Below are 57,209 nucleotides of genomic sequence, written 5' to 3'. Positions count from 1 at the left end.
AGGTCTGCGCCGCCTACGAGGCGCAGATGGACAAGCTGGCCAAGAAGCTCGGCGTCGACCCGGCGGAACTGCGCCTGCGCAACGCGCTCGCCACCGGCGACGTGCTCCCGACCGGCCAGACGGTGACCTGCCCGGCGCCGGTCGCCGAACTTCTGCAGGCCGTACGGGACTTCCCGCTGCCCGCGCTGCCCAAGGACACCCCCGAGGACGAGTGGCTGCTGCCCGGCGGCCCCGAGGGCGCGGGCGAGCCGGACGCGATCCGACGCGGCGTGGGCTACGGCCTCGGCATGGTGCACATGCTCGGCGCGGAGGGCGCCGACGAGGTCTCCACCGCCACGGTGAAGGTCCACGACGGTGTGGCCACGGTCCTGTGCGCGGCCGTCGAGTCCGGCCAGGGCTTCACGACGCTGGCCCGCCAGATCGTCCAGGAGACCCTCGGTATCGACGAGGTGCACGTCGCGCCCGTGGACACCGACCAGCCCCCGGCGGGCCCGGGCTGCCGGGGCCGCCACACCTGGGTCTCGGGCGGCGCGGTGGAACGGGCCGCGAAGATGGTCCGTACGCAACTGCTCCAGCCGCTGGCGCACAAGTTCGGGATGTCCACCGAACTGCTCCAGATCACCGACGGCAAGATCACCTCGTACGACGGCGTCCTGTCGACCACCGTCACCGAGGCGATGGACGGCAAGGAACTGTGGGCGACGGCACAGTGCCGCCCGCACCCCACGGAACCCCTGAACGAGTCCGGCCAGGGCGACGCCTTCGTGGGCATGGCCTTCTGCGCGATCCGCGCGGTGGTGGACGTCGACATCGAGCTCGGCTCGGTCCGGGTCGTCGAACTCGCCGTCGCCCAGGACGTGGGACGGATCCTGAACCCGGCCCAGCTCGCCGCGCGCATCGAGGCGGGCGTCACCCAGGGCGTGGGCATAGCGCTGACGGAGAACCTGCGCACCGCGCGCGGCCTGATCCGCCACCCCGACCTCACGGGCTACGCGCTGCCGACGGCCCTGGACGCGCCGGACATCCGGATCGTGAAGCTGGTCGAGGAGCGGGACGTGGTCGCGCCCTTCGGCGCCAAGGCGGCCAGCGCGGTGCCGGTGGTGACATCGCCGGCGGCCATCGCCTCCGCCGTACGGGCCGCCACCGGACGTCCGGTGAACCGGCTGCCGATCCGGCCGCAGGCCGCGGTGGTGACGACGCAGTGAGCCGGCAGGATCCGCAGCGGTACGAACCGGCGCCGGGCGTCGGGAAGTTGGTGCTGTGGATCCTGCTGTTCGCTCTTGCGGCTCTAGTGGTCGTGCTCGGCGGCGTGTATCTGACTTGAACCCTCCCCAGCCGAAGCAGGGGGATTCCTGGCTCAGGAAGCCCCACAGGTCTGCGGCCTAAAAGGTCTTACTCCATCAACACCAGCCGGGACGGAACCTGCGCGGTTTATGAGCAAAGCTCGGATATGCCGTCTTGGTTCTCGATCGGCACGGTGTGCACGCTTGGTTCTCGCAACGCACGATTGGGAGCTTACCCGGTCGTATGGCGGTCTTGCGCCCGGAAAGCGAAACCCCGTTCCCTGCCCTGGGACGCGGTGTTGGGTTTCTGGCTGTCGGCGTACGCACGCCTGATCCGCACCCGCCCGCTGTACGTCGTCGTCCTCGCGCCGGGCCCCGAGACCGTGGCCGCCCGGGAGGCCGGGCGGGGCAAGACGGGGTACGGGGCGCACTGGTCGGTCGCGGAGCTGGACCGGGTGCTGCGGGCCGAGACGCCGCGGATCGGTCTGTGGCTGGACACCTCGGAGCTGTCGGTGGGGGAGACGGTGGAGGCGATTCTGGCGCAGAGGCAACGCGCGAGGGTCGCCTGACGTCTTCTGAGCCAAGGGGCGTTGTCAGTGGTGCCGCGTAGTGTTCCTGTCAGTGGGGAACGGCGGCGAGACCTGCACTGCTCGGCCCGTCCTGCCCTGCTCGGGGAACTGCCTGCGAACTGCCCCGGGACTGCCTGGGACTGCGAACTTGCACGCACGGGGGAACGATGAGCACGACCGCCACCGCGGTGATCACACTGACCGACGACGACCTGGAACGCTTCGTCACGCACGCCTCGACGCGCCGCTGGCTGGCGGGGCCCGGACTGCCTTCCGAGATCGGCCTGTTGAGCTTCACGGAGCTGGAGCGCGAGGGCCTGCGGACGGTGACCGACGCGACCGGCGACCCCGAGGGGCGGCTGGCCGCAGAGCTGCGGGACCAGCTGGTCATAGGCGGACTGCTCGACATCGAGGGCCAGGAGACGGAACCGGTCCTGCTCGACGGCGCCACGGGCGAGGTGTCCACGACCGACTTCTGGTACGACGCCCCGGAACTCATGGAGCGCCGCCCGCTGGCCCCCTCGCTGGAGAAGCTGGTGCGTTTCGCGACGGCGGCGGAGGAACTGGCCGAGCTGCGCGGACAGTTCGCCTCCTACGCCGGCCGCTTCGGACCGCAGGTGGCGGCGGAGGCCTCGCGTCAGCTGCTCGCGGTCTTCGAGGAGGGTGCGGACGGTGAGGTGCCGCCGTACTGGCGGATGGCGGCGCTGATCCGCCCACTGTCCCTCGCCGCGGGGCCGGGCACGCCGTCCGGGTCGGTCCTGGACCTTCCCGCCCGTCTCCTGGACCAGGAGTTCGGGCAGGGCGGCGTCTGGCGCTTCGAGGACGTCGACTTCCCCGCCACGCTCACCCACGAACCGACCCGCCGCTTCCTGCGCGACACCGGCCTGCCCGAGGACGCCGTCCTCTTCCAGCTGGACACGGACGTCCCGCTGCCGACCCTCGCCGAGCACCACGCCGACGCCCCCGGATCGGAACTCCCCGACGGGGCCGACCACTTGATCCGGCTCGGCTATCTCGTCGAGGACAACAGCCTGGTCCTCGACGGCAGGACGGGCGCGGTCCTGCACTGGAGCGAGCCCGAGGCCAGGCTCTACCCGCTCAACACCGACGTCTCCACGCTCGCGTTCACGCTCTGGCTGCTGCACCGCGAGCGCGCGATCGACGAGGACCTGGAACACGGGTTGTCCGAGGGGCCGTATGCCCAGCTGGCCGCCACCATGGTCCAGGTCCTGTCGGCCGTGGACCCGACCGGCGCCGTCACGGACGCCGGTTGGCACTACTGGACGGAGGCGTTCCAGGACGAGGCGGGCGGGGTGCTCTGCGCCGGCTGAAGCGCCGGGACCTCGCCGACCGGCGGATCGGAATGATGGGGACCGTCCAGAAGGACGACACCCCTTCCGGAGTGCCGCCCTTGAGTTCTGCCTGGTCGGGCAGGTGGAGGCCGTGGCGGGAATCGAACCCGCGTAACTCGCTTTGCAGGCGAGTCCCTAAACCACTCGGGCACACGGCCGTGATCGATGAATAGACCGTATGGCGGGGGCGAGGGCGGGTTCAAGGGAATCGCGGGGGCTGCAACGGGACTGCCACACGCCGTTCATGAATGGGGGAGTCCGTCGCTGGTCGTACGACGAAGGTCCTGGCGTCGGACCGTCTCCCGACAGGGGTCAAGCCGGGTCGTGGCCCTTACGCTGGCGACCATGACAGCCCTCGAACCGCGCGGCACCGATGCCGCGGACACCGCCCCCGACCTGGCCACCGTCGTGGAGGAGGGGGTGCTGAGCCGGCCGTACCGGGCGCTCAGCATCGGGATCGTGTCCGTGGTGCTGCTGATCGCATTCGAGGCGACCGCCGTGGGGACGGCTATGCCGGTCGCGGCGCGGGAGCTGGACGGGGTCTCGCTCTACGCGTTCGCATTCTCCGGGTACTTCACGACGAGCCTGTTCGGGATGGTGCTCGCCGGGCAGTGGTCCGACCGGCGCGGTCCGCTCGGGGCGTTGACCGGCGGGATCGGGGCGTTCGCCGCGGGGCTGATGCTGTCCGGGACCGCGGGTGCCATGTGGCTGTTCATCCTCGGGCGGGCCGTGCAGGGGCTGGGCGGAGGGCTGGTGATCGTCGCCCTCTACGTCGTCGTCGGGCGGGCCTATCCCGAGCGGCTGCGGCCGGCGATCATGGCGGCCTTCGCGGCGGGCTGGATCGTGCCGTCGATCGTCGGGCCGCTCGCCTCGGGCGCGGTGACCGAACACCTCGGCTGGCGGTGGGTGTTCGTCGGGATCCCGGTGCTGGTCGTGTTCCCGCTGGCGCTCGCCCTGCCGCAGATACGGCGCAGGGCCTCAGGGCCCATGGACGGGTCCGACGGGAGCACCGCCTTCGACCGCCGCCGTATCCGGCTCGCCCTCGCCGTCTCGCTCGGCGCCGGACTCCTCCAGTACGCCGCCCAGGACCTGCGCTGGCTCTCCCTCGTCCCCGGCGTCGCCGGCGCCGCGCTGCTGGTGCCGGCCGTCCTCGGGCTGCTCCCGCGCGGCACCTACCGGGCGGCGCGCGGACTGCCCTCCGTGGTGCTGCTACGCGGGGTCGCCGCGGGCTCCTTCATCGCCGCCGAGTCCTTCGTACCGCTGATGCTGGTCACCCAGCGGGGGCTGTCCCCGACGCTCGCCGGGTTCTCCCTCGCCGCGGGCGGCGTCACCTGGGCGCTGGGCTCGTGGGTGCAGTCACGGCCACGGGTCGAGCCCTACCGGCAGCGCCTGATGACGCTGGGCATGGTCCTGGTCGCCGCCTCGATCGCCGCCGCACCGAGCGTGCTGATCGCCGCGGTGCCCGTCTGGACGCTGGCCGTGGTCTGGGGGCTCGGCTGCTTCGGCATGGGCCTGGTGATCGCCTCCACGAGTGTGCTGCTGCTCCAGCTCTCCGCCCCGGCCCAGGCGGGCACCAACTCCGCCTCCCTGCAGATCTCCGACGCCCTGTCCAACGTCGTCCTGCTGGCGACGGGCGGTGCCGCGTTCGCGGCCCTGGGCGGTGGCACGGTGAGCCATACGGCGACGGAGGCCACCGGCTCCCACCCGGCCGCGTTCGCCGCGGTGTTCCTGCCGATGGCGGCGGTGGCCCTGGCCGGGGCGTGGGTGACGACCCGGCTGAGGGAACGGCCGACCACACCCCGAGCCTGACCGTCACGCACGCCCCGTGACCCGCCGTATCTCCTCGGCGAACCCCCGTACGGTCGGCTCCTCCAACAGGGCCGCAAGCGGGATCTCCGCGCCCAGCCGCTCCCTGAGCCGGGTGACGGTCTCGACCACCTTGTACGAGTTGCCGCCCAGGTCGAAGAAGTCGTCATCGGGCTTCACGGAGTCCAGCCCGAGGGCCTCGCACCAGACGGCGGCCACCAGCTCCTCGACTCCCAGCTCCTCGACCCCCTCGACCCCCGCGTCCGCCGGGCGCGACGGCGTGGTGCGGGCCGCCCGGGACTCCAGCAGCAGGCGGTCCACCTTGCCGTTCGGCGTGAACGGGAGGGCGTCGAGGAGGTCGACCGTCGCCGGGACCATGGTCGGCGGAAGCCAGCCGCGCAGGGACTCGCGGACCGACGCCGTCAGCTCGGCGGCCGGCGCGGACGGCACCTCGGGCACCACGAACGCGGCCAGCGCCTTCTCCAGGCCCGTGCCGTGCGCCACCACGACCGCCTGACGCACCCCCGCGCAGCGCCGGGCCGTCGACTCGATCTCGCCGAGCTCGATACGGACACCGCGGATCTTCACCTGCCGGTCGACCCGGCCGAGGAACTCCAACGCGCCGCCGGGCCGGGCCCGTACGAGGTCGCCGGAGCGGTAGAGCCGCCGGCCCGGTGCCACGGGGGGCGACTGGAGGAAGCGTTCCGCGGTCAGTTCGGGCCGGCCGAGATAGCCCAGGGCCAGGCCCGCGCCGCCGATGTACAGCTCGCCGGGTTCGCCCTCGGGCACCGGGCGGCCGTCGTCGTCGAGGACCCACAGCTCGGTGTCCGGGACGGCGGAGCCGATGAGGACCGTGTCGAGGGCGGGGTCGCGCGGGCACATCCAGGCGGTGCAGTGGATCGTGCACTCGCTGGGGCCGTAGAGGTTGGTCAGGGAGGCCGTGGAGCGGGCGTGGAAGCGGTGCACCAGGTCGGCGGGGAGCGGCTCGCCGCCGGTCAGGACCTGGCGCAGACCGTCGTAGCGCTCGGTCTCGTCGCGGGCCAGCAGGAACAGTTCCAGCAGCGACACCCCGAAGTACATCGTCGTGACGCGGTGGTCGCGGATCAGCGCCGCCAGGTGGTCGGCGTCGCGCTGTCCGCCGGGTGCGGAGAGCACGAGCGTGGCGCCGGAGAGCAACGGCCAGTAGATCTCCGCGAGATACATGTCGAAGGTGCACGTGGTGTGGTGGACGAGCCGGTCGTCCTCGGTCATGGGGTGCGTGGTCTGCAGCGCGTTCATGCGGGAGACCAGGGCGCGGTGGCTGATCAGGGACGCCTTGGGGCGGCCGGTCGAGCCGGACGTGAAGATCAGTGCGACGGGATCGTCCGGGGAGCCGTCCACCGGTGGCGGTACCGGCTGTCCGGTGCGGTACTCGTCGTCCGTCAGCATCGGGACCGCACAGCCGTCGAGGCGGTCGCGCAGGGCCCGGCTGGTGAGCACCGCGCGCGGCGCGCAGTCCTCCAGCATGCCGAGCGTGCGGGCGGGCGGATCGGCCACGTCGAACGCCGCGTGCGCCGCCCCCGCGCAGGCCACGCCCAGCACCGCGGCCACGAACTCGACCGACCGCTCGTGATAGACCGCGACCCGGTCGCCGGGCCCCAGCCCCCGGGCCCCCAGCGCGGCCGCCACCGCCAGCACCCGCTCCCGCAACTCCCCGGCACTCACCACCGCGCCGTCGGCACAGACCAGCGCGGTCCGGCCGGGATCCCGTTCCAGACACTCCAGCAACAGGACGTCGACCCGGTGGCCGACACCCGAGCCGCCGACACCGCCCGGCGCACCAGCCGAACCCGCCGCGTCCACCGAACCTGCCCCGCCTGGCGCGTCCACCGAACCCACCGAACCCGCCGCGCCCGCCGTGCCGGCAACGCCCGGCCCGCCGGAAGTGCCGGCGCCGAGCCCGCCAAAGGCGCCGCGAAGGTCCGAGCCGCCGGCGGCGCCCGCACTCTGCTCGCCCAGAGCGTCCGCATCCAGCCCGCCGGAACCCTCCAGTCCTGCCCGGCCGGAACCACCCGCGCCTGACATGCCGGCAGCGTCCGCCGTGCCCTCCGGGCTCGCCGCGTCCGCCGTGCCTGCCGAACCCGCCGCCCCCGTCATACCCACCGCATCCGTCGAACTCGTCATACGAGACCCCAGTGATCCAGGTTCTCCGCCACCGCCGTGGCCAGTGCCTCCGGCTCGTCCACCAGCAGCAGGTGGCGGCCCGGTAGCCAGACCGTGCGGGTGCGGGGGCCGAAGAGGGACCAGTCGTCGGTGCGTTCCTCCGAGCAGAGCTCGTCCTCGTCGCCGAAGACGGTCAGGAGGGGGATGCCGGGGTCGAAGGGTTCGCAGACGTAGTCCTCGACGGCCCTGATGTCCGCGACGATCGCCGGCAGCAGCAGGCCGAGCATCTCCTCGTTCGCGGCGAGTGCGTCCGGTACGCCGCCGAAGTCCCGCAGGATGTCCAGGACTTCGGCACGGTCACGGCCGGGATCGACGTCGCGCAGCAGTCGGCGGCCGGGGTCGGGCTTCTCGTTCACCGCCCACTGGGACACCACGACGAGGCCCGCGACACCGGCGGAGCCCGAACGCCGCAGCGCCTCCAGCGCGATCACGGCGCCCGAGCACACACCGAGCACGAGCAGGGGAGCCGAGCCCGGCAGGTCCCGGATCGTGGCGGTGACGTCCGCGGTGAGGGCGTCGAGGTCGCGTCCGGTCTCCCGGACGCGGGACTCGCGGCCGGGCAGCCGGGCCGTCGCCACCAGCCAGTCGTCCGGCGCGTGCGCGGCGAACGGCTGCCCGCTCGCCCCGCCCGCCCCGGCGTGCGGCACGATCAGCACCCGCAGTACGGCCCGCTCGGGGTCGGCCCCCGCCAGGGTCACATTCCTCGATGACACCTTCTGCCCGCCCTCTTGTTGGTCGGCCTCTTGTCGGTCGGCTCAGCCCGCCGAGACGAACTCCGTCAGCGCCCGGGTCAGATACCCGGGGTCGTCCGCCCCGCACAGCTCGCGCGAGGAGTGCATGGACAGTCCGGGCACGCCCACGTCCACCGTCGTCACCCCCAGCCGGGCCGCGGTGATCGGCCCGATCGACGTACCGCAGGGCATGGCGTTGTTGGACACGAACCGCTGCCAGGGCACCTCGGCCCGGTCCGCGGCGGCGGCGAACGCGGCAAAGCCGGTGCCGTCGGTGGCGTACCGCTGATTGACGTTGACCTTGATCACCGGGCCGCCGTTGGGCAGCGGATGGTTGTCCGGGTCGTGCCGCTCGCTGTAGTTGGGGTGCACCGCGTGGGACATGTCGGCCGAGGCGCAGATCGTGCCCGCCAGTGCCCGCGCCCAGTCCTCGGCGCCACCGCCCCGCGCGGTCACCACCCGGCCCAGGACGCGTTCCAGGAGCGGGCCCTGCGCCCCGGTCTCGGAGCCGGAGCCGACCTCCTCGTGGTCGAACGCGGCGAGGACCGGGATGCGTTCGGCTGCCGCCGGCCAGGACTGTGCGACGGTGGCCAGCGTGGCGGCGCCCGCGTGCACGGAGACGAGGTTGTCCAGCCGCGCCGAGACCAGGAACTCCCGGTCGGCGCCCAGCAGTCCGGGCTTCTGCACATCGTGCAGCATCAGGTCCCAGCCGAGCACCTCTCCCGGGTCGAGCCCGGCGCCGGCCGCTATCCGGCGCAGCAGCGCACCCGGCTCCGGTCGGCCCAGCGCCCACACGGGCTGGAGCTGGCGCTGCCGGTCGAGGGACAGGCCCTCGTTCACCGTACGGTCGAGGTGGATCGCCAACTGCGGTACCCGCAACAGGGGTTCGTCGATCTTGACCAGCTTCGCCGTGCCGTCGCGCAGGGTCAGCCGGCCGGAGACACCGAGGTCGCGGTCGAGCCAGGTGTTCAGCGGGACCCCGCCGTAGATCTCCACGGCGACCTGGCGCCAGCCGGCCGAGCCGGTGTCCGGGGTCGGCTTCACCCGCAGGTTGGGGGAGTCGGTGTGCGCGCCGATGATCCGGAACGGGGTGTGCGCGGGCGCCCCCTCGGGGACGTACCAGGCGAGCAGCGCGCCGCCCCGTACGACGAACCGGCCACCGCTGTGGCCGGTCCACTCCTCGGTCTCCCGCAGCTCTTCGAAGCCGGCCTTCTCCAGGCGCTGCACGGCCTGCGCCACCGCGTGGTAGGGCGAGGAGGCGGCTTCCAGGAAGGCGAGCAGGTCCTCGTTGTGCAGGGGATCGATGGCCTTGGTCATGCGCTTAAGCCTCTCCGGAGGTGGTGGGGGCGAGCAGCTCGCCGACCGCGCGGCCGGGGTCGGTGCACAGGTCGTCGAGGACGGACAGGTAGGAGTCGAGGATTCGCTCCGCCGACTTCCTGTCCCACAGGTCCGCCGAGTATTCGACATACGCCCGGTAACCCAGCGCCGGATCGCGGCGCGGCGTCAGCCCGAACGTCAGCTCCGTGCGCGCCGCCGGCGGCGCCACGTCGTCCACCTCCACCCCGAGTCCGGGGATCTCGATCTCCACGTCGTCGGTGTTCTGGAAGACCAGCAGACACGACACCACCTCGGGCACCTCGCGCACGCCCGCCTCCCGCAGCGCCTGCCATACCTCGGCCGTCGGCAGCACGTTCGCCATGGCGGCCAGCGTCTCCGCGCCGGTGCGGGCGACCAGTTCGGCGCAGGTCTCCTCGGGCCCGACCCGTATCCGCACCGGCATGTTCGTGGAGACCAGCGACACCAGCGTCTCGGTGTCGCTGCCGTCCCGGTTGGCGTACGGCACCCCCACCAGCAGGTCCCGCTGTCCGGCGAGCCGGGCCACGGTGACGCCGAGCGCGGCGGCCGCCACGGCGAACGGTGTCACCCGGTGGGCCGCGGCGAACCTCTCGACCCTGTCCCGCAGTTCGGCCGGTGCGTGGGCGCGGACGGTGTCGCCGTCGCCGCTGAGATGTCCGGAGCGGGGCCGGTCCGTGGGCACCTCGAGGCGGGTGGGTACGCCCGTGAGGTGGTCGACGAAGTGCGCGGCCCGCCGGGTCCGTTCGGTCCCGCCCCGGCGTTCGAGCTGACGGCGGGCGTGGTCGGCGGGCTGGGCCGAGGGCGTGGACAGGGTGGGGGCGGTGCCGGTCGCGGCGGCCGTGTACAGGGCGGCCAGCTCGGCGAGGAGTACGCCGTGGGACCAGCCGTCGGTGCAGATGTGGTGCACCACGAACATCAGCACCCACGCGTCCGGCGCGACCCGCAGCAGCCGCAGCCGGGGCAGGGTCGGCAGGGTCAGGTCGAAGGGCTCGTCGGCGGCCGTCCGGCAGGCCTGGTCCGCGCGCTGCGCGGCCCGTTCGGCGGGGAGCCGGCTGTAGTCGACGATCCGCAGGGGCGGCGGGGCGACGTCCACGACCTCCTGCCACCAGGCGCCCTCGCCGTCCTGGGCGTATCGGGTGCGCAGCGAGTGGTGGCGCCGCACCAGCTCGGTCAGGGCCGTGCGCAGGGCGTCCGTGTCGACGGGGCCGGTGAGACGGATGCGCGTCGGCACGTTGTAGACCTGCGGCCGGGGCAGGGCGGGCTGGGCGGCCAGCATCCGGGCCTGCTGGTCGGTGACGGGGGCACGGTCCACGACGTCCTCGGCGACTCCGGCGGGCCCGCTCCCCGTCAGCGAACGGATCAGCGCGCCGAGCGTCGGTTCGGCGAAGAAGTCCGCCAGCGAGAACTCGACGCCGAGGGCGTCCCTGACCCGGTTGTGCAACCGGATCGCGGCGATCGAACTGCCGCCCAGGTCGAAGAAGTCGGCGGTGTCGGAGACGTCGTCGGTACCGAGGACGGAGGACCACAGGGCCCGCAGGGTTTCGGTCTCGCGCGGGGCGGGCGCTTCCGGGTGGCTCGCCGTCACGGAGGCGGCTTGCACGTCGCTCGCCGTCGCGGTGGGCGTGCCCGAGTCGCTCACTGTCGGAGCGGCGGCGGGTTCGGTGTCCGCCACCGTCACGGCCCGTCCGCCCGCCATGGCCTCCAGCACCCGCTCCAGGTCGGCCAGCAGCCCCCGTACGGTCGACGCGTCGTACAGATCGGCGTCGTAGCGGATCCGCAGCCGTAGCCCGTCGCGGGTGTCCAGGGCCGCCAACGCCAGCTCCAGCGGGGCCGATTCGGTGCCGCCGGGGATCTGCTCCGTGGTGAGTCCGGGCAGCCGGAGCCGGGACAGGGGCGCGCCGTCCAGGTCCGCCGACACCGTCACCAGCGGGCGCGGGTGTCCCGGGTCGGGGTTGACGGCGGCCAACAGGGCGTCCACGTCCACGTGTTGGTGCGCGTCGGCGGCGAACAGCGCGTCCCGCGTGGCCCGTACGGCGTCCCGCAGCCCGGTCGTGCCGGTGAGCGACGCCTTCAGCGGGAGTACGGCGACATGGAAGCCGACGGTGTGCTCGGTACCGGGGCGGCGCCTCCCGAAGGTCGATCCGACCACGAACTCGTCCTGCCCGGACCGCTCCCGCAGCACCAGCTGCCAGGCGGTGAGCAGCGTCGCGAACAACGTCACACCCTGCCGCCCACTCCACTCCCGCAACCGCCCGGCCCGGCTCGCGCTCCAGAAGACCTCCTCGGCGGCCCCATGCCCGGCGACCCGACGTCCGCGCGGCCGGTCCGTGGGGAGGGCGGGGGCGGGCGGCAGGGGGGCGAGATACCCGCGCCACCACTCCAGATCGGCGGAGTCATAGCCGGTCGACGGCGTGTCCGAGGCGGTGGGGTGGTGGCCGGGCTGCGGTCCGTTTGGGTGGGCAGGGGTGTGAGCCGCCTGTGGCCCGGTCGGCGTGGTTCCGGTGGGTGTGGTGAACGCCGGTTCGTTCAGGTGAGTAGGGGCGTGAGAGGTCCCCCGTTCGTCCAGGGTGGTCCCCGCCGGCGCCGCGAACGCCGGGGCCCGGCCCTCCACCGCCGCCCGGTACAGCTCCTCCAGGTCCGCGGCGAGCAGCCCAGCCGAGTGGGCGTCCGTGATGATGTGGTGCAGGCCGAGGACCAGCACATGGTCGTCCGCCGCGAGGCGCAGCAGCCGGGGTGTGAACAGGGGACCCTCGGCGAGGTCGTACGGTCGTCCGCTCTCCTCGCGCAGGACGGCGGCCACCGCCTCCGCCCCGTCGACGTCGGTCACCGTCAACTCCGGCCGCAGGTCGGGTCGTACGACCTGCTCGACCGTGTCGCCCGCCGTGCGGAAGACCGTCCGCAGGCCCGCGTGCCGCTCGACGAGTCCCGCCACGGCCGTGCGCAGCGCCCGCTCGGAGAGGGGGCCGCGCAGCCGTACGGACTGGATCTCGTTGTACGCGGCCGGATCGGCGATCAGCCGGGCGGCGAGCCAGAGCCGACGCTGGGCGTCGGTCGCGGGGCCACGCCGGACCGTCGTCCCCAGCGGGCCGCCGGTCGCGAGCCCACCAAGCTCTTCCGCGGAGCCCCGGCGGCCGACGCCCCGGCGGTACGCACCCGCGGAGTCGGGGCCGACCACTTCCACCGCGCCCCCGCCTGGCGGCACCCCCTTGTCCGTGCTCCCGCCCGGCGGCGCAGCTTCCACCGCGCTCCCGCCTGGCGGCACCGACTCCACCGTGCCCGCGCCCGGCAGGACAGCCTCCACCGCGCCCCCGCCTGGCGGCACCGCCTCCACCGCCCCCACGCCCGGCCGCAAAGCCCCCTCCGCCCCCACGCCCCCCGGCACCGCCCCCAACGTGCGCCGCCTTAGTGCATCCAGGTGCTCCAGGCCCGCCCGCATCCGTTCCGCAGGCATCCCGAAGTCCACCAGGGCGGCGATCTCGTCGACGCCGGCCTCGCGCAATGTCTCCACCAGGGGGGCGCAGCTGTCGGGCGTGCCGATGAGGGCGCGTTCGTCGCAGTAGCGGTCGTAGGCGCGGCGGAAGAGGTAGTCGAGGTCGTCCTCGCTCGCCGTCGCCACGTCCTCGGGCCCGGCGCCCACCGCGCTCGCCGCCGACCGCATCTGGAGGGAGGAACGCAGATAGCGGCTCATCGGCTCCAGCGCCTCCGCGCGAGCCGTGGCGTGGTCCGTGCCGAGGTAGGTGTGGAGCAGGACGGTGACCCGGCCGGTGTCGGGGTCGAGGCCGTGCTGTTCGCGGGCCTTGCGGAAGTGGCGGATGTTGTCGGCGAGTTCGGCGACGGTCTGCCCCATGAGGTTGGTGACGATCCCGAGTCCGCGCCGCCCCGCCTCCTCGTAGGAGGCACGCCGCCCCGAGGTGGCGAGGAACATGGGCGGCAGCTCCTGCACCGGACGTGGGTGGATCGTCACGTCGACGGGCTCGCCCTCGCCGGTGGTGCGCCGTACCGCGCCGCCGCGCCACAGCGTCGTCACGTCGTCGAGGTGGGCGAAGGCGATCTCCTTGCGGCGCTCGAAACGGTCGGGGTGGAGCGCGAAGTCCTGGGCGTGCCAGCCGGTGGCGCAGCCGAGGCCGACCCGGCCGCCGGAGAGGTTGTCGACTACCGACCACTCCTCCGCGACCCGCACCGGATCGTGCAGCGGCAGCACCACGGACCCGGCGTTGAGCCGGATCCGGCTGGTCTCGCGGGCCAGCGAGGCGGCCAGTACCGCAGGGTTGGGGAAGAGTCCGCCGAAGGAGTGGAAGTGCCGCTCGGGCAGCCACAGGGAGCTGAATCCGCGTTCGTCGGCGAAGCGGGCGGTGTCGACGAGCCGGTCGTAGGCGGAGGTGCTGTCGGCGTCGGGGTAGTCGCCGAAGAAGTACACGCCGAAGTCGGGCTGTTTGGCGCGGTGTTCGGCCCGCACCCGGCGGGCGGCGGGCCGGGAGGTCGGGAAGAAGCCCGCCTCCCGCAGCTCCCGCAGGGACCCCTTCACCGCGTCCGCGACCCGCTCGGCGTCGGCGTCGGTGTGAGCGGTGGAGAGATAGAAGCTGCGCCACTCCCAGACGTAGATGCCACGCAACAGCAGGTGCTGGTAGAGCAGTTCCATGTCCGCGCGGTGGACGAAACGGAACATCGACCCGAAGTGGGCGAGTTCCAGGGGGAATTCCTCGTCGGTGAAGAACCGGTTGAGGTCGTCGGCGAGGGCGTCCGTACGGGCGTTGAGCCGCTCCTGGAGCCCGGGCCCCTCGGCGGCGAGATGGGTGAGGACCGCCTTGGCCGCCGCCATGGACAGCGGGTGCTGGAGGTAGGTCCCGCCGAAGAAGGTGGTCTCGGCGGTGGGGCGGCTCTCGTCGCCGTACCGCCAGAATCCGCCGTCGACGCCGTCCATGATGTCGGCCCGGCCCGCGATCGCCCCGACGGGGAAGCCGCTGCCGAGTGCCTTGCCGTAGGTGGCCAGGTCGGGCACGACACCGAAGTGGTGCTGGGCGCCGCGCGGATGCGGGCGCAGACCGGTGAGCATCTCGTCGAAGAGCAGCACGATGCCGCGCCGCCGGGTCAGTTCGCGCAGTTCGCGCAGGAAGGCGACCGGGCGCAGGGCGGGGTTGCGGCACTGCACGGGCTCGACGAGGACGGCGGCGATGCGGTCGCCGACGGCGTCGATGGTGGTGAGGGCCTCCTGGCTGCCGTACTCCAGGACGATCAGCTCGGCGACGGCGCTGTCGGGGATGCCGCGGGAGACGGGGACGGCGCCGTCGCCGGGTCCGGGGCGGCCGAGCACGGTGTCGATGTGACCGTGGTAGGAGCCGCGGAACATGACGATCCGGTCGCGTCCGGTGGCGGCGCGGGCGAGCCGGATCGCGGCGGAGTTGGCCTCGGTGCCGGAGGCCGCGAACGCGACGCGTTCCATGCCGGTGAACCCGGCGAGCAGCTCGGCGACCTCACCCGCCTCGACCGGACGCGGCCCGAACCGCAGCCCGCCGTCCAGGTGTGCGCGCACGGCCTCGGTCACGCACTGCGGCTCATGGCCGAGGAGCAGGGACCCGAAGCCCATCGTGATGTCGGTGTACGTGTTCCCGTCGATGTCCGTCAGGTGCGCGCCGTGTGCGCCACGGGCCGCGAGCGGGTACAGCGTCTCCTTCGTCGAACGCCGGAACCCGACCACGGCCCTGCTGTCCGCGAGCACCGAACGCCGTGACTGCGCCAGATCCTTGGAGGTCCGGGTGCGTTCCGTGAGCCGCCGGGCGAGGTCGGCGGCGTGCGTGCGCTGGGTGTCGGTGGCGTGGGCGCCGGCCATGCCGGAGTCGTGGGGGAGGGTGACGCGGGGGCCGTGGACGGCGGGTGCCGGGGGTGCGGGAGCTGCCGCGCCCTGCCGTGCCCGCGCCAGCTGCTCGTCCAGTCGGCGGGACAGCGCCGCGGCCCGGTCCGCCGCCGTGCCCGGGCTCATCGGGCGGCCCGCTCGGCGGTGAGCAGGGCGACGGCGTCGGAGAGCTGGGTGATCAACGAGGCCTGCGTCTCGGCCAGCAGGTCGATCTGCCGCCGCAGCTCGGCGACTTCGCTGCGGCTGGCGTACTCCGCCTGCCCGGGTGCCTCGGGTGCCTGGGGTGTCTCGAGTGCCTGGGGTGCCTGGGGTGCCGCCTTTCGCGGCTCCGGTATCTGCCGTACGTCGATGATCTCTGCCCGTGGCTCCGGTGCAGGCCGTGCCGCGCGCTCCGCGATGAGCCGTGCCGTCAACTCCGGTGACCCCGCGTCCTCCAGCAGTTCCCGTACGGCCAGCCGCACCCCGAACTCGCCCTCCAACTGCCGCAGCATGCCGATCAGTTGCAGGGAGTCCGCACCCAGCCCCACGTAGGTCTCCCCGGCGCGCAGCCCGTCCTGGTCGTATCCCAGGTGCTGTGCGGTCAGTTCGAGTACACGCTTGAGTACTGCCTGGTCGGTCACGTCGTTCTCCCCATCGGGTTCTCTCGCGGGTTCGTGCGCGGGTACGGCCGTGGCAGGCGGCGGTGGTGGGCCGATCCAGTACGACCGGTGCTCAAAGGGGTAGGTGGGCAACGGGATACGCCGGCCTCCGCACCCTTCGAGCAGGGCGGCCCAGTCGAGGGGCGCCCCGGCGCAGTGCAGCCGGGCCGCGGCCCGCCACACCTCGTCCGGGGTGCCGCCCGTGGGCACGCAGAGGGTGTCCGGGACCGCCCGCCGGGCCAGCCGGGTCAGGGTGGCGTCCGGGCCGAGTTCCAGCAGGGCGTCCACGGGGGCCAGCGTGCGCAGTACGGCGTGGAAGTCGGCGGTGTGCCGGGCCTGGCGGACGAGGTGGTCGGCGTCGGGCAGCCAGCCCGGGGGATGGGCGACACCGTCCAGACCACTGACGAACTCGATCTCGACGGGCCGCAGTTCGGCCTTCTCGACGGCCGCGCGCAGTTCGTCGAGGACCGGGTCGAGGAGGGCGCTGTGGAAGGCACGGTCCACCGGCAGCGGTACGCCGGTCAGGCCCTGCTCGGTCAGTCGGCGGTGCGCTTCGGCGATGGCCTCGGGCGGCCCGGCCAGCACCTGGTGTGCGGGCCCGTTGGACACGGCGAGCTCCACGCGCCCGACCTGGGCGGCGAGTTCCCGGACCCGGTCCCGATCGGCGAAGACGGCGAGCATCGCGCCGGGCGCCGTGTCCTGCATCAGCCGGCCCCGTCGGCACAGCAGCCGCATGCCGTCCGCCAGGGACAGCGCCCCGGCGGCACACAGCGCCGCGTACTCCCCGACACTGTGCCCGGCGACCGACCCGGGCCGCACTCCCCAGCTCCGCCACAGCCGGAGCTGGGCGACCTGCAGGGCGAAGATCGCGGGTTGCGCGAAGGCGGTGTCCCAGGGGGCGTGGGGTGCGGGGACTTCGTGGCCGCCCGACGGCGCCCCCTCACCGGTGAGCCGTGCGAGGAAGTCCCTCTCGCCCGTCTCCTCCTCGTGGATCCGCGCGCACTCCCGCAGCACCTCGGCGACGACCGGGAAGCGGGCGGCGAGCGCGGCGGCCATGCCGGGGCCGCCCGTGCCCTGGCCGCTGAAGAGGAAGGCGGGGGCGACGGTCCGGTCGGCCGTCCCGGTCAGGGCGCCCGGCGCGCCGGCGAGGAACGCGTCCAGCCCCTCGACGAAGGGCGCGATGACGACCAGCCGGTGGGGCAGATGACGCCGGCCGAGCGCGGTCGTCGTCAGCAGATCGGCGGGGGCGAGGTCCGGACGCCGGACCAACTCGTCCCGGAAGGCCCGGGCATACGCCGTCAGCGCCCCCGGCGTCCGCGCCGACAGCGGCAGCAGCACGGGCCCGGCCCGCTCACCACGTACCGGCTCGGGCACCCTGCCCGGCGCCTCCTCCACGATCACGTGCGCATTCGTCCCACCCATCCCGATGGAGTGCACCCCCGCCCGCCGGACCCCGGCGTTCGGCCACGGTGTCGCCCGGGTCGGTACGAAGAACGGGCTGGTCTCCAGCGCGAGGAGGGGATTGGCGCGGGTGAAGTTCACCAGGGGCGGTATCACCCCGTGCCGCAGCACCAGGATCGCCTTGATCAGCCCCGCCAGACCCGCCGCGCTGTCCAGGTGACCGATCGCGGGCTTGGTGGAGCCCAGCGCGCAGAAGGCCGTGCCGTCCGTGTGCGCTCTGAACGCCTCGGTGAGCGCGGTGAACTCGATCGGATCGCCCTTGAACGTGCCGGTGCCGTGTGCCTCCAGATAGCCGAGGGAGTCGGCCGGTACGCCCGCCCGTGACAGCGCGCCGAGCACCGCGTCCCGCTGGCCCGCGACGCCGGGCGCGGCGAACCCCCCTTTGTCGTCACCGTCGTTGGTGACAGCCGAGCCGAGGATCACGGCGTGCACGGTGTCGCCGTCGGCCAGCGCCCGGGCCAGCGGCTTCAGCAGGACCGCCGCGACCCCGTTGCCGCCGACCGTGCCGTCGGCGTCCGCGTCGAAGGCCCGTACCGTGCCGCTCCGGGAGATCGTGGAGCCCTTGACGTGCCGGTGCCCGGTGATCTGCGGGAGGTGCAGGGCCGCCGAGCCCACCAGCATCAGCTCGGCGTCGCCCGCCAGGAGCGCCTGACAGGCCAGATGGACCGAGACGAGGGCGCTGGAGCAGGCGGTGGAGACATTGACCGCCGGTCCGCGCAGCCCGAGCCGGAAGGCGGCCCGGTTGGCGGCGAAGTCGGGATAGTTGCCGACCTGGACCTGCTTCTGGGCGATCCAGTCGTCGCCCGGCACGTCCGCGAGGTTGTTGGCGAGATAGCTGTGCAGCGAGTACAGCCGGTACCCGACGCTGCCGTACACCCCGATGCGGGCGTCGGAGCCGGCGTAGCCGCCGTCCTCCAGGGCGTGGTGGCAGCACTCCAGGAGCAGCCGCTGTTGCGGGTCGGTCACCTCCGCCTCGCGCCCGGTCATCCCGAAGAACGCGGCGTCGAAGCCGTCGACCCCGTCCAGCAGCGCACTGGCGCCGACGAGGTCCGGGTCGTCGAGGAGGTCCTCGGAGGCTCCCGCGGACCGTAACTCGGCCCGGCCGAACCGTCGTACGTGTGAGACGCCCGCCTCGATGTCACGCCAGTACTGCTCGGTGGTCCCCGCTCCCGGGAACCTCAGCGCCATCCCGATGACCGCCACGCGTCGGTCGTCCGGCACCCCTTCTCCCCCTTCTGCTCCGGCTCGATGGTTCGACGTCCGGGTCCGTTTCACACCTCCGCGCGCGCCTCCGCCTCCGTGCCCTTGCCCTCCGCCTCGGTGCCGGCCGGAGCCGTCGAACGGCGGCGCAGCACCAGGGCCACGAAGAGCACGGCGATCACGATGGCCACACCATGTGCGACCGCGACGACCGACAGCGGCGAGAACACGTCGAGCGCGGCGCCGACCGCGATCATCCCGGCGCCGAAGCCGAAGCTCTCCACGGTCGCCGACAGCCCGAAGGCATGGGTGCGCAGACGGTCCGGCAGGGTCTGCAGATGCTGGGTGTAGGACACCTCGGTCAGTCCGTCGGCCGCCCCCGCGACCAGCGCGATCAGCACGGTCGCGGTCCAGGGCAGCCCGGCGAAGGCCAGGATGAAGGCGCCGGACATCACGATGGTGCCGAGCCCGAAGCCCAGTGCGCCCAGGGCCTGTTCCGAGCGCCGCGGCAGCCGCTGGATCACCTGCTGGGCCACGATGTTGCCGAACGCCCACACACACCAGAACACGCTGACGAACGTGGCCGGGCTGTCGGTGTCCAGTTCCGTCGAGTACACGGGCAGCGCCGCGTTGTGCGAGGACGAGCCGAGCGCGTCGACACCCCGCAGCAGCACCATCAGGCCGAGCACGGGCGCGCCGGCCAGGACCATCACCGCGGCGGGCAGCCGGCGGCGCTTCTTCCCGGCCCCGACTGGACTCGCAGCCTCCGCCGAGTCCTCCGCCGCGTCCGGCTTCGGCCGCCGGGTGACGGGCAGTTGGGCCACCGCCACCGCGCACACCAGGAACGTGGCCATGTCCAGCAGGAAGGCCGCCGTGTAGCCGAGCAGGGAGACGACCACACCGGCCGACGCGAACCCGGCCACCATCGCCAGCGAACGGCCGCTCACCATCAGCGAGTTGGCCCAGGTACGGCGGTCCTCGGCCACCATCTCCGGGATGACCGAGCTGCGCAGCGCGACCAGGAAGACCGTGCCGGTGATCCCGCCCACCGCCGAGACCACGAACAGCACGGGCGTGCGCAGCGTGTCGGGCGCCGCCACCAGGACCGCCAGCACCGCAGCCTGCACCACGTTCACCCAGAACATGACGGACCGCGCCGACCACCGGGCCAGGATCGGCGCGGCCAGCAGCCCCGCGACGATGCCCGCGGCGAGGCGTACGGCCATGAAGGCGCCGACGGCGAGCGCGCGGTCGGTGACGGCGTAGACGTACAGATTGAGCGCGACGACGTTGAGATAACTGCCGTACGACGACAGGGCGTAGCCCGCGACCAGGATGCGGTACCGGCGTTCCCGCACCGAGGCCGTGACGGGTTCCGGCATTCTCGACTTCCTTCGCGGACGGCAACAGGGCGAGGTGCGGGCAGGGCGGCCGCAGGGGCGGAACCCGTCGAACAGAACCTGTCGAACACTAGTCAGGTGGTGCGGAGTTCGGTCCGAGGGACACGGGCGCATGAATGTAATCTGCACACTTGTGAAGCGTGATCATTTCGACCCACGCACGTGTGATTGCCATGAAACGCGTCCGACCCGCCCTTGCCCGCGAGCGCTGGCGGTGTATCGCACCGCGCTGCGCGAGGGACGGGTGCCGGCCGACGAGGTGCCGCGCTGTCTGACGGAACTCGGACTCGTCGTCGCCGACGACGCGGACCCGCCCGGCTGGTGTCTGCCGGTGGCGCCGGACGCCGCGCGCTTCGCCGTGCTGTCCACGATGGAGGACCGGCTGGCCGAGCAGCGCCGGGCCCTGCGGTCGGCGTCCGCACGGCTCACCGCCTTCGAGTCGCTGTACGCGCGCGAGCAGCGCTCGGCCCTGCCCGCCCTGGTCCGGCTGACCGAGAAGGCGGTGATCAGCGCGGCCCTGGAGGCGGCGGTGGGGGACTGCCGGCACGAACTGCTCACCGCCCAGCCGGGCGGCGGCCGCGCGGAGGCGACCCTGCGCGAGGCGCTCGGCCGCGATCTGCGGGCGTTGCGGCGCGGGGTCCGCCAGCGCACCCTGTACCAGCACACCGTGCACGCGCACCGGCCGACCATGGCGTACATCGAGCGGGTCACCGAGGCGGGGGCCGAGGTGCGCACCCTGGCCGAGGTCGTCGAACGGCTGATCGTCTGTGACCGCTCGGTCGCCTTCGTGTCGCTGTCGCAGGACGGCGCGGACGGCGCCCTGCAGATCCGGGACCCCGCCCTGGTCCGCTTCCTTGCCCGCGTCTTCGAGCAGACCTGGGAACGCTCCACCCCCGTGCACCCGGCCGACCCCGCCGAGCGCCGCAACCCCGCTGTCACCTCCGACCTCCAGCAGACGATCCTGCGCGCGGTCGTCGCGGGCGAGACCGACGACTCCATAGCCCGCCGCCTCGGCATGAGCCGCAGAAGCGTGGCGGAGCACATCAGGAAGGTGTCCTTGCGGCTGGGCAGCGGGAGCAGGGCCCAGCTCGGGTACCTGGTGGCCACGTCGGGTCTGCTGGAGGACGACGGCGGGTGACGGTACGCGCGGTGGCCATGTGACCTCGGTCCCACCCACGGGGGACCCGGGCCTGTCCGCACGTTGACCCCGCCGGGCCGCCGGTAGGGTGGCCCGGTTGTCATACGTAGCCGACCCGTCCGCACCGCCAGCCGAGCCGCTCGACCCCTTTACGGAGACCGTGACTACCACCGCCGCCTCCTCCCACCACCTCTCTCCCGCCTTCCCCGGCCGCGCCCCCTGGGGCACCGCCAGCAAGCTGCGCGCCTGGCAGCAGGGTGCGATGGAGAAGTACGTCCAGGAGCAGCCGCGCGACTTCCTCGCCGTCGCCACCCCCGGCGCCGGCAAGACCACCTTCGCGCTGACCCTCGCCTCCTGGCTGCTGCACCACCACGTCGTGCAGCAGGTGACCGTGGTCGCGCCGACCGAGCACCTGAAGAAGCAGTGGGCGGAAGCGGCCGCGCGGATAGGGATCAAGCTGGACCCGGAGTACAGCGCGGGTCCGCTCGGCAAGGACTACCACGGGGTCGCCGTGACGTACGCCGGTGTCGGCGTGCGCCCCATGCTGCACCGCAACCGCGTCGAGCAGCGCAAGACGCTCGTCATCCTCGACGAGATCCACCACGCCGGTGACTCCAAGTCCTGGGGCGAGGCGTGCCTGGAGGCCTTCGAGCCGGCCACCCGCCGACTCGCCCTCACCGGTACGCCCTTCCGGTCCGACACCAACCCCATCCCCTTCGTGACGTACGAGGAGGACAACGCCGGCATCCGTCGGTCCGCCGCCGACTACACCTACGGCTACGGCAACGCGCTCGCCGACCATGTCGTCCGGCCGGTCATCTTCCTGAGCTACAGCGGCAACATGCGCTGGCGCACCAAGGCGGGCGACGAGATCGCCGCCCGGCTCGGCGAGCCCATGACCAAGGACGCGATCAGCCAGGCCTGGCGTACGGCGCTGGATCCGCGCGGCGAGTGGATGCCGAGCGTGCTGCGCGCCGCCGACCAGCGGCTCACCGAGGTCCGCAAGGCCATCCCGGACGCCGGTGCCCTTGTCATCGCCTCCGACCAGGACTCGGCGCGTGCCTACGCCAAGCTGATCCGGGAGATCACTGGGAGCAAGGCGACCCTCGTGCTCTCCGACGAAGCCGCCGCGTCCAAGCGCATCGACGACTTCAGCGCGAGCAACGACCGCTGGATGGTCGCCGTCCGCATGGTGTCGGAAGGCGTCGACGTGCCGCGGCTGGCGGTGGGCGTCTACGCCACCACCATCTCCACGCCGCTCTTCTTCGCCCAGGCCGTCGGCCGTTTCGTGCGTTCCCGGCGCCGCGGCGAGACCGCCTCCGTCTTCCTGCCGACCGTCCCCGACCTGCTCACCTTCGCCAACGAGATGGAGGTGGAACGGGACCACGCCCTCGACAAGCCGAAGAAGGAGGGCGAGGAGGACCCGTACGCCGAGTCGGAGAAGGAGATGGAGGAGGCGAACAAGGAGCAGGACGAGGACACCGGCGAGCAGGAGCAGTTCTCCTTCGAGGCGCTGGAGTCCGAGGCCGTCTTCGACCGGGTGCTCTACGACGGCGCCGAGTTCGGCATGCAGGCTCACCCCGGGAGCGAGGAGGAGCAGGACTACCTCGGTATCCCCGGGCTCCTCGAACCCGACCAGGTGCAGCTGCTGCTCCAGAAGCGGCAGGCCCGGCAGATCGCGCACAGCCGCAAGAAGCCGGACTCCGAGGCGGACCTTCTCGAACTGCCCGCCGAGCGGCGGCCCGTCGTCTCGCACAAGGAGATGATGGAGCTCCGCAAGCAGCTCAACACCATGGTCAGCGCGTACGTCCACCAGAGCGGCAAGCCGCACGGCGTCATCCACACCGAGCTGCGGCGGCTGTGCGGGGGACCGCCGAGCGCCGAGGCGACGGCCGGGCAGCTGCGGCAGCGGATCGCCAAGGTGCAGGAGTGGGCGACCCGGATGAAGTGACGCCGGGCAGTGCGGGGGCACCCCGGGCACGGTGGGGCGCGCTTCGATCACCGAGCGCCGTACATAGCAGGACAAATCGGAGTGCTCCGTACCAGCCGATGCCCGGATTCTGGACGGAGCCTTCCGCTCAGCGAACCGGCATCGCTACAGTCCCGCTACGCACACGCCCCGTGGCAGCGCCGCCGCGGAGCGCAGCCGTGAAGCGACGCGGTCCGGAAACCGCTCCGGGCCGCCGGCCGATCGGCGGCCTCTGAAGCGCGTCACCGACGGGACTCGATGACGCATCCCCGCGACAGGGCCGCCGACCTCACCACTGGAGGAGTGGGCGTCGTGACCGCGGAGACCTCTCAGACGCTCGACCGAGGACTACGTGTCCTCAAGCTGCTGGCCGATACGGACCACGGGCTGACCGTCACCGAGCTATCCAACAAACTGGGCGTCAACCGGACCGTGGTGTACCGGTTGCTCGCCACGCTGGAACAACATGCCCTCGTACGGCGTGACCTGGGCGGACGTGCCCGGGTCGGGCTCGGGGTGCTGCGCCTTGGCCGTCAGGTGCACCCCCTGGTGCGCGAGGCGGCACTGCCGGCCCTGCGCTCACTGGCCGAGGACATAGGAGCCACCGCTCATCTCACCCTGGTCGACGGGGCGGAGGCGCTCGCCGTCGCCGTGGTCGAGCCGACGTGGACGGACTACCACGTGGCGTACCGGGCCGGATTCCGTCACCCACTGGACCGCGGGGCCGCAGGCCGAGCGATCCTCTCCGCCCGTACCCAGCCGCTCCGGGACCCCGGGTACACCCTGACGCACGGGGAGCTGGAGGCGGGCGCGAGCGGCGCCGCCGCACCGCTGCTCGGCGTCACGGGCGTCGAGGGCAGCGTCGGAGTCGTGATGCTGGCCGACGCGGTGCCGGAACGCGTGGGGCCACGGGTCGTGGACGCGGCGAAGGAGGTCGCGGAGGCATTGCGCTGACCGTTCGCCGGATCCGCGAGCCATGACGGCAGGGCGGACCACGGGGGTGGGCCGGCTCACGCCGCTCGCGTGAGCGCCACCCCCGGCACCGGCGTGTCCGTCGCGCCCGGCATCGGCGTCGAGTCGCTCCCGGAGGTGCCACGGCGCCTCGCCCGCCGCCGGGAGGATCCGTACGCCGGCTGACCGGGCCCCGGCCGGAAGTGGTCGTCGCGTTAGATTGATCCCGTGCTCTCTCGCCTTACACGTCCCCAGGCCGTAGCCGTCTGTGCCCTGCCCGTCGTGGCCCTGCTCGCCACGGCGGCCTTCGTACCGCTGCCGTTCTCGCTGGCACAGCCCGGTATGACGGCGAACGTCCTCGGGGAGAACAAGGGCACCCCGGTGATCACGATCTCGGGTGTGCCGACCCGGGACACCAGCGGACAGCTCCGGATGACGACGATCGAGGCGACCAATCCGGACACCCGGGTCTCGCTCGGCGATGTGCTCGACGCGTGGTTCGACACGGACCGGGCGGTCATGCCGCGCGACTCGGTCTATCCGAGCGGGCAGTCCACCAAGGAGATCGAGCAGCACAACACCGCTCAGATGAAGGAGTCCCAGGACGCGGCGACGCAGGCGGCGCTGAACTACCTGGACCTCAAGGACGACGACATCAAGGTCTCGCTGAAGCTGGCGGACGTGGGCGGCCCCAGCGCGGGCCTGCTGTTCTCCCTGGGCATCGTCGACAAGCTGAACGGCGACGGCAGCGGCGGCGACCTCACCGGCGGCCGCACCATCGCCGGGACCGGCACGATCGACGCCGACGGCACGGTGGGCGCGGTCGGGGGCGTGCCCCTGAAGACGCAGGCCGCGAAGCGGGACGGGGCGACGGTGTTCCTGGTCCCCGAGGACGAGTGCTCGGACGCGGAGGCGGAGCTGCCGAAGGGGCTGCGGCTCGTTCCGGTGACCACGCTCAAGGGCGCGGTGAGTGCGCTGGTGGCGCTGGAGACCGGGAAGGGCTCCGTCCCGAGCTGCTAGGGCCTGTCCGGCGGCACTACTTCTCCTTCACGAACCCCTCCTTCTTCATCCAGTCCAGCGCGACCTGGTGCGGATCCTGCCCGTCCACGTCCACCTTGGCGTTCAGCTCCTGCGCGACCGTGTTGTCCAGCTTCTTCGTGACCGGGTCGAGGACCTCCGCGATCGCCGGCCACTTCTTCAGCGCCTTGGAGTTGATCGCGGGCGCCGCGTTGTAGTTGGGGAAGAACTTCCTGTCGTCGGCCATCACCACGAGGTTCATGGACTTGATGCGGCCGTCGGTGGTGAAGACCTCGCCGTAGGTGCAACTGCCCTTCTTCACCTGGGTGTAGATGATCCCGGTGTCCATCTGCGTGATGTTCTTCGCCGGGACGCTCATCCCGTACGCCTTCTCCATACCCGGCAGCCCGTCCGCGCGGTTGGCGAACTCGCTCTCCACGCACAGGGTCACGGCCCCGGGGTCCGACTTCGACAGCGCCGCCACGTCCGACAGCGTCTTCGTGCCGTACTTCTTGAAGTTGGCCTGGTTCATCGCGAGCGCGTACGTGTTGTTGAGGGACGCCGGCGCCAGCCACGTCAGCCCGTTCTTCAGGTCGGCCTTCCGTACCGCGGCCCACTGCTCCCGCGGGTCGTCGATCGGCTCGCTGTTGCCCTGGTACGTGATCCAGGCGGTGCCCGTGTACTCGTACATCCCGTCCGCGTCACCGGACTTGACCGCCTCCCGGGCCCCGATCGAACCCTGGATGCCCGTCCGGTCCAGGACATCCGCCCCGGCCGCCTGGAAGGCGATCCCCATGATCGCGCCGAGGATCAGCTGCTCGGTGAACTCCTTGGACGTGACGGTGAGGTCGGCGCCCTCGAGGGGCAGGCCCTTGCCGATGGAGCCGGGCGTCACGTCGTCGACCATGGGCGAACCACTGGTGAGGCCGCACGCAGAGGCCAGGACCAGTACGCCCGCCGTCGCCAGCACGCCCGCGCGCTTCACGTCCCCACCTCCAACCCCCGTGGTCTGAGGAGCAGTTCGGCAAGCGACGCCAGCCAGTCCACCAGCAGGGCGAGGGCGACCGTGAGGATCGAGCCCAGCATCAGCACCGGCATGCGCTGGGTGGTGATGCCGGTCGTGATCAGAACGCCCAGACCTCCGCCGCCGCCGAAGGTCGCCAGTGTCGCCGTCCCGACGTTCAGCACCAGCGCCGTCCGCACGCCCGCCAGGATCAGCGGGACCGCCAACGGCAGTTCGACGCGGGCGAGCGCCCCCAGCGGGGACATGCCGATGCCCCGGGCCGCTTCCAGCAGGGTCGGGTCGTTGGCCTTCAGGCCCGCGACGGTGTTCGCGAGCACGGGCAGCACGGCGTAGATGATCATGCCGATCAGCGCCGACTTCATGCCCGTGCCGAGCCAGATCACCAGCAGGGCCAGCAGACCGATCGCCGGTGTCGCCTGCCCCATGTTGGCGAACGCCATCGCCACCGGGGTCGCCGGGCGGAACATCTTGCGGGTCAGCAGGATGCCCAGCGGGATCGCGATGATCAGCACGAAGAACGTCGAGATCACCGTCAGCTGCACATGCTGCCAAAGCGCCTTCGAGACCTGCCCGTTCGACAGGGCGTTCTCGGAGATCGAGTCCAGGTCCGCCTGCTGGAACCACAGCCAGGTCGCCAGCAGCACCGCCACCAGCACGGCGGGCAGAAAGGTCAGCTTCTGCCAGGTGACCCGCTGCCGGGCGGTGACCGGCGGTGGCTGCGCCTCCCGCTCCGCCGGCGCGTCCTCCTCCAGCTCGGGGATGCTCACGCCTTCTTCTCCCCTCCGTCGCCCTCCTGCTCGGCGTGCGTCTGGTGGGCGCGGGTCTCCTCCAGCTCGTGCTGGTGCTCCACGGCGTCCAGCCGGTCGGCCTCCAGCAGCTCGTGCACGGAGTTCATGAGCGTCTCCATGTCCACGACGCCGGTGTACTCACCGCGCCGCCCGGTGACCGCGACCCGCCCCGCGTTGTCGGTGAGCACGGCCTCGAGGGCGTCCCGCAGGGTCGCGTCCCGGGTCACCGTGTCGTGCACCAGCGTCCCGGCCCGGGCCAGCGAGCCCTTCGCCCGCATCAGGTCCCCGCGCCTGAGCCACTTGTAGGGCCGCCCCCGCTTGTCGAGCAGCAGGATCTCGTTGGTACCGCTGCCCCGGAGCCCGTTGAAGATGTCCTGGAGCGGGTCGTCGACGGTGACCGTCGGATAGTCGGTGATCTCCACGTCCCGTACGCGGGTGAGGTTGAGCCGCTTGAGAGCCGCCCCGGCCCCGACGAACCCGGACACGAAGTCGTCCGCCGGGTTGGTGAGGATCGCCTCCGGGGTGTCGAACTGCGCGATGTGCGAGCGTTCGCGCAACACGGCGATCCGGTCACCGAGCTTGATCGCCTCGTCGAAGTCGTGCGTGACGAAGACGATCGTCTTGTGCAGCTCGTGCTGGAGCCTGATCAGCTCGTCCTGGAGATGGTCACGGGTGATCGGGTCGACCGCGCCGAACGGCTCGTCCATCAGCAGGACGGGCGGGTCCGCCGCCAACGCCCGGGCGACGCCCACGCGTTGCTGCTGACCGCCGGAGAGCTGACGGGGATAGCGGCCGTGGAACTCGCCGGGGTCCAGCCCCACCAGGTCGAGGAGCTCCTCGACGCGGTCCTTGATCCGGCTGTTGCCCCAGCCGACCATCTTCGGCACCAGCGCGATGTTCTGCGCGACCGTCATGTGCGGGAACAGACCGGCCGACTGGATCGCATAGCCCACCTTGCGGCGCAGCTTCACCGGATCGATGTCGGTGACGTCCTCGCCGCCGATGCGGATCCGGCCGCCGGTCGGCTCGATCAGCCGGTTGATCATCTTGAGCGTGGTCGACTTACCGCAGCCGGAGGGGCCGACGAAGATGACGATCTCGCCCGCCTTGATCTCCATGTTGACGTTGTCGACGGAAGGCTGTGGATTGCCGGGATACCTCTTGGTCAGGTTCTCCAACTCGATGGAGGCGCCGGAGGCTTCAGACACGGATCCCCCTGGGAATGGTCAGCCGTCCGATCAGGACGTACGCGGCGTCGAACAGCAGGGCCAGGACGATGATCCCGAGCGTGCCCGCGAGCACCTGGTTGAGGGCGTTCTTGCTGCCCAGGGAGGCGATGCCACGGAAGATCTCGTTGCCGAGGCCGGGCCCGGAGGCATAGGCGGCGATGGCGGCGATGCCCATCAGCATCTGCGTGGAGACCCGGATGCCGGTCAGGATCGGCGGCCAGGCCAGCGGCAGCTCGACTCGCACGAGTCGCATCAGCCGGGACATCCCGATGCCCGTCGCCGCGTCCACCAGCGACGGGTCGACGCCGCGCAGGCCGACGATCGAGTTGCGCACGATCGGCAGCAGGCCGTACAGGGTCAGCGCGATCACCGTGGGCGGCACGCCCAGGCCGACGATCGGGATGAGCAGACCGATCATGGCGAGCGACGGGATGGTCAGGATCGTCGAGGTGGCCGTCGTGGCGAGGTTGCCCGCCCAGTCGCTGCGATAGGTGACCACACCGATCACCACCCCGATCACCGTCGCCACGACCATGCACTGGAAGACGACGCTCGCGTGTTGGTAGGCGTCCGAGAGCAGCTGCTGATGGCGGTTGCCCAGGTACTCCCAGAAGTTCACACGCGGTCACCCCACGGCAGCTAGGTCCTGTCCTCGTCTTCCGCCGCCTGCTCCACCAGCGGGATGATCCGCAGCGGAACGGGGTTCTCCATCACGATCGCCGTGGCGGCCCGGACAATGCCATCAAAACCGACAACCAGGTCGATCACGCGCTGGAGATCGGCGTTCGACCTGGCCACGAGCCGGCACAGCATGTCCCCGCTTCCGGTCGTGGTGTGCAGCTCCAGGACCTCCGGCACGGTCGCCAAGTGCGCCCGTACGTCCGCCCCTTGCCCCTGCCGGATCTCCAGCGTGGCGAACGCGGTCACCGGATAGCCGAGCGCGGCCGGATCCACCTGCGGCCCGAATCCCCGGATGACGCCATTCGACTGAAGCCGGTCCAGACGCGCCTGCACGGTCCCGCGCGCCACCCCCAGCCGCCGGGACATCTCCAGCACCCCGATCCGCGGCTCCCGCGCCAGCAGCACGATGATCCGCCCGTCCAGTCCGTCGATCCCCACGAGAGCCACCCTTCCCAGTGGTCATCCTGTACAGGGAGCCCGCAGAAACGAGCTCAGCACTGGTCATATTGCACACCAGAAACGCAAACTATTGCGCACCTTGCGCCCGCGGAGAAGGCTGCGAGCATGACGCAGACCACTCACCACACTCCCGACACCGCCCGGCAGGCCGACCCCTTCCCGGTCAAGGGAATGGACGCGGTCGTCTTCGCCGTGGGCAACGCCAAGCAGGCGGCGCACTACTACTCCACCGCCTTCGGCATGAAGCTGGTCGCCTACTCCGGACCGGAGAACGGCAGCCGCGAGACCGCGAGCTACGTCCTGGAGAACGGCTCCGCCCGCTTCGTGCTCACCTCGGTGATCAAGCCCGCCACCACCTGGGGCCACTTCCTGGCCCAGCACGTGGCCGAGCACGGCGACGGCGTGATCGACCTCGCCATCGAGGTCCCGGACGCCCGCGCCGCGTACGCCTACGCCCTGGAGCACGGCGCCCGCTCGGTCACCGAGCCGTACGAGCTGAAGGACGAGCACGGCACCGTCGTACTCGCCGCGATCGCCACGTACGGCGAGACCCGCCACACCCTCGTCGACCGCTCCGGCTACGACGGCCCCTACCTCCCCGGCTTCACCGCGGTGGCCCCGCTCGTCCAGCCGCCCGCCCACCGCACCTTCCAGGCCATCGACCACTGCGTCGGCAACGTCGAGCTCGGCCGGATGAACGAGTGGGTCGGCTTCTACAACAAGGTCATGGGCTTCACGAACATGAAGGAGTTCGTGGGCGACGACATCGCCACCGAGTACAGCGCGCTGATGTCGAAGGTCGTCGCGGACGGCACGCTCAAGGTCAAGTTCCCGATCAACGAGCCCGCCATCGCCAAGAAGAAGTCCCAGATCGACGAGTACCTGGAGTTCTACGGCGGCGCGGGCGTCCAGCACATCGCGCTCAACACCAACGACATCGTCGAGACCGTACGGACCATGCGGGCGGCCGGAGTCCAGTTCCTCGACACCCCGGACTCCTACTACGACACCCTCGGCGAGTGGGTCGGCGACACCCGCGTGCCCGTCGACACCCTGCGCGAGCTGAAGATCCTCGCCGACCGCGACGAGGACGGCTATCTGCTGCAGATCTTCACCAAGCCGGTCCAGGACAAGCCGACCGTGTTCTTCGAACTCATCGAGCGGCACGGCTCGATGGGCTTCGGCAAGGGCAACTTCAAGGCCCTCTTCGAGGCGATCGAGCGGGAGCAGGAGCGGCGCGGAAACCTGTGAATGTCAGGTAAATCCACAAGCGCTTTCGCAGAACCTTGAAACCAGTGAACGGGAGTTGACACTCTCTGGTCCTGTGGACGTCATCGGGGCGTCCGCAGGGCCCTGGGGACACCGACCGTGACCGACCGCATCGACCTCGACGTACCGGCGACCCGCTGGATGAAGGAGAAGGCCCTCAAGGAGGGCACGGTCCTGCAGTCCTTCGCCTTCGACGAGGTGCACCAGCACCTGTACGTCCTCCAGGTGCGGCGCGGTGGCATCGGCGCCGGCAACCTGTGCCTCAACAAGCTCGACCACGAAGGCAAGCTGCTCGGCAGCATGAACCTCCAGGGCTTCGGGCACGGCGTCAGCATCGGTGTGCAGAACGCCGCCGACGGCAAGGTCTGGATCTGGACCGAGGCCGACGCCAAGGGCGGCTACGGCCAGGGCGTCACCCGCTTCCAGTTCAAGAACGGCGCCACCCGCACCGGCGAGGACGTCAAGATACGCAAGCCGATACCGGGGTCCACCAACAACCAGCCCTCGGTCTGCATGGCCTCCCGGCGCATAGCCGTCCGCTACCGCGTCAAGGGCAAGCCGCGCTACCGGATCTGGGACCTCGACGCCTTCGTCGCCCGCGAGTACGACCACCCCGTCGCCGACATCGCCCAGCCCGCCGCGCACCCCGACACGAAGATCCCCTTCCAGGGCTTCGCCCTGCACCGCGGCCACCTCTACCAGCTCGCCGGGACGGCCTACGACGCCGAGACCAACCCACCCGCCGAGCACGGCAACGCCTACCTCTCCAGCGTCGACATCACCACCGGCGAGCTGGTCCAGCGGCTGCGCACCGAGGCCGGCCGCTCCCTCACCCACCGCGAGCCGGAGGGCCTCGCCGTCCGCCGCAAGGGCGGCACGCGGCTGTATCTGGGCCTCGCCTCCGGGGCGGCCGGGGAACGCAGGTTCTCCCTCTACTACAAGCCGAAGCAGTAGGGCGAACGTACGCTGGCCGCATGGCCAGGATCAACGACGTCGGCGGCACCGAGGGCTTCGGCGCCATCGACACCACCGACGACACCGAGCCCTTCCACGCGGACTGGGAGGCGCGGGTCGTCGGCCTCTTCAACACCCTGCGCGGTCAAGGGCTCTTCAACACCAACGAGTTCCGGGACGCGATCGAGTCGATGCCACCGGCCGAGTATCTGGCGGCGTCGTACTACGAGCGCTGGTTCACCGCGATCTGCGCGCTCCTGGAACGCAAGGGCGTGATCGGGCCGGGTGAGCTGGATGACGAAGGTGCCCTGCGGTGGCATCGGGCCGTGCAGCTTCTACCCAGATCCGCTGCCTCGCAGATGAGCCCCGCTTACCGCAGTGTGTTTGCGGCAAGCGGGACTTTCCAACGAGCCTGAGTGCTTACGCCAGAGCCCTCTGCTCCTGCTACCGTTCCTGGGCGGTTTGCGGAGCAAATCCGCGCGCCGGCACGCCCCGAACGGTCTTGGGCGCACTGGTCGTCCGCTTTCGCAGCCCGGGCGGCGACACGGATCGCGTCCGTGGTCCGTGCCGGGAGGGCGGAGTCCCTCACGAGCTGGTCTGTGAGCGTGGTCAAGGGCGACGAGGAGGCCCTGAACCATCACGCTGGTGGAGCAGGGGCCTCGCACGCTGGCACCACACCTGGCGTTCCAGATCGCGCTGACCACGCTACCGGGGCCCTTGTACGGCACCTCAAACTGCAGGCCGACGATCGCACGATCGTGTTGTGTCCAGCCGATCCGCTGCGGCTCGCTCAGTAATGGGGTACTCCTCCGCCTCCTCGGCCCGTCCCCGAGCTGGTACAAGTCCGAGGCCTACCGCTCCCGCGTGGTCCGTGAACCCCGCGAGGTGCTGCGGGAGTTCGGGCTCGAACTGCCCGACGCCATGGACATCACGGTGTGGGACTCCAGCGCCGAGTCGCGCTACATGGTGCTGCCCCGCAGGCCCGAGGGGACCGCAGGGCTGGGGGAGGACGAACTGGCGGCGCTGGTCACACGCAACGCACTGATCGGCACCGCCGCGGTCTAGGACTCCGCCTCCGTCTCCGTCTCCGCCTCCGTCTCCGCGTCCATCACCGGCAGCTCCTCCACCGACGGCTCACCCAACGCCGTCAACGCCTCCCGAGCCGTCCGCACCTGCAGCGGCGAGAAGTACGGGTTGATCCGGAACGCCTCTTGGAGGTGGCGCCGGGCCGGCCCGTACTTCTCCAACTCCCGTTCGATCATGCCCCGGTGATACGCGTGCAGCGCACTGCGCACCCCGCCGCCGTGCACCTTGTCCGTCGCCCGCACCGCGTACCGCAGCGCCTCCTCGTCCTGACCGGCCCGGTGCAGCGCCCACCCCAGCGCGTCGGCCACCGCGATCCCGGGCTGGCGGCGCCACTCCGCCCGCAGCCGCCGTACGGCCGCCTGCGGATCCCCGTGGTCCGCCTCGAACACCCCGAGGACCAGCTCCTCGTCGGCCCCGCCCGCCGCGGCACTACGCACCCGCGCCCGCAACAGGTCGTACTGGACCTGGGCCGCCTGCCGCAGCCCCAGCGACTCGTACAACTCGCCCAGTTCCAGGGCGTACTGCGGATGCGGCTGCTTGGCCAGCGCCATCCGGTACGCGCTCAGCGCCTCCGAGGTCCGCCCCAGCGCCGCCAGCACCCGCCCCTGCCCGGCCTGCGCGGCCCGCTGGTCGGGGTCGATGCGCACCGCCTCCTGGAAGTGCCGCAGCGCCGGCTCACGATCGCCGCGCTCCCAGGCCAGCTGCCCCACCCGCTCCAGGTACGCGGCCCGTTCGGCCGGCGCCTGAGCGCCCGCCGCCGCGTCGGAGAGCTGCGCCATCGCGTCCTCGCGCCAGCCCCGGTCCCGGAACACCGCCCCGGCCCGCGCCATCACGGCCGGCCCGCCGCGCAGCCCCTGCAACCGCTCGAGAGTCCGCTGCGTCGCCTTCCAGTCGCCGAGGCCGGTGTAGGCGTCGAGCAGCGGCGGATACGTCGTCCAGCGCCTCGGATCCAGCTTCAGCGCGGCCTCGCCCCACCTCTTCGCCGCCCGGAAGTCCCGCCGCGCGTTCGCCAGCGCGGCGAGCCCGCCGAGCGACTCGGCGTTCCCCTTGGCCCGCACCCTCAGCGACGTACGCAACGCGGTGTCCGCCTTCGGGTAGTACGCCGGCTCCGCCGTCCGCCGCCCCTGCTCCACATACGCCGTCCCGAGCACCGCCCACGACTCGGCGTCCCGCGGATGCCTCCGCAGATGCGTCTCCCGCTCACCGATCAGCGCCGCCAGGTCCGGCAGCGAGGCCGCCACCCCCGTGGTGACCGCCGCCCGCGCCTGCGCCCCCGGGGCCGGCGCGGGCGCCTGCGTGTCCGGCGGCTGCCAGGGCAGCACCATCAGCGTCCCGCCGAGCACCAGACACCCGGTGACGGCCGCGATCAGAACCCGCCGTGCGATGCGCGAACGCCGGGGGGCCGCCTCCTCATGGTTCTCCATGGCGATCACTGTGCGTCAATACGACGACCACACCCGGGCAGGCGACGGTTGCCGCAGACGGGGTTCACACCGATGGACCCAGGTGCGACGCTGTGATCATGAGCCGTATCGAAGCGCCTCGCGACGAACAGACAGGGAACCTGGTCGACCGTCTCCTGAGCGGTCTGCCCGCCGAGGCCGTCCTGACCGACCCGGACGTCACGGCCTCCTACGCCAACGACATGGCCAGCTTCTGCCCGGCCGGCGCCCCCGCCGTGGTCGTACTGCCCCGCACCGTCGAGCAGGTGCAACACGTCATGCGCACCGCCACCGAACTGCGCGTCCCCGTCGTCCCACAGGGCGCCCGCACGGGCCTGTCCGGCGGCGCCAACGCCTCCGACGGCTGCATCGTGCTGTCCCTGACGAAGATGGACCGCATCCTCGAGATCAACCCCGTCGACCGCATCGCGGTGGTCGAGCCCGGCGTCATCAACGCCACCCTCTCCCGCGCGGTCAACGAGCACGGCCTCTACTACCCGCCGGACCCCTCCAGCTGGGAGATGTGCACCATCGGCGGCAACATCGGCACCGCCTCCGGCGGGCTGTGCTGTGTGAAGTACGGGGTGACGGCGGAATACGTCCTCGGACTCGACGTGGTCCTGGCGGACGGCCGCCTGATGTCCACCGGCCGGCGGACCGCGAAGGGCGTCGCCGGGTACGACCTGACCCGCCTGTTCGTCGGCTCGGAAGGCTCCCTCGGCATCGTCGTCCAGGCGACCCTGGCGCTGCGCCCGCAGCCGCCCGAGCAGCTGGTGCTGGCCGCCGAGTTCGCGTCCGGCGCGGCCGCCTGCGACGCGGTGTGCCGGATCATGGAGGGCGGGCATGTGCCGTCCCTCCTCGAACTGATGGACCGTACGACGGTCAAGGCCGTCAACGACCTCGCCCACATGGGACTCCCGGAGACCACCGAGGCGCTGCTGCTCGCCGCCTTCGACACCACTGACCCGGCCGCCGACCTCGCCGCCCTCGGCGCGCTGTGCGAGGCGGCCGGCGCCACGCAGGTCGTGCCCGCCGACGACGTCGCCGAGTCCGAACTCCTCCTCCAGGCCCGCCGGCTGTCGCTCACCGCCCTCGAAGCCGTCAAGGGCACCACGATGATCGACGACGTGTGCGTGCCCCGCTCCCGGCTCGGCGAGATGCTCGAAGGGACCGAGCGGATCGCCGAGAAGTACCAGCTCACCATCGGCGTCGTCGCGCACGCCGGCGACGGAAACACCCACCCCACCGTCTGCTTCGACGCGGCCGACCCCGACGAGTCCCGGCGCGCCCGCGAGTCCTTCGACGAGATCATGGCCCTCGGCCTGGAGCTCGGCGGCACGATCACCGGCGAGCACGGCGTGGGCGTACTCAAGAAGGAGTGGCTGGCGCGCGAGATCGGCCCGGTGGGCGTGGAGATGCAGCGGCAGATCAAGCAGGTCTTCGACCCGTTGGGGATCCTGAACCCCGGCAAGCTCTTCTGAGGTCCGTACGCGATCACTCCCCGTCCTTCGACTCGTCGCTCGGCCACGGGTCGCGCAGCCACAGGTCGTCGGCGGGCGTCGGGGCGAGCAGGTCCGCCAGGGCCTCGTCGATACCGAGCTGCTCGCCCTCAGACCCCGGGGGCACCACCCGCAGCGTCCGCTCCAGCCAGGCCGACACCTGGGCCGCGGGCGCCTCGAGGAGGGCGTCCCCGTCGGGCGAACTCAGCGCCATCAGGACGACGCTGCGGCCGTCCACCTTCGTCGGCCACACCCGCACGTCCCCGTGCCCGCACGGCCGGAACACCCCCTCCACCAGGAGCTCGCGGGCGAACGTCCAGTTCACCGGGTGGTCGGAGCCGATGTGGAAGGCGACGTGGACGGCGTACGGGTCGTCGGAGCGGTAGCTGAGCCGGGCCGGGACCGGGATGCTGCGCTCCGGCGACAGAATGAGTTTGAGCTCGAGCTCGCGCTCTACCACGGTGTGCATGTCGTGTGTTCCCCTCTCGTGTCTGTCTCGTACGAGTGGAGAGAGCCGGTGCGGCCGGAACCATTACGCGGGTTCGGGAAACTTTTTTCCCGGGGGTTCACGACGTTGCTCAAAAGGAGTGGGTCCGGTGGGACTGGCGGTGGGGGTTGCGCCGGTCTGATAGATGTGGAGCCCCCCATATTCACCCCCGAGCAGATACGGGACGACGGACATGAGCGCCCCAACCCCGGCACCCGGTGACGACAGGCCCCGCGAAGGGTATTACCCGGACCCGTCCATTCCTGGATACGTCCGGTACTGGAACGGTGCCGCCTGGGTACCGGGCACGAGCCGGCCGGCCCCGTCGGACGGCGAGGCCCCGGCGGCCCCGGCCCCCTCGTCGGTGGAGGAGACGGGCCCGCACTTCTTCGACGAGGACCCGCAGCCCGCGCCCAACCCGTCCGACGCCCAGCACGGCAGCCGTCCCGAACCCGCGTCCGCCTGGGGCGCCGACCGCTCCCGTCAGTCCGGCTTCGGCGGCGACCAGGACCGCCGGGTCTCCTGGGGCGCGGCCTCGGGCACCGACCCCCGCGTCCCGTCGGACACGACGAGCGGCGACGGCACGGCCACGATCCCGCCCGCGGAGTCCGACAGCGCGGCCTCGGGCAACACGTTCGTCTTCCGCAGGCCGACGCCCGGGGCAGCGGCGCCATCCGGCCCGGGCACGACACCGCAGTCCGGCAGCGGGTCAGGCGCCTCCGGCGGCCCGGCGTTCGGCGGCCCGGGCACGGGCGGCCCGGGTGCGGCGGGCTCCAGCGGCTCTTCCGCCTCCGGTGCCGGCGCCTCCGGCGGCCCGGTGTTCGGCGGCCCCGGCTCAGGTGGCTCGGGTGCAGCAGGCTCCCACGGTCCCTCCGCCTCCGGACCCGGTGCCTCCGGGGGCCCCGCCTTCGGTGCCGCGGGGTCCTCCGGTGCCGCAACTCCCGGCGTTCCCGCCCCCGGTGGCCCTGTGGGCGACGAGGGCACCATGACCTTCCGGGCGCTCTCCCCGCGCACGGCTCAGCAGGGTGGGGCGCAGGGCGGAGGCACGGGCGGCGCACGGTCCGACGGTGCGGCGGCGGGCGGCTTCGGAGCCCAGCCCGCGGCCACCCCCGGCTTCCGCGCGGGCAAGGCCGCCGCCGAGCGTGCCGCCTCCGCGCAGGCAGGTGTCCAGGGCGCCGTCGGACAGGCCGCGCCCGCCGGTCCCTCCGGCCCGCAGCAGGCGGCTCCGCAGACCCCGGGCGCGTCCGTCCCCCAGCAGTCCACCCCCATGGCCAGCGGCGCCGGTGGCGGTCAGTCCTCCTGGGCCCAGCAGGTGCACCGCCTCGCCACCCCTGGCGAGGACGAGCCCGTCACGCCCTGGAAGCCGCCCGTGGAGGACGTCTTCCAGGCCGCCGCCCGGCGTCAGGCCTCCGCCCGCCCCGCGGGCCTCGGCAAGCGGCTGACCGCCCGGCTGCTGGACACCGTCGTCCTCGTCGGCGTCACCGCCGCGGCCGCCGTCCCGCTCGGCACCAGGGCGCTGGACCACGTCAACGAGAAGATCGACGCGGCCAAGCTCTCCGGCGAGACCGTCACCGTCTGGCTCCTGGACGGCACGACCTCCGCCTACCTCGGCATCGTCCTCGCCGTCCTCCTCGTCTTCGGCGTCCTCTACGAGGCGCTGCCCACCGCCAAGTGGGGCCGCACCCTCGGCAAGAAGCTGCTCGGACTGGAGGTGCGGGACATCGAGGGCGGCGAGCCCCCGACGTTCGGCGCGGCCCTGCGCCGCTGGCTCGTCTACAGCGTCCCCGGTCTGCTCGCGATCGGTGTCGTGGGCGTCGTATGGGGCCTGTTCGACAGGCCGTGGCGCCAGTGCTGGCATGACAAGGCCGCACATACGTTCGTAGCGGGATAGCCGCATACGGCACAGGGGCCACCGGATTCCGTACCCCGGACGGCCGCTCGCCGGATGCGGAGCCGTGGGGATCGCGGTCGACTCGGGCCATGAGCAGCGAACCGCCCCCCGGCTCCGGCCAGCAGCCGCCGGAAGACGACCCGTTCAGGAAGCAGCCCCCGCCCTCGGGCGGCGAGGGTTCCCCGTACGGCAGTCAGCCTCCGCCGTCAGGGGACGCGGGCTCGCCGTACGGCAGTCAGCCTCCGCCGTACGGAGGCGGCAGTCCCTACGGCGGCGGCGACCCGTACGGCGGCGGCTCGTTCCCGAACGATCCGCTCGCCGGAATGCCCCCGCTCGCCGACAGCGGCAAGCGCACGCTCGCCCGGATCATCGACATGATCCTCGTCGCGATCATCGTCTGGCTGCTCACCTGGGGCTTCGGCGTCAACGAGTACGACGTGGACCCCGACAAGGTCGAGTACGGCAAGTCCTTCACACAGTCGCTCATCACGGCCGTGCTCTACATCGCGTACGACTCCGTCATGATCAGCCGCTCCGGCCAGACGCTCGGCAAGAAGTGGTTCGGGATGCGGGTGGCGAACCTCGAGAACGGCTCCACGCCCTCCGTGCAGACCGCGCTGACGCGTTCGGCGGTGCTGTGGATCCCGTTCGCGTTCTGCTGCGCCTGTGTCTGGACCGCGATCTCGGGCGGCTGGAGCTTCTTCGACAAGCCCTACAAGCAGGGCCTGCACGACAAGGCGGCGAAGACGGTGGTGGTCAGCAGCAACTGACCACCGGCAACCGTCAGTTCATCAGGAGGCGGCGCGCTCGTGCACCGGCTCGGTCGCCAGTACGGTGACCGACGCCGGTACGGGCGTCTGCGCCGTCTCCGCTGTCTCGGTGGCGGGCTTGCGCACCGCGACCACGCGGGCCTTGGGGATGGGGACCGTCATGGCGACGAGCAGCCCGAGGGCGAGCGCCGCGACGGCGATGACCGCGATCCCCAGACCCGAACTCGTCTGTGACAGCAGCAGCATGGCGAGCGTCGAGAAGATCACGGTGAACGAACCGTAGGCGAGCTGTGCGGCAGTCGGACGAGGCATGGCAATCGTGTCCTCGGAAGTGGGGGTCCACGGGGGTGTCGGCCTGGCTTTCCGCCGTTTTGGGGCGTTCCGCCGAATGACTCTAATCGCGTGCATGCCCGAGCGGAACGAACGGTAAGCGTGACCTAACCAACAGTACCGGTGCATGGGGGGCGCACGGAGTCATACCGTCCACGAAGTGGACACGCGCGAGCGCCGGTCGAGGGCGACTCAGGATCTTCTCGAGATGTTCGTAAAGCGGACGTCGGATCCGCATAGTGCAGTTGTCCTGTTCAAGTCAAGGTCTGTCTTTTCTTCTGAACCTCTAGTCAAATGCCGTCACTTGACTAGGGGAGGAAGACTCAGGTGCCCAGCAGACCCTGGACGTTCAGAGCCGCCGCGACCACCGTCGCACTGGCCGCCGCGACGGCGACCATCTCGACCTTCGCCGTCGCGCAGGCCGACACCACCGCGGCACCGGCCGCGGCGAACCGCACCGATCCGCAGCCGGCGAAGACCACACAGGAGCACGACTTCGACGGCCCGCTCTCCCGGACCCAGGAGGCGCAGCGCGAAGAGGCGCTGAAGCAGGTCATATCCGGCGCCGCCACGGTCAAGAACCGTGACGGCTCCAAGGTCGTCGAGCTCAAGAGCCGCAAGGGCGACAGCAAGTACGTCGAGCTGGGCCGCGAGCAGACCGACAAGATCTTCACGATCCTCGTCGAGTTCGGCGAGCAGACGGACCCCCGCTACGGCGGCACGCCCGGCCCCGCGCACAACGAGATAGCCGAGCCGGACCGTGCCCAGGACAACAGCACGGCCTGGCAGGCGGATTACAACAAGGCCCACTTCGAGGACCTCTACTTCGGTGACGGCACCGCCTCGATGAAGACCTACTACGAGAAGCAGTCCTCGGGCCGCTACTCGGTCGAGGGCGAGGTCACCGACTGGGTCAAGGTCCCCTACAACGAGGCCCGTTACGGCTCCAACTCCTGCGACACCTGCGCGTGGAACGCGGTCCAGGACGGCGTCACGGCATGGGTCGCCCAGCAGAAGGCGGCGGGGCGCACCGAGGCCGAGATCAAGGCGGACATCGCCGAGTTCGACCAGTGGGACCGCTACGACTTCGACGGCGACGGCGACTTCAACGAGTCCGACGGCTACATCGACCACTTCCAGATCGTGCACGCCGGCGAGGACGAGTCCGCGGGCGGCGGCGCCCAGGGCGAGGACGCCATCTGGGCCCACCGCTGGTACGCGTTCGGCACCGACTCCGGCGCCACCGGCCCTTCGGGCAACCTGCTCGGCGGCACCCAGATCGGCGACACCGGCATCTGGGTCGGCGACTACACCATCCAGCCGGAGAACGGCGGACTCGGCGTCTTCGCCCACGAGTACGGCCACGACCTCGGTCTGCCGGACCACTACGACACCTCCGGCGGCGGCGAGAACTCCACCGGTTTCTGGACCCTGATGTCCTCCGGTTCCTGGCTCGGCACCGGCAAGGACACCATCGGTGATCTGCCGGGCGACATGACCGCGTGGGACAAGCTGCAACTGGGCTGGCTGGACTACGACGTGGCGAAGGCCGCGACCAAGTCGAAGCACAAGCTGGGTGTCGCCGAGTACAACACCAAGAACAAGCAGGCGCTGGTCGTCGAGCTGCCCGAGAAGGCGGTCACCACCGAGATCGTGGCCCCCGCCCAGGGCGCCACCCAGTGGTGGAGCGGCAGCGGCAACAGCCTCCGGAACACGCTGACCCGTTCTGTCGACCTCACCGGCAAGTCCGCGGCGACGCTGAGCCTCGACGGCTGGTGGGCCACCGAGGCGAGCTTCGACTTCGTCTACACCGAGGTCTCCACCGACGGCGGCACCACCTGGAAGGCGATCGACGGCACCGCGGACGGCGCGGCCCTCCCGCGCGACGCCAGCGGCCAGCCGACGCTCACCGGTTTCTCGGAGACGTACAAGAAGCTGTCGTTCCCGCTCGACGCCTACGCGGGCCAGAAGATCGACCTGCGCTTCCGCTACTCGACCGACGGCGGCGTGGCCGGGAAGGGCTTCGCGGCGGACCGGATCACCGTGACGGCCGACGGCGCCGCCCTGTTCGCCGACGACGCCGAGACCGCGGACGCGGCCTGGACGGCGAGCGGCTTCACCCGTGTCGGCGCCTCCGTCACGGACGACTACGCGCAGTACTACATCGCCGAGAACCGCCAGTACGTGTCGTACGACCGGACGTTGAAGGTCGGCCCGTACAACTTCGGCTTCTCCACGACCCGTCCGAGCTGGGTGGAGCACTTCCCGTACCAGAACGGTCTGTTGATCTGGAAGTGGGACACCTCCCAGGTGGACAACAACACCAGCGAGCACCCCGGTGTCGGTCTGCTCCTTCCGGTCGACTCGCACCCGACGGCGCTGAAGTGGTCCGACGGCACCGCGATGCGCAGCCGCATCCAGGCGTACGACTCGCCCTTCAGCCTGTTCCGCACGGACGGCATCACGCTGCACAACGCGGACGTCGCGAAGAGGATCCCGTCGTCGAAGGGGGTGTCGGTCTTCAACGATCACACCAGCACGTACTACGACGCGACGACCCCGTTCGCGGGCGTGAAGCTCGCTGACACCAACACCAAGATCAAGATTGTCCAGGAGGCCCTGAACGGCTCGACGATCTCGCTCGAGGTGGGCCGCGCGGTGAAGTAGTCGGCATTTGCGCAGGTCAGAAGCGAATCGGCGGTGACCCCTGGCGGGTCGCCGCCGATCGTGTTTAGGTGCGTCCTGATGGCTTTCTTATTGACACCGGTGCACACGGGGGTGTGACTGCATGGCCGCAGGAGGTTTCTGCAAGCTGCCGACAGGCAGCGTGGTGGTGGCGCTGAACCTGCCCAGACCCGCCACCGACGGCACGGGCTGCGTCCGTGTCCTCGTCCACGCCCGGAACCGCGCACGAGCCCTGACCAGGCTGCGCAACCTGGGCCTCCGGGCGGTCTACCTGCGTGGCAACGCGGCCCCGCCGACCCCGGACGAGGTGACGGCCGTCCTCCATCATCCGGACGGCCTGATATGGCGCACGGCCCCTGACAACGCTGTCGCGGCGGTGCCGGGACCTGAGCTGGCCCAGGAGCTGTGGCACCCGATCAGGGCCCTGATCAGAAGGCCGGCGGCACCGGCCTAGGCGCCGGACGCCTACGCGACGACCGGCTTCCCGGAGAGTTCCACCCCGGCCTGGCGCAGCTCCTCCAGTGCCCGGTCGGTGGTCTCCTCGGCCACTCCCGCGGTGAGGTCGAGGAGCACCTGCGTACGGAAACCCTCCCGTACGGCGTCCAGGGCGGTGGCCCGTACGCAGTGGTCCGTGGCGATGCCCACCACGTCCACCTCGACGACCTCCCGCGCCCGCAGCCAGTCGGCCAGCGCGACGCCGTTCTCGTCGGCGCCCTCGAAACCGCTGTAGGCCGCCGAGTACGCCCCCTTGTCGAAGACGGCGTCGATCGCGCCGGAGGCGACGGCGGGGGCGAAGTTCGGGTGGAAGCCGACGCCCTCGGTACCGGCGACGCAGTGCGCGGGCCAGGAGTGGGCGTAGTCGGGGTTGTCGGCGAAGTGGCCGCCGGGCGCGATGTGGTGGTCGCGGGTGGCCACCACATGCTGGTAGCCGGAGCCCCCGGCCGCCTGGCCGATCAGCTCGGTGACGGCGGCGGCCACATCGGCACCCCCGGCCACCGCGAGACTGCCCCCCTCGCAGAAGTCGTTCTGTACGTCGACGACGATCAAGGCGCGGCGCATGGTGGGTGTCCTTCGACTAAGAGTGAACTTACGAGCCTAGAGACTTCGACGGCGCTGCGGGAGGGCGCACCAGCTTTAGCTACCCGAGAGCCCGTGTATGTACTCCGTCGGAATGACGGGTTCCCCGCGCGACAGCTGGGTCGCCGACAGCGGCAGCCCGTCGCGCGCGGCCGTGTGCCGGTCCCGTACGACGTCCAGCGACTCGCGCGCCACGACGTCGCCGCTCTTGACCAGTTCGACGAGGAGCTGCCGGTCCACGAGGTCGGCCGGGACGGCCCCGGTGCCGACGACCTCGGCCTCCGCGATCCCGTCCGCGTCCATCCGCCGGGCCGCCCACTTGCGGCCGCCAATGGAGGTCTTGCCGCCGGAGGACTTCTTCGCGACCGGCACCAGCGGCGCCTTCACGTCGGCGGACTCGGCGCGGGCGACCAGCTTGTAGACCATCGAGCAGGTCGGGTGCCCGGAGCCGGTCACCAGCTGCGTGCCGACGCCGTACGCGTCCACGGGCGCCGCCGCGAGGGAGGCGATGGCGTACTCGTCGAGGTCCGAGGTCACGATGATCTTCGTGTCCCGGGCGCCCAGCTCGTCCAGCTGCTGCCGCACCCGGTGCGCGACGAGAAGCAGGTCGCCCGAGTCGATACGGACCGCGCCCAGCTCCGGTCCGGCGACCTCCACCGCCGTACGGACGGCTTCCGCCACGTCGTACGTGTCGACGAGCAGCGTGGTGTTGCGGCCCAGCGAGTTCACCTGGGCCTGGAAGGCGTCGCGCTCCTGGTCGTGCAGGAGGGTGAAGGCGTGGGCGGAGGTGCCGACGGTCGGGATGTTGTAGCGGAAGCCGGCCGCGAGGTCGGAGGTGGAGGCGAAGCCGCCGAGGTAGGCGGCGCGGGAGGCGGCGACGGCGGCGAGCTCGTGGGTGCGGCGGGCGCCCATCTCGATCAGCGGGCGGCCCCCGGCGGCCGAGGACATCCGGGAGGCGGCCGCGGCGATCGCGGAGTCGTGGTTGAGGATCGAGAGGATCACGGTCTCCAGGAGCACGCACTCGGCGAAGGAGCCCTCGACCCGCATGATCGGCGAGCCCGGGAAGTAGACCTCGCCCTCCGGATAGCCCCAGATGTCACCGGAGAACCGGTACGAGGCGAGCCAGTCCAGGGTCTCCGCGTCGACGATGTTCCGTTCACCCAGGAAGCGCAGGACGTCCGCGTCGAATCGGAAGTTCTCGACGGCGTCCAGGACCCGCCCGGTGCCCGCGACGACGCCGTACCGACGCCCGTTCGGCAGTCGCCGGGTGAAGACCTCGAAGACGCTGTGCCGCTCGGCGGTGCCGGCCTTCAGCGCGGCCTGCAACATCGTGAGCTCGTACTGATCAGTGAAAAGCGCCGTTGAGGGAACATCCACCGGCAGCCCAAGGTCCGCTGTGTTCATGGGATGGGATAGTACTCCCTTCTCGTCGGTGTGACGATTTCTGTGATGCGTGGCAGCATGGGCCATGTGACGTCACCCGCTCCCGTAGAGATCGAACGCACCGAGTCGGCGGAAGAGGTCTTCGCCGTCCCTGAGCCGGACGTCCCCTGGGTCACCATCGTCCACAACGACCCGGTCAACCTCATGAGCTACGTGACCTATGTGTTCCAGACGTACTTCGGGTACTCGAAGGACAAGGCCACCAAGCTCATGATGGACGTCCACCACAAAGGCCGGGCGGTCGTCTCCAGCGGTAGTCGCGAGGAGATGGAGCGCGACGTGCAGGCGATGCACGGCTACGGTCTGTGGGCCACCCTGCAGCAGGACCGGAAGTAGCTGAACTGACCTTCATGCCTGGACACTTCGAACCGCTCCCCGGCGGCGGCGCGGCCGTCGCGCTCGACGACGTCGAGATCTCCATCATCCGCTCGCTGGCCGTCCAGCTCCTGGAGCTCATCGGGCCTGGGCCCGCCGAGGACGCCCCCGACGACCCGCTCGCCGAGCTCTTCGCCGACGGCCCCAGCGAGCCGCCCTCCGACCCGGTGCTCAGACGCCTCTTCCCGGACGCCTACGGAGACCCCGAGGGCACGCCTGGCCCCGGGGCGGCCGAGGAGCAGAAGGAGTACTCCTCGGAGTTCCGCCGCTACACCGAGAACGACCTGCGGGCCGGCAAGCGGGACAGTGCCCTCGCGGTGATCCGCTCCCTGGACGCGCTGAGCCCGGTGGGCGACGGCGGGGCGGTGCTCAAGCTGTCGCCGGAGGAGTCGCGCCAGTGGCTCGGCGCCCTCAACGACCTGCGCCTCGCGATCGGCTCCCGGCTGGAGATCGCCGACGAGGAGGACACCGACCTTCTCTACCGGCTGCCGGACGAGGATCCCCGTAAGCCGATGGTGATGGCGTATCTGTGGCTGGGCGGGCTCCAGGAAACCCTCGTAACGACGCTACTTCCGTAACTTCTGCGGTAGTTTGTGACTTTTTTGTGTTCGCTCAGCGGGCGCTCAAATCCGGATAACGATCACGTCACCGTGCTGATGGCGTATGCCCACTCCGGTATTTGTTTGTCCGCTTCTTCCTGTGTCCTGCGCCACATCTCGCACAGGTGATCAATATTGCGGCCGTGATAAATCTTCACGACCGCCCGACGAACACCACCCGTATGTTCGGTCGGGTGCGCCACCGAGCCGGTAACCACCGGCCAGGCACAAGCGAACCCGGGGAAGAGCGGGTGCGTTCCCGCGTCGTTCGGTGCGCGAACGCACCCGCTCTTCCCCGAGCCCGCTCAACTCCACTATCCGGGGGGATCGAGAACCGATCCGAGGCCGACGAGAGGCCCGGTTCGGTATGGAGAAAGGCGCACCACACATATGACCTCCGCTCAGGTCGAAAAAGGCTCGGAGAACACCTCCGAAGAGGGTTACGAGCGTGGCCTCGGCAGTCGCCAGGTCCAGATGATCGCGATCGGCGGCGCCATCGGCGTCGGTCTCTTCCTCAACGCCGGGGCGAACATCGCCAAGGCGGGCCCCAGTCTCATCCTGATGTACGCCGTCGCCGGCGTCATCATCTTCTTCATCATGCGCGCGCTCGGTGAACTCCTGCTCTACCGCCCCGTCTCGGGCTCGTTCGCGGAGTACTCCCGCGAGTTCCTCGGCCCGTTCTTCGGATATTTCACCGGCTGGACGTACTGGCTGCTGTGGGTCGTCACCGGCATGGCGGAACTGACCGCCGCCGCGATCTACATCCACTACTGGTTCCCGGACGTCCCGCAGTGGGCCTCGGCGCTGGGCTTCCTGGTCGTGCTGTTCGTGGCCAACCTGATCTCGGTGAAGCTGTTCGGCGAGATCGAGTTCTGGTTCTCGATGATCAAGGTCACCGCCCTCATCGGCATGATCGTGATCGGCCTCGGCGTCCTCACCTTCGGCTTCAGCGCCGCCGGCGACACAGCTGCCGTCTCCAACCTCTGGGCCTTCGACGGCTTCTTCCCCAAGGGCATCGGCTCGTCCCTGATGACCCTGCAGGGCGTCATGTTCGCCTACCTCGCCGTCGAGCTGGTCGGCGTCACCGCCGGTGAGTCGGAGAACCCGGAGAAGACCCTCCCCAAGGCGATCAACACCCTGCCCTGGCGCATCGGTCTCTTCTACGTCGGTGCCCTCACCGTCATCCTCTGCGTGGTCAAGTGGACCGAGTTCGCACCCGGTGTCAGCCCCTTCGTGAAGGCCTTCGCGATGATCGGCATCCCGGCGGGCGCGGGCATCGTCAACTTCGTCGTGCTGACCGCGGCCCTGTCCTCCTGCAACTCCGGCATGTACTCCACCGGCCGCATGCTGCGCACCCTCGCGGACAGCGGCGAGGCCCCCAAGGCCTTCAACAAGCTGTCGGCGACGAAGACGCCGGCGCTGGCCATCACGGTGTCGGTGCTGTTCATGGGCATCGGCGTGGTTCTGAACTACATCGTTCCGGAGAAGGCCTTCGGCTACGTCGTCTCCGTCGCCACCGCGGCGGGCATCTGGACGTGGCTGATGATCCTGATCAGCCATGTGCGGTACCGCCGTGGGGTCGAGGCGGGGCGTCTGCCGGCGTCGTCCTTCCCGGCGCCGGGCGGTTCGAAGGGCTCGTACGTCGCCATCGTGTTCCTGCTCTTCGTGACCGGGCTGATCGCGTACGACTCCGAATCCCGGGTGTGTCTGTACGTGATGGCGGGCTGGGCCGTCGCGCTCGGGATCGGCTGGGCCGTGCTCAAGAGTCGTAACCCGGAGATTGCGGAACGCCGCGAGCCGGAGTTCGAGAAGGTCGGTTAGATCCACGGCAGGGAGACTGTCGTTCGTCTGCGGCTTCGCTGTGGCTGATCGCGCTCACGCGGCGGTAGCCGCAAATTGACACAGCCCCGCGCCCCTTAGGGACGTCCAGGGCAGGGAGTTCTCGTGGTGCTCCCTGCCCCGCCGCTCAGACGTCCGGCATATGGGCCGTCCCGTACCACCTGTCGGTACGGGACGGCCCGTCTGCTTATCCTGGCCAGCATGCTGACCATCACCCAGGCCCTCGTCGACCAGATCGTCGCGCACGCGCGCAAGGACCACCCCGACGAGGCGTGCGGCGTCGTCGCGGGTCCGGCCGGCTCGGACCGTCCCGAGCGCTTCATCCCGATGCTGAACGCGGCCATGTCGCCCACGTTCTACGAGTTCGACTCCGGCGACCTCCTCAAGCTCTACCGCGAGATGGACGACCGCGACGAGGAGCCGGTGGTCATCTACCACTCCCACACCGCCACCGAGGCCTACCCGTCCCGCACCGACGTGAGCTACGCCAACGAGCCCGGCGCGCACTACGTCCTGGTCTCCACCGCGGACACCGACGGCCTCGGCGACTTCCAGTTCCGCTCGTTCCGGATCGTGGACGGCGAGATCACGGAGGAAGAAGTCACGGTCGTAGAGGCATACTGATCACCGTACGCCCGACCAACTCGCCCCATCGGAGACGGTGTTGACCCGACGGCCACACGGACAGCGCCCCACGATCGAGGACGTCGCACGGCGGTCGGGGGTGTCGAGATCCACGGTCTCGCGGGTGATCAACGGCGAGCCCAAGGTGCGCGCCGAGGTCGTCGAACAGGTCCGGCAGGTCATCGCCGAGCTGGGCTACGTCCCCAACCAGGCCGCCCGGCAACTGGTCACCCGCCGCACGAACGCCGTCGCCGTCGTCGCGGACCAGCCGGACAACCGGCTCTTCCTCGACCCCTACTTCGACTGCCTCCTGCGCGGCATCCGCAGGGAGCTCGCACTCCACGGTGCCCAGGCCGTCCTGCTCTTCCTGGACGAGCCGGACGACCACGCGCGCGTGGCCGACTACCTCGGCGGCGGCCATGTCGACGCGGCCGTCCTGTTCTCCCTGCACCCCGGCGGCAGGCTGCACGAGATGATCGACCGCCTCGACATCCCCGCGGTCTTCGGCGGCCGCCCCCTCCTGCGCGACGGCGACACCGTGCGCGCCCACGCCTATGTCGACGGCGACAACCGCGGCGGAGCCCGGCAGGCCGCCCGGCACCTGGTCTCCCTGGGCCGCCGTCGCATCGCGACCGTCACCGGCCCCCACGACCAGGAGCACTCCGCCGCCGAGCGCCTCGCCGGCTACCGCGACGTCCTCCCCGACGCCCCGCCGGAGCTGGCCGAACGCGCCGATTACACCCGCCAGGGCGGCGCCGACGCCATGGCCGCGCTGCTCGACCGCTGCCCCGACCTGGACGCCGTCTTCGTCGCCTCGGACCTGATGGCCCAGGGAGCCCTGGAGGTCTTGCACGCACGGGGGCGCCGCATCCCCGAGGACGTGGCCGTCGTAGGGTTCGACGACCTCGCCGAGATCGCCGAGGCGACCGACCCGCCGCTGACCACGGTCCACCAGGACGTGGGGCAGATGGGGCGCCTGATGGCCCGGCTGCTGTTCGGCCGTCCCTCGGACCTTCCGTCGGTCGTCGTACCCACCCGACTCGTCCTGCGCGCGTCCGCCTGAGCAGGACGGTCCGAACAGCGCCATCTCACTCCCCGGCCGCAATCCGTCCGGAATGTGGGATCACATTCCGAGACCCGGGACGGGAATCGATACGATGAGCCCATGGTTTTTGACGACGTGAGCGAAAAGACGCCGGGCATGCTGCTCGTGGCGCGGCTGCACGTCGACCTGTGCAGGCTCGCCAGCGCCATCTGTTGACGCTGCCCCCTGCCGCCGAACGGCCGTGAGCCGCGGCGCCTCACACGCACGACCTGTTCAAATGCGCTGCCGCGCGCCCACCGACCAGACACTTCCGACAGGAGCCCGCAACCATGGCCATCGAGGTCCGCATCCCCACCATCCTCCGCACCTACACCGACGGCCAGAAGGCGGTGGAGGGCAACGGGGACACCCTCGCCGAGCTCTTCGCCGACCTCGAGACCCGGCACCCGGGCGTCCAGGCCCGCATCGTGGACGGCGGCGAGCTGCGCCGCTTCGTCAACGTCTACCTGAACGACGAGGACGTCCGCTTCCTCGACGGCATCACCACGAAGCTGTCGGACGGCGACAACGTCACGATCCTGCCGGCCGTCGCCGGCGGCATGGCCTGATCCCGATGCGCTACGACTCCCCGCTGGCCGCGGTGGGCAACACCCCTCTGGTGCGCCTGCCGCGGCTGTCGCCGTCCGACGACGTCCGCATCTGGGCCAAGCTGGAGGACCGCAACCCCACCGGCTCGGTCAAGGACCGCCCGGCCCTGCACATGATCGAGCAGGCGGAGAAGGACGGCCGCCTCACCCCGGGCTGCACCATCCTGGAGCCCACCAGCGGCAACACCGGCATCTCCCTGGCCATGGCGGCCAAGCTCAAGGGCTACCGCATGGTCTGCGTGATGCCCGAGAACACCTCGCAGGAGCGCCGGGAACTGCTCGGCATGTGGGGCGCGGAGATCATCCCGTCGCCCGCCGCGGGCGGCTCCAACACGGCCGTACGCGTCGCCAAGGAACTGTCCGCCGAGCACCCCGACTGGGTGATGCTCTACCAGTACGGCAACCCGGACAACGCGGGCGCCCACTACGCCACGACCGGCCCGGAGATCCTCACCGACCTCCCCTCCATCACCCACTTCGTGGCGGGCCTCGGCACCACCGGCACCCTGATGGGCGTCGGCCGCTACCTGCGCGAGCACAAGCCGGACGTCAAGATCGTCGCCGCCGAGCCGCGCTACGACGACCTCGTGTACGGCCTGCGCAACCTCGACGAGGGCTTCGTGCCCGAGCTCTACGACGCCTCGGTCCTGACGACCCGCTTCTCGGTCGGATCGGCGGACGCGGTCACCCGGACCCGCGAACTCCTCCAGCAGGAGGGCATCTTCGCGGGCGTCTCCACGGGCGCCGCCCTGCACGCCGCGATCGGCGTCGGCCACAAGGCGCTGAAGGCGGGGGAGAGCGCGGACATCGCGTTCGTCGTCGCGGACGGCGGCTGGAAGTACCTGTCGACGGGGGTCTACACGGCGGCGACGACGGAGGAAGCGATCGAGACGCTGCAGGGCCAGCTCTGGGCGTGAGCCCTCGTCACGCTCTTCGAGGCTTTACGTCGCCAGGTGACGGACCTGGTCCCACAGGACCGGGTCCACCACCCCCACCCTGCGCCGGAAGTCCCACACCGCCACCTCGCGCAGCTCGTCCGTCTCCAGGAAGCTCGCGCGGCCGTGGGCATCGCCCACCGAACCCGGCGGCAACGGGATCACCCCGGCCCGCTCGTCGTGGAACTTGCTGGTGATCTTCGCGACGACCGCGCGCCTCCCGCGCACCGCGAGCACCAGACACGGCCGGTCCTTGGCCCCCGGCCCGTCCTCGAAGGGCACGTTCGCCCACCAGATCTCCGCAGGCCGTGGACGTGCGGTCCCGGTCCGCGGCCCGGGACGCCCCGGCGGCCGCGTCCTGCGACCCTCCGGTCTGCGCCCCCGTCCCCACCCGTCCACGAGCGTGGCGACCAGCGCCAGCAGTACCACCGCCGCGAGCGCCAGCCACCAGGACGTGTCCATACGGACGACGTTACCGGCGCACGATCCGCATCGCGCGCCTTCTTCCAAGCCTTACGCGCCCCTGGTCCAGCCGAACCGGTGACAGCACAGGTGAGTTCGCCCACAACAGCCCTAGGCGGAGGAGCGACAAGGGGTTTTGCGCCTTACGCTCGACGGACCGCACGACCCCCGAGTCCCCTTTCCCGATCTTCTGGATTCCTGGATCTCCTGGATTACCGCCAGCGGAGGTTTCTGCTTTATGAAGCTCACCGTCGTCGGCTGCTCGGGGTCGTTTCCGTCCGCGGAATCGGCCTGCTCGAGCTACCTCGTAGAGGCCGACGGCTTCCGGCTGCTTCTCGACATGGGCAACGGTGCCCTTGGCGAGCTGCAGCGCCACTGCGGTCTCTACGACCTCGACGCGATCTTCCTCAGCCATCTGCACGCCGACCACTGCATCGACATGTGCGCGTACTTCGTCGCACGCTACTACCGCCATGACGGCGGCCGCTGCGATCCGATCCCGGTCTACGGACCCGAGGGCACGGAACACCGGCTGACCACCGCCTACGCGGACACCCCGACCGCCTCCTCCATGAGCGAGGTCTTCGACTTCCACACGGTCAAGCCGTCCACCTTCGAGGTCGGCCCCTTCACCGTGCACACCGAGCGCGTGGCGCATCCCGTGGAGGCGTACGGCATCCGCGTCGAACACGGCGGCAAGTCGCTCACGTACTCCGGCGACACCGGTACCACCCCGGCGCTGGACGAACTCGCCCTGGACACCGACCTGTTCCTGTGCGAGGCCGCCTTCACGCACGGCAAGGAAGACATCCCCGACCTGCATCTCAACGGCCGCGAGGCGGGTGAGACGGCGGCCCGGGCAGGCGCCCGCCGCCTGGTCCTCACCCACATCCCCCCGTGGACCGACCCGCAGGTCAACCTCACCGACGCCCGCGCGGTCTACGACGGCCCGGTGGAGCTGGCGACGCCGAGGGTGTCGTACGACATCTGAGTCCTCGTACACACACGAAGGCCCCGGAACCTTCCCGGTCCCGGGGCCTTCGTCATGCCGTACGGCGGTCGGAACTCACGCCTTGGTGAGGTCCTCGACCTCCTCCTCGGGCTCGCGGCCCGGGGTGGGGAGGTTGAACTTGGTGATGGCGAAGCGGAAGACGACGTAGTAGACCGCGGCGAAGACCAGGCCGATCGGGATGATCAGCCAGGGCTTGGTGGCCAGGTTCCAGTTGAGGCCGTAGTCGATGGCGCCCGCGGAGAACGTGAAGCCCGCGTGGACACCGAGCGCCCAGGTGATCGCCATGGAGATGGCCGTGAGCACCGCGTGGATCACGTACAGCAGCGGTGCGATGAACATGAACGAGAACTCGATCGGCTCGGTCACACCGGTCACGAAGGAGGTCAGGGCGAGCGAGACCATCATGCCCATCACGGCCTTGCGGCGCTCGGGACGAGCGGAGTGGGCGATCGCGATCGCGGCGGCCGGCAGACCGAACATCATGATCGGGAAGAAGCCCGACATGAACTGGCCGGCGGTCGGGTCACCCGCGAAGAAGCGGTTCAGGTCACCGTGCACCACGGCACCCGCGGAGTCGGTGAAGTCACCGATCTGGAACCAGGAGACGGTGTTGACGAACTGGTGCATGCCGATCGGGATCAGCGCACGGTTGATCAGGCCGAACAGACCGGCACCCACCGAGCCCAGACCGGTGATCCACTCACCGGCGTCGGAGATGACCTCACCGATCGGCTCCCAGACCAGACCGAAGAAGACGCCCATGGCGGTACCGACGAAGGCCATGATGATCGGGACGAGCCGGCGGCCGTTGAAGAAGCCGAGCCAGTCCACCAGCTGCTTGCGGTGGTAGCGCTGCCACAGCACCGCGGACAGCAGACCCATGAGGATGCCGCCGAGGACACCCGGGTTGTTGTAGGTCGCGGCTATGTCCGCGCCCGCCTGCACCTTGGCCTCCGTCACCGGGAAGGCCTTCAGGACATTGCTGTAGACCAGGAACCCGACCAGTGCGGCCAGCGCGGTGGAGCCGTCCGACTTCTTGGCGAAGCCGATCGCGACACCGATGCAGAACAGCATCGGCAGGTTGTCGAAGATCGCGCCACCGGCCGTGGCGAAGACCGCCGTGACCTTGTCGGGCAGGTTCAGCTTCTCCTGCACGTCCGCCTGGCCCAGACGCAGCAGGATGCCCGCCGCCGGCAACACGGCGATCGGAAGCTGCAGACTGCGGCCGACCTTCTGCAGGCCCTGGAAAAGACCGGATCCCCGCTTCTTCGCGGGGGCCGCCGTGTCGGTGGCGGTGCTCATACGTCCTCCATCGGGTGGTGGTCTACACCACTCAGTGGTGTAGACCTGTTGTACACGATGGAGGCCGATATAAGGAACCCGTCAATTCCGCAACCGGAGGGCTACGTACGGTCAGACCTTGGTGACGTCCTCGACCTCGTCCTCCGGCTCCCTACCCGGAGTTTTCAGATCGAACTTCGTGATCGCGAAACGGAAGATCACGTAATAGACGACGGCGAAGCACAAGCCGATCGGAATGATCGCCCACGGTTTCGTCGCCAGATTCCAGTTGATGATGTAGTCGATCAACCCGGCCGAGAAACTGAACCCGTCGTGCACCCCGAGCCCCCACGTCACCGCCATCGACACACCCGTCAGCAGCGCGTGGACCACGTACAGCAGCGGCGCGATGAAGAGGAACGAGTACTCGATCGGCTCGGTGATCCCCGTGACGAACGACGTCAGCGCGACGGAGAGCATGAGACCGCCGACCTCCTTGCGGCGACTCGGTTTGGCGCAGTGCGTCATCGCCAAAGCCGCGGCCGGGAGGGCGAACATCATGATGGGGAAGAACCCGGACGTGAACTGACCCGCGCTGGGGTCGCCCGCCAGGAACATGCTGATGTCACCGTGCACCTCGGTACCGTCCGGCTTGGTGTACGTGCCGAACTGGAACCAGATGGGCACGTTGAGGAACTGGTGCAACCCGATCACCAGCAGAGCCCGGTTCGCGATACCGAAGATGCCCGCACCCCAGGCGCCCGCGTCGCTCAGCCAGTCGCTGAAGTTCTCCAGCCCGTCACCGATCGGCGGCCAGATCCACAGACACAGCGCCGCGAACACGATTGCCACGAACGCCATGATGATCGGCACCAGTCGGCGCCCGTTGAAGAAGCCGAGCCAGTCCACCAGCTTCGTACGGTGATAACGCGCCCAGAAGAACGCCGCCAGCAGACCCATCACGATGCCGCCGAAGACGCCCGGATTCTGGAACGTGAACGCCGTCACCGTGCCGTCCACCGAAGCCACGCAGCCGATGCCGGTCACCGTCTTCGCCCCGGCGGGACAGTCCTCCGGGAACTGGCGCAGCACCGAGTAGTAGACGAGGAAGCCCGCCACCGCGGCCAGCGCCGTCGAACCGTCCGACTTCTTCGCCATGCCGATCGCCACGCCGATGCAGAACAGCAGGGGCAGCCCCAGCTGGCTGTCGAGCAGCGCGCCGCCCGCCCCCGCCATCACCTTGGCCACGTTCGTCCAGCCGAGCCCGTCGTCCCCGAACACGTCCGGCTGCCCGAGCCGGTTGAGGATGCCCGCGGCCGGCAGGACGGCGATGGGGAGCTGAAGGCTGCGGCCCATCTTCTGCAGACCCTGGAACACCGACTGCCACCGTCGGCGTGCGGGAGAGATCTCGGTCTCGGAACTCATGAGTTGGCGACCGCCTGTCAGGTGGTGTAGACCAGTTACGGACGATTGGCTGCTGTGACGTCATCTTTCGGTACATACAGCGCAATCGCTCGCGAAGTTGGGCTAACTGTGCATGAGGAGACCGACATGGCCACCAAAGCTGAGAAGATCGTTGCCGGGCTCGGCGGCATCGACAACATCGAGGAGGTCGAGGGCTGCATCACCCGCCTCCGCACCGAGGTCCACAACGCAGCACTCGTCGACGAAGCCGCCCTGAAGGCCGCCGGCGCCCATGGAGTCGTCAAGATGGGCACCGCGATCCAGGTCGTCATCGGCACCGACGCCGACCCCATCGCCGCGGAGATCGAAGACATGATGTGAGCCTTTGAGCCCACCCCGGAAGGGGCTCCTCCCACCGCGGGAGGAGCCCCTTCCGTATGTGCCGCTAGGCTCAGCGCCATGTCTCGAATCGACGGCCGCACCCCCGAACAGCTCCGCCCTGTCACCATCGAACGTGGCTGGAGCAAGCACGCCGAGGGCTCCGTCCTCGTCTCCTTCGGCGACACGAAGGTCTTCTGCACCGCCTCCGTCACCGAAGGCGTCCCCCGCTGGCGCAAGGGCAGCGGCGAGGGCTGGGTGACCGCCGAATACTCCATGCTCCCCCGCGCCACCAACACCCGCGGCGACCGCGAATCCGTCCGCGGCAAGATCGGCGGCCGCACCCACGAGATCTCCCGCCTCATCGGCCGCTCCCTGCGCGCGGTCATCGACTACAAGGCGCTCGGCGAGAACACCATCGTCCTGGACTGCGATGTCCTCCAGGCCGACGGCGGCACCCGCACCGCGGCCATCACCGGCGCGTACGTGGCGCTGGCGGACGCGATTTCGTGGGCCCAGGGCAGGAAGCTGATCAAGGCCGGCCGCCAGCCCCTGACCGGCACCGTGAGCGCCGTCTCGGTCGGCATCGTGGGAGGGGTGCCGCTGCTGGACCTCTGCTACGAGGAAGACGTCCGTGCCGAGACCGACATGAACGTCGTCTGCACCGGCGACGGCCGCTTCGTCGAGGTCCAGGGCACCGCGGAGGCCGAGCCCTTCGCCCGCGACGAACTCAACTCCCTGCTCGACCTGGCGGTTTCGGGCTGCACGGAACTCGCTGTCCTCCAGCGCAAGGCCCTTGATACCGTCCTCGAAAAGTAAAGGACGCACCAAGAAAAGCGGTCGGAACGGGCAACCCGGCCGCCCGCGCTCGCGTCACTACGGGTACGGGCGTACGGCACACCACCGTACGCTCGGCCAGTACACGGGGGCCCTTGGGGCTGAGCAAGGGAGGACCATCACCATGGCCGAGAGCCGACGCCGTCGAGGTACCGCCATCGCCGCAGTAGTGGCGGCCGTTGGATTGACGGTGGGACTCACGACCGGCTGCGACGCGGTCAACAAGGCCCTGGACTGTGTCCAGACCGCCGAGGCCGTCGCCGACAGCGTGACCGACCTCCAGCAGGCCGTCGAGAACGCGTCCAACGACCCGACCCAGATCGAGGAGTCCCTCGGCTCCATCGACAAGAACCTCGACGAGATCGGCGACAAGACCGACAACGCCGACGTCAACAAGGCGGTCGACAACCTCAACGAGGCGGTCAACAACGTCCGTACGGCGGTGAAGAACGGCGACGAGACGCCCGACCTCAGCCCCATCACGGACGCGGCGGGCGAGTTGACGAAGGTCTGCACGTCGTAGGTGAGCGGGGGATGGGGCCGGGATACTGGACCCCATGACCCGCCTGATCATCGCCACACGCAACGCCGGAAAAATCACCGAACTCCACGCCATCCTCGCCGACGCAGGCCTGCCTCACGACCTGGTCGGCGCGGACGCGTACCCCGACGTACCCGACGTCAAGGAGACGGGGGTGACGTTCGCGGAGAACGCCCTACTGAAGGCCCACGCGCTGGCCCAGGCAACGGGACTGCCGGCGGTCGCCGACGACTCGGGCCTCTGCGTCGACGTCCTGAACGGCGTCCCGGGCATCTTCTCGGCCCGCTGGTCAGGCAGCCACGGCGACGACAAGGCCAACCTGAACCTCCTCCTGGCCCAGCTCTCGGACATCGCCGACGAACACCGAGGCGCCCACTTCGCCTGCGCGGCAGCCCTGGCCCTGCCCGACGGCACGGAACGAGTCGTCGAGGGCCGCCTGCGCGGCCTGCTCCGCCACACTCCGGCCGGCACGAACGGCTTCGGCTACGACCCGATCCTCCAGCCGGAGGGGGAGTCGCGGACTTGCGCCGAACTGACCGCGGAGGAGAAGAACGCGATCAGCCATCGGGGCCAGGCGTTCCGGGCGTTGGTGCCGGTGGTGCGGGAGCTGTTGGGCTGAGACGGGAGAGAGGGGCCGCCCGCGTCGGGCAGCCCCTCTTGTATGTGCGGTCGGTGGGACTCGAACCCACACGGGATTTCTCCCACGGGCACCTAAAACCCGCGCGTATCGCCTATTTCGCCACGACCGCCCCAAAACGGACATCATGCTCGACCGATGACGTCCAGTGTACGGGTCGAGCCGACTACGCCACGAGGGGCGCCTTTGCCTTCCGGCGGCACCATGTCTCTGTCAGCGCGTGACAGTTGGGGCACAGGTACCGCAGGTTCTCCCGGCGATTGTCGCGCCAGTCCCCGTTGACGTGATCGATCTGCAGTGTGATCGGCTGCCCCAGCCACTCGCCCTCGCTGCCGCAGGTCTCACATGCGTAGGGCACTCCGATCTCGGTCGGCGCACGGTGGAGTTGAGTCCGGTTGGTCCGTCCGGCGTGACGGGGGAGTGCGACGAGAACTCGGTGTGCGGGGTGAGGGCAACTGCCCAACGCCGACGGGACGTTCCGGAGTGAGCGGCTGGAGGCGGCCTTCAGTGGCTCTGGGGACTGGGCGGCGTATCTCATCAGGCTCGGCGCGCGTC

The 57,209-nt window shown here is 70.7% G+C and carries 50 protein-coding genes, 2 tRNA genes and 1 pseudogene (2 of these 53 running past the window's edge); 32 read left to right on the top strand and 21 right to left on the bottom strand.

From position 1 onward, the window contains the following. The 4 genes from OHU89_RS20315 to OHU89_RS20300 form a co-directional block, all read left to right on the top strand. Window positions 1–1,205: the 3' portion of a xanthine dehydrogenase family protein molybdopterin-binding subunit gene (locus OHU89_RS20315; protein WP_405644777.1), read on the top strand. 1,105 nt of this gene lie to the left of the window's left edge; the window shows 1,205 of its 2,310 coding nt (coding positions 1,106–2,310); its start codon lies off the left edge, out of view; it ends in the stop codon at window positions 1,203–1,205. Further along, entirely contained in the window at window positions 1,202–1,324 is a 123-nt protein-coding gene (locus OHU89_RS20310) for a hypothetical protein (RefSeq protein WP_405644776.1), read from the top strand. The genes OHU89_RS20315 and OHU89_RS20310 overlap by 4 nt, the downstream gene beginning before the upstream one ends. Window positions 1,325–1,579: 255 nt before the next feature. Continuing rightward, window positions 1,580–1,852 (top strand): hypothetical protein, encoded by a 273-nt coding sequence (locus OHU89_RS20305; protein WP_405644774.1) that lies wholly within the window; start codon window positions 1,580–1,582, stop codon window positions 1,850–1,852. A gap of 167 nt (window positions 1,853–2,019) precedes the next feature. Continuing rightward, window positions 2,020–3,183, top strand: a complete 1,164-nt coding sequence (locus OHU89_RS20300) for an SUKH-4 family immunity protein (protein ID WP_405644772.1) — start codon at window positions 2,020–2,022, stop codon at window positions 3,181–3,183. A 104-nt stretch (window positions 3,184–3,287) separates the two neighbouring features. On the opposite strand, the gene OHU89_RS20295 is transcribed toward OHU89_RS20300, so the two are convergent. Then, window positions 3,288–3,362, bottom strand: a tRNA-Cys gene (locus OHU89_RS20295). Between the two features lie 187 nt (window positions 3,363–3,549). Between OHU89_RS20295 and OHU89_RS20290 the strand changes: the two genes are divergently transcribed. Further along, entirely contained in the window at window positions 3,550–5,013 is a 1,464-nt protein-coding gene (locus OHU89_RS20290; RefSeq protein ID WP_405644770.1) for an MFS transporter, read from the top strand. 3 nt (window positions 5,014–5,016) lie between these two features. Here the strand turns inward: OHU89_RS20290 and OHU89_RS20285 are convergent, their stop codons facing one another. From OHU89_RS20285 to OHU89_RS20260, 6 genes are read right to left on the bottom strand one after another with little or no spacing between them, the layout of a single operon-like run. Then, window positions 5,017–7,173 carry a non-ribosomal peptide synthetase gene (locus OHU89_RS20285; protein ID WP_405644768.1) on the bottom strand — a complete coding sequence of 719 codons (2,157 nt, stop codon included), beginning with the start codon at window positions 7,171–7,173 and terminating at the stop codon, window positions 5,017–5,019. Then, complete coding sequence (locus OHU89_RS20280) at window positions 7,170–7,910, bottom strand: thioesterase II family protein (RefSeq protein ID WP_405644766.1); 741 nt, start codon at window positions 7,908–7,910, stop codon at window positions 7,170–7,172. The genes OHU89_RS20285 and OHU89_RS20280 overlap by 4 nt, the downstream gene beginning before the upstream one ends. 57 nt (window positions 7,911–7,967) lie before the next feature. After that, the gene (locus tag OHU89_RS20275; RefSeq protein WP_266891764.1) at window positions 7,968–9,260 is read right to left on the bottom strand and encodes a M18 family aminopeptidase; all 1,293 of its coding nucleotides are present in this window, start codon (window positions 9,258–9,260) and stop codon (window positions 7,968–7,970) included. Window positions 9,261–9,264: 4 nt separating this feature from the next. Further along, window positions 9,265–15,276, bottom strand: a complete 6,012-nt coding sequence (locus OHU89_RS20270) for a MupA/Atu3671 family FMN-dependent luciferase-like monooxygenase (protein ID WP_405644765.1) — start codon at window positions 15,274–15,276, stop codon at window positions 9,265–9,267. After that, window positions 15,273–18,470 (bottom strand): type I polyketide synthase, encoded by a 3,198-nt coding sequence (locus OHU89_RS20265; protein WP_405644763.1) that lies wholly within the window; start codon window positions 18,468–18,470, stop codon window positions 15,273–15,275. The genes OHU89_RS20270 and OHU89_RS20265 overlap by 4 nt, the downstream gene beginning before the upstream one ends. Before the next feature lie 50 nt (window positions 18,471–18,520). Continuing rightward, window positions 18,521–19,831: an MFS transporter gene (locus tag OHU89_RS20260; RefSeq protein WP_405644761.1), complete on the bottom strand. Its 1,311-nt coding sequence runs from the start codon at window positions 19,829–19,831 to the stop codon at window positions 18,521–18,523. A gap of 232 nt (window positions 19,832–20,063) precedes the next feature. Between OHU89_RS20260 and OHU89_RS20255 the strand changes: the two genes are divergently transcribed. The 4 genes from OHU89_RS20255 to OHU89_RS20240 all read left to right on the top strand — a co-directional run bounded on the left by OHU89_RS20255 (window position 20,064) and on the right by OHU89_RS20240 (window position 24,927). Continuing rightward, window positions 20,064–20,987, top strand: coding sequence for a LuxR C-terminal-related transcriptional regulator (locus OHU89_RS20255; RefSeq protein WP_405644759.1), 924 nt, complete (start codon window positions 20,064–20,066; stop codon window positions 20,985–20,987). Between the two features lie 160 nt (window positions 20,988–21,147). Next, window positions 21,148–22,938: a DEAD/DEAH box helicase gene (locus OHU89_RS20250; protein WP_266891772.1), complete on the top strand. Its 1,791-nt coding sequence runs from the start codon at window positions 21,148–21,150 to the stop codon at window positions 22,936–22,938. Between the two features lie 330 nt (window positions 22,939–23,268). After that, complete coding sequence (locus OHU89_RS20245; protein ID WP_046259016.1) at window positions 23,269–23,910, top strand: IclR family transcriptional regulator; 642 nt, start codon at window positions 23,269–23,271, stop codon at window positions 23,908–23,910. Window positions 23,911–24,135: 225 nt separating this feature from the next. Beyond that, on the top strand, window positions 24,136–24,927 hold the full coding sequence (locus OHU89_RS20240) for a PDZ domain-containing protein (RefSeq protein ID WP_405644757.1): 792 nt from the start codon (window positions 24,136–24,138) through the stop codon (window positions 24,925–24,927). Between the two features lie 16 nt (window positions 24,928–24,943). Here OHU89_RS20240 and OHU89_RS20235 read toward each other — a convergent pair whose 3' ends face one another. From OHU89_RS20235 to OHU89_RS20215, 5 genes are all read right to left on the bottom strand, one after another. After that, the gene (locus OHU89_RS20235; protein ID WP_405654578.1) at window positions 24,944–25,831 is read right to left on the bottom strand and encodes a glycine betaine ABC transporter substrate-binding protein; all 888 of its coding nucleotides are present in this window, start codon (window positions 25,829–25,831) and stop codon (window positions 24,944–24,946) included. A gap of 74 nt (window positions 25,832–25,905) precedes the next feature. Continuing rightward, a complete protein-coding gene (locus OHU89_RS20230) occupies window positions 25,906–26,709 on the bottom strand; it encodes an ABC transporter permease (RefSeq protein WP_405654576.1) in 804 nt (267 codons plus the stop codon). 2 nt (window positions 26,710–26,711) lie between these two features. Continuing rightward, window positions 26,712–27,944: a betaine/proline/choline family ABC transporter ATP-binding protein gene (locus OHU89_RS20225; protein WP_405644756.1), complete on the bottom strand. Its 1,233-nt coding sequence runs from the start codon at window positions 27,942–27,944 to the stop codon at window positions 26,712–26,714. Beyond that, window positions 27,937–28,584: an ABC transporter permease gene (locus tag OHU89_RS20220; protein ID WP_405644754.1), complete on the bottom strand. Its 648-nt coding sequence runs from the start codon at window positions 28,582–28,584 to the stop codon at window positions 27,937–27,939. The genes OHU89_RS20225 and OHU89_RS20220 overlap by 8 nt, the downstream gene beginning before the upstream one ends. Before the next feature lie 20 nt (window positions 28,585–28,604). Next, window positions 28,605–29,084 carry an Lrp/AsnC family transcriptional regulator gene (locus tag OHU89_RS20215; RefSeq protein WP_365398737.1) on the bottom strand — a complete coding sequence of 160 codons (480 nt, stop codon included), beginning with the start codon at window positions 29,082–29,084 and terminating at the stop codon, window positions 28,605–28,607. A 126-nt stretch (window positions 29,085–29,210) separates the two neighbouring features. Between OHU89_RS20215 and hppD the strand changes: the two genes are divergently transcribed. The 4 genes and pseudogenes from hppD to OHU89_RS20195 form a co-directional block, all read left to right on the top strand. Then, window positions 29,211–30,356, top strand: a complete 1,146-nt coding sequence (gene hppD, locus OHU89_RS20210) for a 4-hydroxyphenylpyruvate dioxygenase (RefSeq protein WP_266891781.1) — start codon at window positions 29,211–29,213, stop codon at window positions 30,354–30,356. Window positions 30,357–30,473: 117 nt separating this feature from the next. Continuing rightward, window positions 30,474–31,328 (top strand): Teichoic acid biosynthesis protein C (Precursor), encoded by an 855-nt coding sequence (locus OHU89_RS20205; protein ID WP_405644752.1) that lies wholly within the window; start codon window positions 30,474–30,476, stop codon window positions 31,326–31,328. 20 nt (window positions 31,329–31,348) lie between these two features. Then, window positions 31,349–31,744 (top strand): hypothetical protein, encoded by a 396-nt coding sequence (locus tag OHU89_RS20200; RefSeq protein ID WP_405644751.1) that lies wholly within the window; start codon window positions 31,349–31,351, stop codon window positions 31,742–31,744. 391 nt (window positions 31,745–32,135) lie between these two features. Further along, window positions 32,136–32,393, top strand: a pseudogene (locus OHU89_RS20195) (nitrile hydratase subunit alpha); the annotation flags it as partial. Here the strand turns inward: OHU89_RS20195 and OHU89_RS20190 are convergent. After that, a complete protein-coding gene (locus OHU89_RS20190) occupies window positions 32,390–33,838 on the bottom strand; it encodes a tetratricopeptide repeat protein (RefSeq protein WP_405644749.1) in 1,449 nt (482 codons plus the stop codon). The pseudogene OHU89_RS20195 and the gene OHU89_RS20190 overlap by 4 nt on opposite strands. 92 nt (window positions 33,839–33,930) lie before the next feature. Here OHU89_RS20190 and OHU89_RS20185 point away from each other — a divergent pair, with 92 nt between their 5' ends. After that, window positions 33,931–35,337 (top strand): FAD-binding oxidoreductase, encoded by a 1,407-nt coding sequence (locus OHU89_RS20185; protein WP_267015743.1) that lies wholly within the window; start codon window positions 33,931–33,933, stop codon window positions 35,335–35,337. Window positions 35,338–35,350: 13 nt separating this feature from the next. On the opposite strand, the gene OHU89_RS20180 is transcribed toward OHU89_RS20185, so the two are convergent. Continuing rightward, window positions 35,351–35,824 (bottom strand): SsgA family sporulation/cell division regulator, encoded by a 474-nt coding sequence (locus OHU89_RS20180; protein WP_266891794.1) that lies wholly within the window; start codon window positions 35,822–35,824, stop codon window positions 35,351–35,353. Window positions 35,825–36,035: 211 nt separating this feature from the next. Here OHU89_RS20180 and OHU89_RS20175 point away from each other — a divergent pair, with 211 nt between their 5' ends. Together OHU89_RS20175 and OHU89_RS20170 are read left to right on the top strand one after the other, a co-directional pair. Next, window positions 36,036–37,733, top strand: coding sequence for an RDD family protein (locus tag OHU89_RS20175; protein ID WP_405644747.1), 1,698 nt, complete (start codon window positions 36,036–36,038; stop codon window positions 37,731–37,733). Window positions 37,734–37,822: 89 nt separating this feature from the next. Beyond that, complete coding sequence (locus OHU89_RS20170; RefSeq protein ID WP_405644745.1) at window positions 37,823–38,503, top strand: RDD family protein; 681 nt, start codon at window positions 37,823–37,825, stop codon at window positions 38,501–38,503. A gap of 21 nt (window positions 38,504–38,524) precedes the next feature. Here OHU89_RS20170 and OHU89_RS20165 read toward each other — a convergent pair whose 3' ends face one another. Beyond that, window positions 38,525–38,815, bottom strand: a complete 291-nt coding sequence (locus OHU89_RS20165) for a hypothetical protein (protein WP_365398710.1) — start codon at window positions 38,813–38,815, stop codon at window positions 38,525–38,527. A gap of 345 nt (window positions 38,816–39,160) precedes the next feature. Here OHU89_RS20165 and OHU89_RS20160 point away from each other — a divergent pair, with 345 nt between their 5' ends. After that, entirely contained in the window at window positions 39,161–41,500 is a 2,340-nt protein-coding gene (locus OHU89_RS20160; RefSeq protein WP_405644743.1) for an immune inhibitor A domain-containing protein, read from the top strand. Window positions 41,501–41,621: 121 nt separating this feature from the next. Beyond that, complete coding sequence (locus tag OHU89_RS20155) at window positions 41,622–41,972, top strand: hypothetical protein (RefSeq protein WP_046258982.1); 351 nt, start codon at window positions 41,622–41,624, stop codon at window positions 41,970–41,972. Between the two features lie 11 nt (window positions 41,973–41,983). Here OHU89_RS20155 and OHU89_RS20150 read toward each other — a convergent pair whose 3' ends face one another. Together OHU89_RS20150 and OHU89_RS20145 are read right to left on the bottom strand one after the other, a co-directional pair. Further along, the gene (locus OHU89_RS20150) at window positions 41,984–42,577 is read right to left on the bottom strand and encodes an isochorismatase family protein (protein WP_365398695.1); all 594 of its coding nucleotides are present in this window, start codon (window positions 42,575–42,577) and stop codon (window positions 41,984–41,986) included. Between the two features lie 75 nt (window positions 42,578–42,652). After that, a complete protein-coding gene (locus OHU89_RS20145; RefSeq protein ID WP_405644741.1) occupies window positions 42,653–43,999 on the bottom strand; it encodes a nicotinate phosphoribosyltransferase in 1,347 nt (448 codons plus the stop codon). Window positions 44,000–44,056: 57 nt separating this feature from the next. Here OHU89_RS20145 and clpS point away from each other — a divergent pair, with 57 nt between their 5' ends. The 8 genes from clpS to OHU89_RS20105 all read left to right on the top strand — a co-directional run bounded on the left by clpS (window position 44,057) and on the right by OHU89_RS20105 (window position 50,084). After that, on the top strand, window positions 44,057–44,374 hold the full coding sequence (gene clpS / locus OHU89_RS20140) for an ATP-dependent Clp protease adapter ClpS (protein WP_266899572.1): 318 nt from the start codon (window positions 44,057–44,059) through the stop codon (window positions 44,372–44,374). Window positions 44,375–44,388: 14 nt separating this feature from the next. After that, the gene (locus OHU89_RS20135; protein ID WP_405644739.1) at window positions 44,389–44,991 is read left to right on the top strand and encodes a DUF2017 domain-containing protein; all 603 of its coding nucleotides are present in this window, start codon (window positions 44,389–44,391) and stop codon (window positions 44,989–44,991) included. Window positions 44,992–45,402: 411 nt separating this feature from the next. Further along, window positions 45,403–46,833, top strand: a complete 1,431-nt coding sequence (locus OHU89_RS20130; protein ID WP_405644737.1) for an amino acid permease — start codon at window positions 45,403–45,405, stop codon at window positions 46,831–46,833. A 219-nt stretch (window positions 46,834–47,052) separates the two neighbouring features. After that, window positions 47,053–47,475, top strand: a complete 423-nt coding sequence (locus OHU89_RS20125) for a M67 family metallopeptidase (RefSeq protein ID WP_266891813.1) — start codon at window positions 47,053–47,055, stop codon at window positions 47,473–47,475. Window positions 47,476–47,515: 40 nt separating this feature from the next. Next, window positions 47,516–48,538 (top strand): LacI family DNA-binding transcriptional regulator, encoded by a 1,023-nt coding sequence (locus OHU89_RS20120; protein WP_405644735.1) that lies wholly within the window; start codon window positions 47,516–47,518, stop codon window positions 48,536–48,538. A 102-nt stretch (window positions 48,539–48,640) separates the two neighbouring features. Continuing rightward, complete coding sequence (locus OHU89_RS20115; protein WP_310736469.1) at window positions 48,641–48,736, top strand: putative leader peptide; 96 nt, start codon at window positions 48,641–48,643, stop codon at window positions 48,734–48,736. 113 nt (window positions 48,737–48,849) lie between these two features. Beyond that, the gene (locus tag OHU89_RS20110; RefSeq protein WP_171144370.1) at window positions 48,850–49,128 is read left to right on the top strand and encodes a MoaD/ThiS family protein; all 279 of its coding nucleotides are present in this window, start codon (window positions 48,850–48,852) and stop codon (window positions 49,126–49,128) included. Between the two features lie 5 nt (window positions 49,129–49,133). Further along, complete coding sequence (locus OHU89_RS20105) at window positions 49,134–50,084, top strand: PLP-dependent cysteine synthase family protein (protein WP_266891818.1); 951 nt, start codon at window positions 49,134–49,136, stop codon at window positions 50,082–50,084. Between the two features lie 24 nt (window positions 50,085–50,108). On the opposite strand, the gene OHU89_RS20100 is transcribed toward OHU89_RS20105, so the two are convergent. Further along, entirely contained in the window at window positions 50,109–50,564 is a 456-nt protein-coding gene (locus OHU89_RS20100) for a type II toxin-antitoxin system PemK/MazF family toxin (RefSeq protein ID WP_405644732.1), read from the bottom strand. A 238-nt stretch (window positions 50,565–50,802) separates the two neighbouring features. On the opposite strand from OHU89_RS20100, the gene OHU89_RS20095 reads away from it, so the two are divergent. Further along, on the top strand, window positions 50,803–51,555 hold the full coding sequence (locus OHU89_RS20095; protein ID WP_405644730.1) for an MBL fold metallo-hydrolase: 753 nt from the start codon (window positions 50,803–50,805) through the stop codon (window positions 51,553–51,555). 75 nt (window positions 51,556–51,630) lie between these two features. Here the strand turns inward: OHU89_RS20095 and OHU89_RS20090 are convergent, their stop codons facing one another. Beyond that, window positions 51,631–52,878 (bottom strand): PTS transporter subunit EIIC, encoded by a 1,248-nt coding sequence (locus OHU89_RS20090; protein WP_266891824.1) that lies wholly within the window; start codon window positions 52,876–52,878, stop codon window positions 51,631–51,633. Between the two features lie 111 nt (window positions 52,879–52,989). Next, window positions 52,990–54,282 carry a PTS transporter subunit EIIC gene (locus tag OHU89_RS20085; RefSeq protein WP_405644729.1) on the bottom strand — a complete coding sequence of 431 codons (1,293 nt, stop codon included), beginning with the start codon at window positions 54,280–54,282 and terminating at the stop codon, window positions 52,990–52,992. Window positions 54,283–54,390: 108 nt separating this feature from the next. Between OHU89_RS20085 and OHU89_RS20080 the strand changes: the two genes are divergently transcribed. The 4 genes from OHU89_RS20080 to rdgB all read left to right on the top strand — a co-directional run bounded on the left by OHU89_RS20080 (window position 54,391) and on the right by rdgB (window position 56,636). Further along, the gene (locus OHU89_RS20080) at window positions 54,391–54,642 is read left to right on the top strand and encodes a glucose PTS transporter subunit EIIB (protein ID WP_405644727.1); all 252 of its coding nucleotides are present in this window, start codon (window positions 54,391–54,393) and stop codon (window positions 54,640–54,642) included. A 78-nt stretch (window positions 54,643–54,720) separates the two neighbouring features. Continuing rightward, window positions 54,721–55,458, top strand: a complete 738-nt coding sequence (gene rph / locus OHU89_RS20075) for a ribonuclease PH (protein WP_405644725.1) — start codon at window positions 54,721–54,723, stop codon at window positions 55,456–55,458. 142 nt (window positions 55,459–55,600) lie between these two features. Then, window positions 55,601–55,999 carry a hypothetical protein gene (locus OHU89_RS20070; RefSeq protein WP_266891829.1) on the top strand — a complete coding sequence of 133 codons (399 nt, stop codon included), beginning with the start codon at window positions 55,601–55,603 and terminating at the stop codon, window positions 55,997–55,999. A gap of 34 nt (window positions 56,000–56,033) precedes the next feature. After that, complete coding sequence (gene rdgB, locus OHU89_RS20065) at window positions 56,034–56,636, top strand: RdgB/HAM1 family non-canonical purine NTP pyrophosphatase (RefSeq protein WP_405644722.1); 603 nt, start codon at window positions 56,034–56,036, stop codon at window positions 56,634–56,636. Window positions 56,637–56,681: 45 nt separating this feature from the next. Here the strand turns inward: rdgB and OHU89_RS20060 are convergent. Beyond that, window positions 56,682–56,766, bottom strand: a tRNA-Leu gene (locus tag OHU89_RS20060). 343 nt (window positions 56,767–57,109) lie between these two features. Here OHU89_RS20060 and OHU89_RS20055 point away from each other — a divergent pair. Then, a protein-coding gene (locus OHU89_RS20055) for a GNAT family N-acetyltransferase (protein ID WP_405654574.1) crosses the window boundary here: on the top strand, window positions 57,110–57,209 show its start. 302 nt of this gene lie beyond the right edge of the window; 100 of the gene's 402 nt are visible here — the first part of the coding sequence; its start codon is at window positions 57,110–57,112; its stop codon lies beyond the right edge, outside the window.

Origin of the sequence: Streptomyces sp. NBC_00019 (genome assembly GCF_045041015.1) — a bacterium.
Classification (GTDB): domain Bacteria; phylum Actinomycetota; class Actinomycetes; order Streptomycetales; family Streptomycetaceae; genus Streptomyces.
Note: the sequence above shows the minus strand (reverse complement) of the source record. Positions and strands in the feature narration are given on the sequence as shown.

Coding starts and splice junctions, on each gene's coding strand:
- OHU89_RS20085 (WP_405644729.1), bottom strand. CDS start 54,282: ATGAGTTCCGAGACCGAGATCTCTCCCGCACGCCGACGGTGGCAGTCG.
- OHU89_RS20150 (WP_365398695.1), bottom strand. CDS start 42,577: ATGCGCCGCGCCTTGATCGTCGTCGACGTACAGAACGACTTCTGCGAG.
- OHU89_RS20125 (WP_266891813.1), top strand. CDS start 47,053: ATGCTGACCATCACCCAGGCCCTCGTCGACCAGATCGTCGCGCACGCG.
- rph (WP_405644725.1), top strand. CDS start 54,721: ATGTCTCGAATCGACGGCCGCACCCCCGAACAGCTCCGCCCTGTCACC.
- OHU89_RS20100 (WP_405644732.1), bottom strand. CDS start 50,564: ATGGACACGTCCTGGTGGCTGGCGCTCGCGGCGGTGGTACTGCTGGCG.
- OHU89_RS20070 (WP_266891829.1), top strand. CDS start 55,601: ATGGCCGAGAGCCGACGCCGTCGAGGTACCGCCATCGCCGCAGTAGTG.
- OHU89_RS20170 (WP_405644745.1), top strand. CDS start 37,823: ATGAGCAGCGAACCGCCCCCCGGCTCCGGCCAGCAGCCGCCGGAAGAC.
- OHU89_RS20180 (WP_266891794.1), bottom strand. CDS start 35,824: ATGCACACCGTGGTAGAGCGCGAGCTCGAGCTCAAACTCATTCTGTCG.
- OHU89_RS20270 (WP_405644765.1), bottom strand. CDS start 15,276: ATGAGCCCGGGCACGGCGGCGGACCGGGCCGCGGCGCTGTCCCGCCGA.
- OHU89_RS20300 (WP_405644772.1), top strand. CDS start 2,020: ATGAGCACGACCGCCACCGCGGTGATCACACTGACCGACGACGACCTG.
- OHU89_RS20095 (WP_405644730.1), top strand. CDS start 50,803: ATGAAGCTCACCGTCGTCGGCTGCTCGGGGTCGTTTCCGTCCGCGGAA.
- OHU89_RS20135 (WP_405644739.1), top strand. CDS start 44,389: ATGCCTGGACACTTCGAACCGCTCCCCGGCGGCGGCGCGGCCGTCGCG.
- OHU89_RS20290 (WP_405644770.1), top strand. CDS start 3,550: ATGACAGCCCTCGAACCGCGCGGCACCGATGCCGCGGACACCGCCCCC.
- OHU89_RS20145 (WP_405644741.1), bottom strand. CDS start 43,999: ATGAACACAGCGGACCTTGGGCTGCCGGTGGATGTTCCCTCAACGGCG.
- clpS (WP_266899572.1), top strand. CDS start 44,057: ATGGGCCATGTGACGTCACCCGCTCCCGTAGAGATCGAACGCACCGAG.
- OHU89_RS20115 (WP_310736469.1), top strand. CDS start 48,641: ATGGTTTTTGACGACGTGAGCGAAAAGACGCCGGGCATGCTGCTCGTG.
- OHU89_RS20260 (WP_405644761.1), bottom strand. CDS start 19,831: ATGCCGGAACCCGTCACGGCCTCGGTGCGGGAACGCCGGTACCGCATC.
- OHU89_RS20155 (WP_046258982.1), top strand. CDS start 41,622: ATGGCCGCAGGAGGTTTCTGCAAGCTGCCGACAGGCAGCGTGGTGGTG.
- OHU89_RS20190 (WP_405644749.1), bottom strand. CDS start 33,838: ATGGAGAACCATGAGGAGGCGGCCCCCCGGCGTTCGCGCATCGCACGG.
- OHU89_RS20090 (WP_266891824.1), bottom strand. CDS start 52,878: ATGAGCACCGCCACCGACACGGCGGCCCCCGCGAAGAAGCGGGGATCC.
- OHU89_RS20110 (WP_171144370.1), top strand. CDS start 48,850: ATGGCCATCGAGGTCCGCATCCCCACCATCCTCCGCACCTACACCGAC.
- OHU89_RS20285 (WP_405644768.1), bottom strand. CDS start 7,173: ATGACGAGTTCGACGGATGCGGTGGGTATGACGGGGGCGGCGGGTTCG.
- OHU89_RS20275 (WP_266891764.1), bottom strand. CDS start 9,260: ATGACCAAGGCCATCGATCCCCTGCACAACGAGGACCTGCTCGCCTTC.
- OHU89_RS20235 (WP_405654578.1), bottom strand. CDS start 25,831: ATGGTCGACGACGTGACGCCCGGCTCCATCGGCAAGGGCCTGCCCCTC.
- rdgB (WP_405644722.1), top strand. CDS start 56,034: ATGACCCGCCTGATCATCGCCACACGCAACGCCGGAAAAATCACCGAA.
- hppD (WP_266891781.1), top strand. CDS start 29,211: ATGACGCAGACCACTCACCACACTCCCGACACCGCCCGGCAGGCCGAC.
- OHU89_RS20105 (WP_266891818.1), top strand. CDS start 49,134: ATGCGCTACGACTCCCCGCTGGCCGCGGTGGGCAACACCCCTCTGGTG.
- OHU89_RS20200 (WP_405644751.1), top strand. CDS start 31,349: ATGGCCAGGATCAACGACGTCGGCGGCACCGAGGGCTTCGGCGCCATC.
- OHU89_RS20130 (WP_405644737.1), top strand. CDS start 45,403: ATGACCTCCGCTCAGGTCGAAAAAGGCTCGGAGAACACCTCCGAAGAG.
- OHU89_RS20165 (WP_365398710.1), bottom strand. CDS start 38,815: ATGCCTCGTCCGACTGCCGCACAGCTCGCCTACGGTTCGTTCACCGTG.
- OHU89_RS20175 (WP_405644747.1), top strand. CDS start 36,036: ATGAGCGCCCCAACCCCGGCACCCGGTGACGACAGGCCCCGCGAAGGG.